The 57,671-nt window shown below is 62.7% G+C and carries 52 protein-coding genes, 4 tRNA genes and 1 riboswitch; of the genes, 18 read left to right on the forward strand and 38 right to left on the reverse strand.

The window, feature by feature from the left end; genetic code table 11:
• Positions 1-339: 339 nt before the first annotated feature.
• The 6 genes from G7020_RS17210 to gltX all read right to left on the reverse strand — a co-directional run bounded on the left by G7020_RS17210 (position 340) and on the right by gltX (position 3,320).
• Complete coding sequence (locus G7020_RS17210) at positions 340-789, reverse strand: acyl-CoA thioesterase (RefSeq protein WP_181086370.1); 450 nt, start codon at positions 787-789, stop codon at positions 340-342.
• A 213-nt stretch (positions 790-1,002) separates the two neighbouring features.
• A tRNA-Glu gene (locus G7020_RS17215) sits at positions 1,003-1,078 on the reverse strand.
• A gap of 43 nt (positions 1,079-1,121) precedes the next feature.
• Positions 1,122-1,197 (reverse strand) — tRNA-Ala (locus G7020_RS17220).
• 48 nt (positions 1,198-1,245) lie between these two features.
• Positions 1,246-1,321: transfer RNA gene (locus G7020_RS17225), tRNA-Glu, on the reverse strand.
• A gap of 57 nt (positions 1,322-1,378) precedes the next feature.
• Positions 1,379-1,454: transfer RNA gene (locus tag G7020_RS17230), tRNA-Ala, on the reverse strand.
• 384 nt (positions 1,455-1,838) lie between these two features.
• A complete protein-coding gene (gene gltX / locus G7020_RS17235) occupies positions 1,839-3,320 on the reverse strand; it encodes a glutamate--tRNA ligase (protein WP_181086371.1) in 1,482 nt (493 codons plus the stop codon).
• Positions 3,321-3,512: 192 nt separating this feature from the next.
• On the opposite strand from gltX, the gene G7020_RS17240 reads away from it, so the two are divergent.
• Positions 3,513-3,929, forward strand: a complete 417-nt coding sequence (locus tag G7020_RS17240) for a hypothetical protein (RefSeq protein ID WP_181086372.1) — start codon at positions 3,513-3,515, stop codon at positions 3,927-3,929.
• A 41-nt stretch (positions 3,930-3,970) separates the two neighbouring features.
• On the opposite strand, the gene pcaD is transcribed toward G7020_RS17240, so the two are convergent.
• From pcaD to G7020_RS17360, 24 genes are all read right to left on the reverse strand, one after another.
• A complete protein-coding gene (pcaD, locus tag G7020_RS17245) occupies positions 3,971-4,759 on the reverse strand; it encodes a 3-oxoadipate enol-lactonase (RefSeq protein WP_181086373.1) in 789 nt (262 codons plus the stop codon).
• A gap of 96 nt (positions 4,760-4,855) precedes the next feature.
• Positions 4,856-6,061, reverse strand: coding sequence for a 3-oxoadipyl-CoA thiolase (gene pcaF / locus G7020_RS17250; RefSeq protein ID WP_181086374.1), 1,206 nt, complete (start codon positions 6,059-6,061; stop codon positions 4,856-4,858).
• Entirely contained in the window at positions 6,058-6,840 is a 783-nt protein-coding gene (locus tag G7020_RS17255; protein WP_181086375.1) for a CoA-transferase, read from the reverse strand. Before G7020_RS17255 ends, pcaF begins: the two co-directional genes overlap by 4 nt.
• The gene (locus tag G7020_RS17260) at positions 6,837-7,694 is read right to left on the reverse strand and encodes a CoA transferase subunit A (protein ID WP_181086376.1); all 858 of its coding nucleotides are present in this window, start codon (positions 7,692-7,694) and stop codon (positions 6,837-6,839) included. The genes G7020_RS17255 and G7020_RS17260 overlap by 4 nt, the downstream gene beginning before the upstream one ends.
• Before the next feature lie 270 nt (positions 7,695-7,964).
• Positions 7,965-8,468, reverse strand: coding sequence for an REP-associated tyrosine transposase (locus tag G7020_RS17265; protein ID WP_181086377.1), 504 nt, complete (start codon positions 8,466-8,468; stop codon positions 7,965-7,967).
• 343 nt (positions 8,469-8,811) lie between these two features.
• Positions 8,812-9,654: an IclR family transcriptional regulator domain-containing protein gene (locus G7020_RS17270; protein WP_181086378.1), complete on the reverse strand. Its 843-nt coding sequence runs from the start codon at positions 9,652-9,654 to the stop codon at positions 8,812-8,814.
• A gap of 173 nt (positions 9,655-9,827) precedes the next feature.
• Positions 9,828-10,712: a methyl-accepting chemotaxis protein gene (locus G7020_RS24255; RefSeq protein ID WP_219852735.1), complete on the reverse strand. Its 885-nt coding sequence runs from the start codon at positions 10,710-10,712 to the stop codon at positions 9,828-9,830.
• Positions 10,713-10,714: 2 nt separating this feature from the next.
• A complete protein-coding gene (locus G7020_RS17280) occupies positions 10,715-11,437 on the reverse strand; it encodes an ABC transporter ATP-binding protein (RefSeq protein WP_181086379.1) in 723 nt (240 codons plus the stop codon).
• Positions 11,437-12,192, reverse strand: a complete 756-nt coding sequence (locus tag G7020_RS17285; protein ID WP_181086380.1) for an ABC transporter ATP-binding protein — start codon at positions 12,190-12,192, stop codon at positions 11,437-11,439. The genes G7020_RS17280 and G7020_RS17285 overlap by 1 nt, the downstream gene beginning before the upstream one ends.
• Positions 12,189-13,223 carry a branched-chain amino acid ABC transporter permease gene (locus G7020_RS17290; protein ID WP_181086381.1) on the reverse strand — a complete coding sequence of 345 codons (1,035 nt, stop codon included), beginning with the start codon at positions 13,221-13,223 and terminating at the stop codon, positions 12,189-12,191. The genes G7020_RS17285 and G7020_RS17290 overlap by 4 nt, the downstream gene beginning before the upstream one ends.
• 25 nt (positions 13,224-13,248) lie before the next feature.
• A complete protein-coding gene (locus G7020_RS17295; RefSeq protein ID WP_181086382.1) occupies positions 13,249-14,109 on the reverse strand; it encodes a branched-chain amino acid ABC transporter permease in 861 nt (286 codons plus the stop codon).
• Between the two features lie 86 nt (positions 14,110-14,195).
• Positions 14,196-15,380, reverse strand: coding sequence for an ABC transporter substrate-binding protein (locus G7020_RS17300; protein ID WP_181086383.1), 1,185 nt, complete (start codon positions 15,378-15,380; stop codon positions 14,196-14,198).
• 212 nt (positions 15,381-15,592) lie between these two features.
• Positions 15,593-16,855 (reverse strand): OprD family porin, encoded by a 1,263-nt coding sequence (locus G7020_RS17305; protein WP_423835665.1) that lies wholly within the window; start codon positions 16,853-16,855, stop codon positions 15,593-15,595.
• A gap of 129 nt (positions 16,856-16,984) precedes the next feature.
• Positions 16,985-18,211: a benzoate/H(+) symporter BenE family transporter gene (locus G7020_RS17310; RefSeq protein ID WP_181086385.1), complete on the reverse strand. Its 1,227-nt coding sequence runs from the start codon at positions 18,209-18,211 to the stop codon at positions 16,985-16,987.
• Positions 18,212-18,401: 190 nt separating this feature from the next.
• Entirely contained in the window at positions 18,402-19,340 is a 939-nt protein-coding gene (gene catA, locus G7020_RS17315) for a catechol 1,2-dioxygenase (RefSeq protein WP_181086386.1), read from the reverse strand.
• Between the two features lie 74 nt (positions 19,341-19,414).
• On the reverse strand, positions 19,415-19,705 hold the full coding sequence (gene catC / locus G7020_RS17320; protein ID WP_181086387.1) for a muconolactone Delta-isomerase: 291 nt from the start codon (positions 19,703-19,705) through the stop codon (positions 19,415-19,417).
• A gap of 15 nt (positions 19,706-19,720) precedes the next feature.
• Positions 19,721-20,842, reverse strand: coding sequence for a muconate cycloisomerase family protein (locus tag G7020_RS17325; RefSeq protein WP_181086388.1), 1,122 nt, complete (start codon positions 20,840-20,842; stop codon positions 19,721-19,723).
• A gap of 28 nt (positions 20,843-20,870) precedes the next feature.
• Positions 20,871-22,211 carry an MFS transporter gene (locus G7020_RS17330; protein WP_181086389.1) on the reverse strand — a complete coding sequence of 447 codons (1,341 nt, stop codon included), beginning with the start codon at positions 22,209-22,211 and terminating at the stop codon, positions 20,871-20,873.
• Positions 22,212-22,296: 85 nt separating this feature from the next.
• The gene (locus G7020_RS17335) at positions 22,297-23,076 is read right to left on the reverse strand and encodes a 1,6-dihydroxycyclohexa-2,4-diene-1-carboxylate dehydrogenase (protein ID WP_181086390.1); all 780 of its coding nucleotides are present in this window, start codon (positions 23,074-23,076) and stop codon (positions 22,297-22,299) included.
• Positions 23,077-23,235: 159 nt separating this feature from the next.
• On the reverse strand, positions 23,236-24,246 hold the full coding sequence (gene benC, locus G7020_RS17340; RefSeq protein WP_181086391.1) for a benzoate 1,2-dioxygenase electron transfer component BenC: 1,011 nt from the start codon (positions 24,244-24,246) through the stop codon (positions 23,236-23,238).
• A 10-nt stretch (positions 24,247-24,256) separates the two neighbouring features.
• Positions 24,257-24,745, reverse strand: a complete 489-nt coding sequence (benB, locus tag G7020_RS17345) for a benzoate 1,2-dioxygenase small subunit (RefSeq protein ID WP_181086392.1) — start codon at positions 24,743-24,745, stop codon at positions 24,257-24,259.
• On the reverse strand, positions 24,746-26,107 hold the full coding sequence (gene benA, locus G7020_RS17350; RefSeq protein ID WP_181086393.1) for a benzoate 1,2-dioxygenase large subunit: 1,362 nt from the start codon (positions 26,105-26,107) through the stop codon (positions 24,746-24,748).
• A 230-nt stretch (positions 26,108-26,337) separates the two neighbouring features.
• The gene (locus tag G7020_RS17355; RefSeq protein ID WP_181086394.1) at positions 26,338-27,291 is read right to left on the reverse strand and encodes an AraC family transcriptional regulator; all 954 of its coding nucleotides are present in this window, start codon (positions 27,289-27,291) and stop codon (positions 26,338-26,340) included.
• Between the two features lie 192 nt (positions 27,292-27,483).
• Complete coding sequence (locus tag G7020_RS17360; RefSeq protein WP_181086395.1) at positions 27,484-28,401, reverse strand: LysR family transcriptional regulator; 918 nt, start codon at positions 28,399-28,401, stop codon at positions 27,484-27,486.
• A 153-nt stretch (positions 28,402-28,554) separates the two neighbouring features.
• Here G7020_RS17360 and G7020_RS17365 point away from each other — a divergent pair, with 153 nt between their 5' ends.
• The 9 genes from G7020_RS17365 (at position 28,555) to G7020_RS17405 (ending at position 38,009) form a co-directional block, all read left to right on the forward strand.
• The gene (locus G7020_RS17365; RefSeq protein WP_181086396.1) at positions 28,555-29,253 is read left to right on the forward strand and encodes a CoA transferase subunit A; all 699 of its coding nucleotides are present in this window, start codon (positions 28,555-28,557) and stop codon (positions 29,251-29,253) included.
• 39 nt (positions 29,254-29,292) lie between these two features.
• Entirely contained in the window at positions 29,293-29,949 is a 657-nt protein-coding gene (locus G7020_RS17370) for a CoA transferase subunit B (RefSeq protein WP_181086397.1), read from the forward strand.
• 34 nt (positions 29,950-29,983) lie between these two features.
• Positions 29,984-31,165, forward strand: coding sequence for an acetyl-CoA C-acetyltransferase (locus G7020_RS17375; RefSeq protein ID WP_181086398.1), 1,182 nt, complete (start codon positions 29,984-29,986; stop codon positions 31,163-31,165).
• 120 nt (positions 31,166-31,285) lie between these two features.
• Positions 31,286-32,626 carry a short-chain fatty acid transporter gene (locus G7020_RS17380; RefSeq protein ID WP_181086399.1) on the forward strand — a complete coding sequence of 447 codons (1,341 nt, stop codon included), beginning with the start codon at positions 31,286-31,288 and terminating at the stop codon, positions 32,624-32,626.
• A 302-nt stretch (positions 32,627-32,928) separates the two neighbouring features.
• A complete protein-coding gene (locus tag G7020_RS17385) occupies positions 32,929-34,467 on the forward strand; it encodes an MBOAT family O-acyltransferase (RefSeq protein ID WP_181086400.1) in 1,539 nt (512 codons plus the stop codon).
• A gap of 21 nt (positions 34,468-34,488) precedes the next feature.
• Entirely contained in the window at positions 34,489-36,408 is a 1,920-nt protein-coding gene (locus G7020_RS17390) for an HAD-IIIC family phosphatase (protein WP_181086401.1), read from the forward strand.
• Positions 36,405-36,653 (forward strand): acyl carrier protein, encoded by a 249-nt coding sequence (locus G7020_RS17395; protein WP_181086402.1) that lies wholly within the window; start codon positions 36,405-36,407, stop codon positions 36,651-36,653. The genes G7020_RS17390 and G7020_RS17395 overlap by 4 nt, the downstream gene beginning before the upstream one ends.
• Positions 36,654-36,656: 3 nt before the next feature.
• Entirely contained in the window at positions 36,657-37,730 is a 1,074-nt protein-coding gene (locus tag G7020_RS17400; protein WP_258189380.1) for a hypothetical protein, read from the forward strand.
• A 63-nt stretch (positions 37,731-37,793) separates the two neighbouring features.
• Positions 37,794-38,009: a hypothetical protein gene (locus G7020_RS17405; protein ID WP_181086403.1), complete on the forward strand. Its 216-nt coding sequence runs from the start codon at positions 37,794-37,796 to the stop codon at positions 38,007-38,009.
• Between the two features lie 24 nt (positions 38,010-38,033).
• Here G7020_RS17405 and G7020_RS17410 read toward each other — a convergent pair whose 3' ends face one another.
• Both G7020_RS17410 and G7020_RS17415 read right to left on the reverse strand, forming a co-directional pair.
• Positions 38,034-39,191, reverse strand: coding sequence for an NAD(P)-dependent oxidoreductase (locus tag G7020_RS17410; protein WP_181086425.1), 1,158 nt, complete (start codon positions 39,189-39,191; stop codon positions 38,034-38,036).
• Positions 39,192-39,300: 109 nt separating this feature from the next.
• Positions 39,301-40,356 (reverse strand): glycosyltransferase family 2 protein, encoded by a 1,056-nt coding sequence (locus G7020_RS17415; RefSeq protein ID WP_181086404.1) that lies wholly within the window; start codon positions 40,354-40,356, stop codon positions 39,301-39,303.
• A 398-nt stretch (positions 40,357-40,754) separates the two neighbouring features.
• On the opposite strand from G7020_RS17415, the gene nirB reads away from it, so the two are divergent.
• The 6 genes from nirB to G7020_RS17445 all read left to right on the forward strand — a co-directional run bounded on the left by nirB (position 40,755) and on the right by G7020_RS17445 (position 47,647).
• Positions 40,755-43,313, forward strand: coding sequence for a nitrite reductase large subunit NirB (gene nirB / locus G7020_RS17420; protein ID WP_181086405.1), 2,559 nt, complete (start codon positions 40,755-40,757; stop codon positions 43,311-43,313).
• Positions 43,313-43,690, forward strand: a complete 378-nt coding sequence (nirD, locus tag G7020_RS17425) for a nitrite reductase small subunit NirD (protein ID WP_181086406.1) — start codon at positions 43,313-43,315, stop codon at positions 43,688-43,690. Before nirB ends, nirD begins: the two co-directional genes overlap by 1 nt.
• Positions 43,691-43,751: 61 nt before the next feature.
• Positions 43,752-44,564, forward strand: a complete 813-nt coding sequence (locus G7020_RS17430) for a formate/nitrite transporter family protein (protein WP_181086426.1) — start codon at positions 43,752-43,754, stop codon at positions 44,562-44,564.
• Positions 44,565-44,585: 21 nt separating this feature from the next.
• Positions 44,586-46,307 carry a bifunctional protein-serine/threonine kinase/phosphatase gene (locus G7020_RS17435; RefSeq protein WP_181086407.1) on the forward strand — a complete coding sequence of 574 codons (1,722 nt, stop codon included), beginning with the start codon at positions 44,586-44,588 and terminating at the stop codon, positions 46,305-46,307.
• A 97-nt stretch (positions 46,308-46,404) separates the two neighbouring features.
• Positions 46,405-46,713 carry a hypothetical protein gene (locus G7020_RS17440; protein WP_181086408.1) on the forward strand — a complete coding sequence of 103 codons (309 nt, stop codon included), beginning with the start codon at positions 46,405-46,407 and terminating at the stop codon, positions 46,711-46,713.
• Between the two features lie 256 nt (positions 46,714-46,969).
• On the forward strand, positions 46,970-47,647 hold the full coding sequence (locus G7020_RS17445; protein WP_181086409.1) for a TIGR04211 family SH3 domain-containing protein: 678 nt from the start codon (positions 46,970-46,972) through the stop codon (positions 47,645-47,647).
• A gap of 10 nt (positions 47,648-47,657) precedes the next feature.
• Here the strand turns inward: G7020_RS17445 and G7020_RS17450 are convergent, their stop codons facing one another.
• From G7020_RS17450 to G7020_RS17465, 4 genes are all read right to left on the reverse strand, one after another.
• Positions 47,658-47,864, reverse strand: a complete 207-nt coding sequence (locus tag G7020_RS17450) for a DUF3079 domain-containing protein (protein ID WP_181086410.1) — start codon at positions 47,862-47,864, stop codon at positions 47,658-47,660.
• Between the two features lie 108 nt (positions 47,865-47,972).
• Positions 47,973-50,336 (reverse strand): DNA polymerase II, encoded by a 2,364-nt coding sequence (locus tag G7020_RS17455; protein ID WP_181086411.1) that lies wholly within the window; start codon positions 50,334-50,336, stop codon positions 47,973-47,975.
• 64 nt (positions 50,337-50,400) lie between these two features.
• On the reverse strand, positions 50,401-51,306 hold the full coding sequence (locus G7020_RS17460) for a chemotaxis protein CheV (RefSeq protein WP_181086412.1): 906 nt from the start codon (positions 51,304-51,306) through the stop codon (positions 50,401-50,403).
• Positions 51,307-51,412: 106 nt separating this feature from the next.
• Positions 51,413-53,527: a NosR/NirI family protein gene (locus G7020_RS17465; protein ID WP_181086413.1), complete on the reverse strand. Its 2,115-nt coding sequence runs from the start codon at positions 53,525-53,527 to the stop codon at positions 51,413-51,415.
• A gap of 153 nt (positions 53,528-53,680) precedes the next feature.
• Here G7020_RS17465 and G7020_RS17470 point away from each other — a divergent pair, with 153 nt between their 5' ends.
• Complete coding sequence (locus G7020_RS17470) at positions 53,681-53,977, forward strand: GNAT family N-acetyltransferase (RefSeq protein ID WP_181086414.1); 297 nt, start codon at positions 53,681-53,683, stop codon at positions 53,975-53,977.
• Between the two features lie 50 nt (positions 53,978-54,027).
• Positions 54,028-54,381, forward strand: coding sequence for a YkgJ family cysteine cluster protein (locus tag G7020_RS17475; RefSeq protein ID WP_181086415.1), 354 nt, complete (start codon positions 54,028-54,030; stop codon positions 54,379-54,381).
• A gap of 78 nt (positions 54,382-54,459) precedes the next feature.
• On the opposite strand, the gene G7020_RS17480 is transcribed toward G7020_RS17475, so the two are convergent.
• Together G7020_RS17480 and G7020_RS17485 are read right to left on the reverse strand one after the other, a co-directional pair.
• Positions 54,460-55,734: a D-amino acid dehydrogenase gene (locus tag G7020_RS17480; protein WP_181086416.1), complete on the reverse strand. Its 1,275-nt coding sequence runs from the start codon at positions 55,732-55,734 to the stop codon at positions 54,460-54,462.
• 154 nt (positions 55,735-55,888) lie between these two features.
• Positions 55,889-55,986: riboswitch (glycine riboswitch) on the reverse strand.
• 120 nt (positions 55,987-56,106) lie between these two features.
• Complete coding sequence (locus G7020_RS17485; RefSeq protein ID WP_181086417.1) at positions 56,107-57,507, reverse strand: DegQ family serine endoprotease; 1,401 nt, start codon at positions 57,505-57,507, stop codon at positions 56,107-56,109.
• Positions 57,508-57,671 lie beyond the last annotated feature (164 nt).

Consider the following 57,671-nt stretch of genomic DNA (forward strand, 5'->3'; position numbering starts at 1 on the left):
AGCTGACATTGCCGCGCTGGCGCGGGAAGCAATGTTCAATGGCGGAGAATTGTTCGGGTGTGATCATCATGCGCGAAGTATCCCGCATTACTCGCCGTCAAGCCAGTAGCGTTAACAGGCCCTAGCCAAAGGCGTAATCCGACGATGTGCGGCAAATCCTCGCGAACGACCTCAACCCCGCACGTCGGGTCGGTAAAGCGTGACCCGACCTACAACAGCGCAGAGCCCGCTTTGGGCTTTTGTAGGTCGGATTAGCCGCAGGCGTAATCCGACGATGTGCGGCAAATCCTCGCGAACGACCTCAACCCCGCATGTCGGGTCGGTAAAGCGTGACCCGACCTACAATTGCAATGGATAAGGCTCGACCAGCGCCCTGCCATAGCCATCGAGAAACTCCGGCGGCATCCGTTTCGGTTTGCCGCTGGTCATTTCTATACAGACGAAGGTGGTCTGAGCGCGCAACAGCGTCACGTTGTCGGCAGGCCTGATCAGCTGGAAGTTACGCTTCATCTTCAGGCGCCGGTCGGATTCGGTAATCCAGGTACCCAGCAGCAAGTGATCGTCCTCATAAGCGGCCGCCAGGTAATCGATTTCGTGTCTCAACACCGCCATCGCACGGTTCAGCCGCTGATAATCCTCCAGGCCAAGCCCCAGGCGCTGCGAATGCTGCCAGGCGCATTGCTCCAACCAGGTCACGTAGACCGCATTATTGGCGTGACCGAGTTCATCGATGTGCTCGGCTTCGACCCTGATGTCGATGATGAAGGCGTCAGGCTGGTCCCAGATCATGCATACCTCTCGTGCTGTGCGCCGTCGAGATCACGGCCAGATGAAACCTATCTTGCATGCCGCACCTGCTGCAGTCATGCATGAGTGATCATTCACCGGACTTTTGTCATCCGCTGCGCCAGAAAGGTTTCTGGCCAGCTTTTGTCGGACACAAAACAAAAAGGGCCATTTCATGAGAAATGACCCTTTAACGCCCAAAACGGGCAATAAAAATGGCGTCCCCTAGGGGACTCGAACCCCTGTTACCGCCGTGAAAGGGCGGTGTCCTAGGCCACTAGACGAAGGGGACGAAACCTTCGATACGGTCCGGCAGATGCCGAAGCGTGTGGAATTGGTGGAGCTAGACGGGATCGAACCGTCGACCTCTTGCATGCCATGCAAGCGCTCTCCCAGCTGAGCTATAGCCCCGGATTTAATGTCTCCCGACTCGCGATACTTGCGCATCGCTGCTGGATATGGCGTCCCCTAGGGGACTCGAACCCCTGTTACCGCCGTGAAAGGGCGGTGTCCTAGGCCACTAGACGAAGGGGACAAAACCTTCTGACGCGACCCGCCGTTCAGCGTGTCGGTGGCAATTCGTTTACGAGATTGGTGGAGCTAGACGGGATCGAACCGTCGACCTCTTGCATGCCATGCAAGCGCTCTCCCAGCTGAGCTATAGCCCCATCTCGTGGACGGGGCGCATATTAGGGGCGCTCCTGCGCACTGTCAACGAAATTTTTACTGGCCAATGAAGAAATTTCGACAGGAGAACAAACACTTACCACCGACAAGCGGCATATCCATAACTGAGTAGGTCGGGTCACCCTTCACCGGCCCGACGATCGGGGCCAAGGCCAGGTTTCGGTTTACCGGATTGCCTCTCGAATGCCCCGGAATCGTCGGATTACGCCTGCGGCTAATTCGACCTACAAAGCGGAATTCCCGTGCCTTGCAGGTCGGGTCACGCTTTATCGACCCGACAACCGAAGCCAAGATCAGATTTCGGTTTACCGAGTTGTGCCTCGAACGCCCCGGAAGCGTCGGATTACGCCTGCGGCTAATTCGACCTACGATATCGCCGCCAGCAGCTTTTCCCACTCCTTCACTTCCTTCTTCGATGCGCCGCCGAGCAGCTCCAGCGCCTGGCGCAGGCGGAACCGCGTGAGGTCCGGTCCGAGGATTTCCATCGCATCGAGCACCGAGACCGAACTGGCCTGGCCGGTGATCGAAGCGAACATCAGCGGCATCACGTCGCGCAGTTTCAGCTCCAGATGCGCAGCCACCGCCTGGATGACATCGGTGATGCGCTCCTTGTCCCACTGGCGCAGCGCTTCGAGCTTCCACAGGGTCAGCTGCAGCACCTGGCGCACCTGGGTGGCGTCGAGCTTCTTGTGCTCGAACAAGGCCGGGTCGAGATTCAGCGCACCGGAGAAGAAGAAACCGGCCAGCGGCGCGATCTGGCTGAAGGTTTCCACCCTGCCCTGCACGTGCGGTGCGATCTTCATCAGGTATTCGGGATTCAGTGCCCACTGCTGGACCTGGCTGGCGAAGGCCTCCACGCTCAGTTCGCGAATCCACTGGCCGTTGAGCCAGGACAGCTTCTCGATATCGAAGATCGGCCCACCCAGCGACACACGATTGATGTCGAAGTGCTCGATCATCTCTGCCAGGGTGAACTTCTCGCGCTCATCGGGCATCGACCAGCCCATGCGGCCCAGATAGTTGAGCATCGCCTCGGGCATGAAGCCCATGCGCTCGTAGAAGGTCACGGAGGTGGGGTTCTTGCGCTTGGACAGCTTGCTCTTGTCCGGATTGCGCAGCAGCGGCATGTAGCACAGCTGCGGCTGTTCCCAGCCGAAGTATTCGTAGAGCTTGATCAGCTTAGGCGCCGACGGTAGCCATTCCTCGCCGCGCAGCACGTGGGTGATGCCCATCAGGTGATCGTCGACCACGTTGGCGAGGAAGTAGGTCGGCAGGCCGTCGGCCTTCATCAGCACCTGCATGTCCATGCGGTCCCAGCCGATCTCGACGGTGCCGCGCAGCATGTCCTGCACCTGGCAGACGCCTTCGCTGGGCACCTTCATGCGGACCACGTGGGATTCGCCACTGGCGATGCGCTGCTGCGCCTCGGCCGGCGCGATGTGCATGCAATGGCCGTCGTAGCGCGGGGTTTCCTTGTTGGCCATCTGCTCGGCGCGCACCTGATCCAGACGCTCGGCGCTGCAGAAGCACGGGAAGGCATGGCCTTTGGCGACCAGTTCGTCCGAATACTTCTTGTAGATCTCGCCGCGCTCGCTCTGCCGGTAAGGACCGTGCGGGCCACCGACGTCGGGACCTTCGTCCCACTCGATGCCCAGCCAGCGCAGTGCGTCGTAGATCTGCTGTTCGGATTCGCGGGTCGAGCGCAGCTGGTCGGTGTCCTCGATGCGCAGGATGAACTGGCCGCCGTGCTGGCGGGCGAAGCAGAGGTTGAACAGCGCGATGTAGGCGGTACCGACATGGGGGTCGCCGGTCGGGGACGGCGCGATACGGGTGCGGACGGTGGTCATGGCGGCTCTCGAAAGCGGAGGGACGAACAGAAGAAACAAAGGCGCGATGTTAGCAGGCGGCAGGCCGCCCGCTCCAGCCGAAGGCGGCGGCATGCATTCCCATGGTTCCGACAGAACGCTCTAAACAAACCCCGCAGCCAACCGATAACCCGGCATCGCCAATCGCCAACACAAGCGCCAGAGAAGCCGACCATGCAACTGATCGACAACAAAGCCTTGATCGACGAAGCCCTCAACCAGTCCGCGACACTCACGGGAGATCGCTTCGATCATCGCTACTGGTTGCGCAGGGTCGGCGACGTGAAGCTGGTGATCATTTCCAAACCGGAAGTGCTGTTCGACCTTTCGATCAAGGTCTTCATACCCCTCGCGCCGGGCCAGGCGGCGTCCGGGAGCTACGACGACGGCTGGTTCAACTGGCACTTTCTCGGCAGCAAAAGCGCGATGGTGACCATCGCCAGGGAAATCATCGCCAGCGCCATGCGCAACCAGAGAACCCGTTCGCCCGTCCTGCAGGCCTGGCTGACGGCGCTGGTTTCCTTCAGGCACAGCGACCAGACCATCGCCGTACTGGAGCCGGAACCACGGCAGGACCTGGCTGGCCGCTGAGCCCGCCCTTGCCGAGCCTGCGCGCTGTCAGCCGCGCGCTATCAGTCACGCAGAAACCCCAGCACGCTCCGGGTGAAAGCCTCGCCCGCCTCGACGTTGGACAGATGCGCCGCCTCGAATTCGACCAGCTCGGCGCCTGCGATATGCGCCTGCATGTAGCGGCCATGGTCGGGGGTGGTCACCGGGTCCTTGCTGCCGCAGACGATCAGCGTCGGCACCTTGATCGCGTCAAGCTGCTCGCGGTAGTCGGCATCGCGCACCGCCGCGCAGTTGGCGGCATAGCCCTCGGGCGAGGTAGCGGCGATCATCTGGGTGATGCGCTGGGTCTGTGCCGGCTGCCGTTCGGCGAACGCCGGGGTGAACCAGCGTGCGCTGGAGGCGTCGCGCATGTCGCGCATGGCCTGCTCGCCACCCTTGAGTACGGTATCGATACGCTCGTTCCAGACCTCGTCGGTGCCGATCTTCGCGCCGGTGTTGCAGATCACCAGCCGCGTCAGGCGCTCGCCGGAATTGATCCCCAGCCACTGGCCGATCAGCCCCCCCATGGACAGGCCGCAGAAGGCGAAACGGTCGATGCCCAGCGTGTCCACCAGGCCCAGCACATCACGGCCCAGCCGCTCGATGCTGTAGGGTCCTGGCGTGACCGACGAGCCGCCATGGCCGCGGGTGTCGTAGCGCAGCACGCGAAAGTGCTCGCTGAAGGCGAGCGCCTGGGCATCCCACATGTTCAGATCGGTGCCCAGCGAGTTGGACAGCACCAGCACCGGCGCATCGACCGGGCCTTCAAGACGGACATTCAATTCGCAATCGTCGAGTTTTACGGTGGTCATGGAAACTCCATCGGAAGCTGGAAAATAAAAAGATGAACTGCGCCCAGCGACGACACGAGGAGTCGATCGCGCAGAACGCAGCTCATCGCAAACCGGTTACACCCTTTCGACCGCCAGCGCCAGCCCCTGTCCCACACCCACGCACATGGTCGCCAGGCCCCGCTTGCCGCCGGTCTTCTCCAACTGGTGAATCGCCGTCAGCACCAGCCGTGCGCCGCTCATGCCCAACGGATGGCCGAGGGCGATGGCACCGCCGTTGGGGTTCACCTTGTCGCTGTCGTCGGCCAGCCCCAGGTCGCGCGTGACGGCCAGCCCTTGGGCGGCGAAGGCCTCGTTGAGTTCGATCACGTCGAAATCATTCACGGCGAGGTTCAGCCGCTCGCACAGCTTGCGCACCGCCGGCACCGGACCATAGCCCATGATGCGCGGCGCGACGCCGGCGCTGGCCATGCCGAGCACCCTGGCGCGCGGCGTGAGGCCATATTTCTGTAGCGCTTCGGCACTGGCGAGGATCATCGCCGCCGCGCCATCGTTGACGCCCGAGGCGTTGCCGGCAGTGACGGTCCTGTCCGGGCCGTTGATGGGCCGGAGTCTGGCCAGCGCTTCGGCGGTGGTATCGGCGCGGGGATGTTCGTCGGCGTCGATTACCGTGTCGCCCTTGCGACCCTTGATCAGCACCGGGACGATTTCCTCGGCGAAGAAACCTGCGGCTTGCGCCTTGGCGGTACGCTGCTGGCTGCGCAGGGCGAAGGCGTCCTGGTCTTCGCGGCTGATATTCCACTGCTCGGCGACGTTGTCGGCGGTCTGCGGCATGGCATCGACGCCATACATTTCCTTCATCCTGGGGTTGATGAAACGCCAGCCAATGGTGGTGTCCTCGATGGTCTGGGTGCGGCCAAAGGCCGTTTCAGCCTTGCCCATCACAAAGGGCGCACGGGACATGGACTCCACACCGCCGGCGATGGCCAGCTCCAGCTCGCCGCAGGCGATGGCGCGAAAGGCGCTGCCCACCGCATCCATGCCCGAGGCGCAGAGGCGGTTGAGGGTCACGCCCGGCACGCTGTCCGGCAGCCCGGCCAGCAGCGCGGCCATGCGCGCGACGTTGCGGTTGTCCTCGCCGGCCTGGTTGGCGCTGCCGAGGAACACCTCGTCGATGGCCGCCGGATCGAGCTGCGGATTGCGCTCCAGCAGCGCCCTGATCGGGATCGCTGCCAGATCGTCGGCGCGCACCGCCGCCAGTCCGCCGCCGAAGCGCCCGATGGGCGTGCGGATGGCGTCGCAGATAAAGACTTCGCGTGTCACTCGTCACCTCCTGTCTGGCCGTGGGCGGCAGCCGTGCGGGCTTCCAGCGCGCGCAGTGCCTCCAGTTCCCCGGCGCGCGGCGCCTCGGTGATGGCCACATCGTCGGCGAAGCGAATCGCCCAGCCGGTGTTCTCCACCACCTGCTCGCGGGTTACGCCAGGATGCAGGGAAGTGACGACGAATTCATTGGTGCCGGCTTCCGGCTCCATGATGCACAGGTCGGTGATGATGGCCACCGGCCCTTCGCCCGGCAGCCCGAGCTGCTGGCGATGCTCGCCGCCTTCGCCGAAGCCCACCGAAGTGATGAACGCCAGCTTGTCGACGAAGGTGCGGTGCGATTGCTTGAGGATGATCAGCACCTGTCTGGCCGAGCCGGCAATTTCCGGCGCCCCGCCCGCTCCTGGCAAGCGGACTTTCGGCTGGCGGTAGTCACCGATAACGGTCGTGTTGATATTGCCGTACTTGTCCACCTGCGCCGCGCCGAGGAAACCCACGTCGATACGCCCGCCCTGCAGCCAGTAGCGGAAGATCTCACCAGTCGGCACCACGCTGTCGGCGGTTTCGGCCAGCTCGCCATCGCCGATGGACAGCGGCAGCACCGAGGGCTTGGCGCCGATGGGGCCGGATTCGTAGATCAGCACCACGTCCGGCGCATGGGTCAGGCGCGCCAGGTTGGCCGCCTTGGACGGCAGGCCGATGCCGACGAAGCAGACGCTGCCATTGCCCAGGCGACGCGAGGCGGCCACCGTCATCATTTCGTTGGTCGAGTAGGTCATCACTGGGCCTCCTGCTGTGCGGCCAGCTTGGCCTGGAATGCACTGAAATCGGCGGTGCCACGGATGAATTCATCGATCCAGGCGGTAAAGGACTCGCGGCTGCGGGCAATCGGGTCCCACGCCTGATAGAAGCGGTTGTCGCGCTCGTAGTAGCCATGCGCGTAGGACGGATGCGCCCCGCCCGGCACCAGGCAGACGGCGGTCAGCGCCCAGCTCGGCAGCACGCAGGCATTCATCGGCGCGCTCAGCTCGTCGACGATTTCCTCGACGGTGACGATGCAGCGTTTGGCCGCCAGCGCGGCTTCCTTCTGCACGCCAAGGATGCCGGCGATCAGCACGTTGCCCTTGCGATCGGCCTTCTGTGCGTGGATCACGGTGACGTCCGGACGCACGCTGGGCACCGCCGCCAGCGTCTCGCCGGTGAAGGGGCAGTCGATGAACTTGATCATCGGGTTGACCTTCGGCAGGTCGGAGCCCAGATAGGCGCGCAGTACCGCGAACGGCAGGCCGGAGGCGCCGGCGACGTAGGCGTTGGCCAGGTCGGCGTGGCTGTGCTCTTCGATTTCCAGCGGCTGCGGCCACTGTTTTTCCACCGCATCGCGCAGGCGGTGCAGCGAGCCGACGCCGGGGTTGCCGCCCCAGGAAAAGATCAGCTTCTTCGCACAACCGGCGCCGATCAGCAGGTCGTAGACCAGGTCGGGGGTCATGCGCACCAGGGTCAGGTCCTGCTTGCCCTGACGGATGATTTCGTGGGCGGCGGCAGTGGGAATCAGATGGGTGAAGCCTTCGAGGGCGACGGTATCGCCATTCCTGACGAAGCGATCGATTGCTTCGCGAAGGGAAAGGATCTCGGCCATGGGGTCATGTCTCGTGTAATGGGCTGAATGCGCCAACGAAGCAGCGCTTGCGACCCACACTAACCACCGTCCCACGACGAGACAATCCGATAATCGATTAACCGTTCGATAATCGAACATAATGATAAATCGATTGATGCCTGCGGATCGTCGGATTACGCCTGCGGCTAATCCGACCTACAAAGCCAAAAGCGGGCTCTGCGCTGGTGTAGGTCGGGTCGCGCTTTATCGACCCGACGGGCGAGGGTCGAGCAGATTCATTGTCAACGTTCATCCAGCCCAGTCCGCCGGGTAAAAACCCTTTGCAACATGCCGCGCAAAGCTTGAATAAGGCCAGTCGGCAGGGTGTGTTACCAGGCCGTGCTTCACGGGGTTGTAATGGAGGTAATCCAGATGGCGCCGCCTGTCTTCCTCGTCGCGCAGGCAGTGCTCCCAATAGCGTTGCTGCCATATCGACCCTTGCCCACATGCGTGACGGGCGAAATCAGGATCGCGCAGCAGGCGCTCGGTATAGCGTCGGGTAAACCGGCTCTTGATCAGCCGCCAGCGTGTCGGATAATCCGCATCGCCCTCGGGCAGGGTCCAGATGCAATGCAGATGGTCAGGAAGAACGACCGCCGCCTCCAGCACGAAAGGCCGTTGGCGCTGCACGACACGGAAAGCCTCCCGCAACAGCTCGACATTCTCCGCGCACGCCAGCAGCAGACGGCGGTTCTGCGTCACCACCGTGAAAAAATATGATGCCCCCGGTGTCCGCATCCTGCGGTATCTCATAAGCACTCCTTGCTCGGTGAGTTTTGCTTTCTGTTGGGTGGGTTGTGGTGGTTCATGCCTCGCAGCGTCGGATTACGCCTTCGGCTAATTCGACCTACGAAGCAGAGCCGTGCAACCCATGTAGGTCGGGTTACGCTCCACCAACCCGACGAGCAAACCATCAAACACCACAGAGGCAAGCGCCGTACCCATTATCGCCCTATGGTTGTCTGTGAATCCGCCCGTCGGATTACGCCTGCGGCTAATTCGACCTACATTTAGCCCATCATCTGTTGCTGCTCAACAGGGTTTAACCGAGTTGTAGGTCGGGTCACGCTTCATCGACCCGACAAGGGAACCAATGTCAATGAAACAGCCGCGTACTCAGCTCCCGGCTCGCTTCCAGCAGCACCGGCAGGAAGCGGGTTTCCAGTTCCTGGCGAGTGATGCGGCTGACGTGGGTGCCGACGTTGAGTGCGGCCAGGACCTGGCCGGCGGAATCTTTCAGGGGCACGGCCAATGAGCGCAGGCCGATCTCCAGTTCCTGATCGACGATCACCCAGCCCTGCTGGCGGATTTCGGCAATCGAGGCGCGGATCGCTTCCGGAGTGTGCAGGGTGCGGCTGGTCTTGATCTGCAGGTTGGCGTGCTCCAGGTAATCGTCCAGCGCCGCATCGTCCAGCGCGGCCAGCAGGATGCGGCCCATGGAGGTGCAGTAGGCCGGCAACCGGCTGCCGACGCTGAGATCGACGGAGATCAGCCGTTGCGGTGTGGCCGAGCGTGCGACATAGAGCACTTCGTCACCTTCCAGGGTAGCCATGGAACAGGCTTCGTTAAGTCGGTTGCTGAGCTGGTCGAGAATCGGCTGCGCGGTCACCGCCAGCGGCGTCGAGGACAGGTAGGCGTGGCCGAGGGTCAGTACCTTGGGCAGCAGCGAATAGGTCCGCCCGTCCGTGGTGGCGTAGCCAAGCTTGATCAGCGTGTACAGGCAGCGCCGCACCGCCGCGCGGGGAATCTCGGTGCGGTGGCTGATCTGGGCAATGGTCAGATGGCGCTTGCGCTCCTGAAAGGCATGAATCACCGCCAGCCCGCGTGCCAGCGAGCTCATGAAATTCGGATCGCCGGTCAGGGCTTCGATACGCTTGGCCGGCGACGCGATGATGACCGGTGCCATCGGCGCGACACCGGGGCGGGTTTCGTCAGTCATGGCGGATCACCTTGTCAGAGAGCGATGCGCGATTATCGATCAATAAACCGATAATCGCAAAATGCCGCCAAGCTACTGATCACCGTGCTCGCCATGTTGTAGGGTCGAATTCATTCGACCAATGCCTGCAAAGGCCGAACAATTTCGGCCCTACGCCTTGCTGCCGTGCTGCGTCAGCGCATCGCCTCCTCCATCCGCTGCGCCAAGGCCTGCTGGCCAGCCAGGCGCTGCACGATGCGCTCGACAATCTCCACCCGAGCCGCCGCACCGGCGCGCATCTCATCCATGGCCTGCAGCGCCAGGGCGGACTTTTCCAGCCCCGTGCGGGTTGAGTCGCCGATCTGTTCCATGCCCGAACGGGCACCCTCCGCCGCTTTTTTCAAGCCTTCGGCGATCTGCCCGATCTGCTCGCTGGAATCGTTGGCACGCCGCGCCAGGTTGCGCACCTCATCGGCGACCACGGCAAAGCCACGACCATGATCGCCCGCCCGCGCGGCCTCTATCGCGGCATTCAGCGCCAGCAGGTTGGTCTGCCGGGCGATGTCCTGAATGCTGCCGACGATGGCGCCGATGCGCTGCGACTGGTTGCCCAGCTCATCGAAGACCTGATCGATGTGGCCCATATACTCGGCCAGCCCGCTGATCGCCTCGACGGAGCCGGCGATGCTGCCCGCGCTGCTTTGCACATGGCCGCCCGCCACTTTGGCCAGATCGGTGGCGTATTGCATGTCGCGCTGGCTGCCTTCGATGTTTTCCAGCAGATCGACCAGCGCCTCACGCAAGGCAGCGCGCAACGGTTCGCTCCGATCGACGACGACCGCCGGCGGCTGCGCAGCGACCGGCAGAGCCGGCAACAGCTCCGGCTCGACCTGCGGCAGCGGCTCCGGCGCGGGCTGTCCGGAGACACGCCGCTCGCGACCATTGGCCAGCAGAGCCATCACGCAGCAGCCCAGCAGCAGTGCCACCAGCCCCAGTTGAAGCGGTTGCGGATTCAGCCAGGCCAGACCGAGGGCCGCCAGCACGCCGCATAGCTGCAAGCCTGTTTTCACGTTGTTCATGGTTACAGGCCGATATGGTTTTGCAGCAGCTGCGGCTGCCCTTTCAGGGCCTCGCTGGTGCCGTCGAACACCACCTGGCCCTTGACCATGATCATGCTGCGATCGGTCAGGTCGAGCAGGACGTTGACGTTCTTGTCCACCACCAGGGTGGCGATGCCGCTGGCCTTGATCAGGCGGATGACGTCCCAGATTTCCTTGCGGATCAGTGGCGCCAGGCCTTCGGTGGCTTCGTCGAGGATCATCAGGTCGGGGTTGGTCATCAACGCCCTGCCGATGGCGACCATCTGCTGCTCGCCGCCGGAGAGGTTGCCGGTCAGGTGCTCGAAGCGCTCGGCCAGGCGCGGAAAGGTCTTCAGCACCCGCTGCAGATCCCACTCCCGGCGCCCGTCAACACCGGCGCGTGCGGCCATGATCAGGCTTTCGCGCACCGTCAGGTTGGGGAACATGCCGCGCCCTTCCGGCACATAGCCGATGCCTTTGCGGATGATCTGGTGGGTACCGGCGCCGCGCTGGCGCTGCCCCTTGACCCGCACTTCGCCAAGGCGCGCCGGTGTCAGCCCCAGCAGCGAGCGGATGGTGGTGGTCTTGCCCATGCCGTTGCGGCCCATCAGCGCCAGGGTTTCGCCGGGGTCGATATGGAAATCGACGCCATGCAGCACGTGGCTGTTGCCGTAGTAGGTATGCAGGCCGCTGGCCTCGATCAGGGGAGTGTTCGCCGTTGCCATCAGAATTGCTCCTCGCCGTCGCCCAGGTAGGCCTGCTGCACCGCAGGGTCGTTGCGCACCTGATCCAGCGGGCCGCTGGCCAGCACCTGGCCGTTGACCATCACCGTCAGGGTCTTGGCGATGCTGAACACCGCGTCCATGTCGTGCTCGACCAGCACCATCGAATAGTCCTGCGAGAGCCTGGCCAGCAGCTCCACCACGCGCCCGGACTCCTCCTTGCCCATACCGGCCATGGGCTCGTCCAGCAGCAGAAATGTGGGATCGGTTGCCAGCACCATGCCGATCTCCAGCTGCCGCTGTTCGCCGTAACTCAGAGAGTCGGCCAGCGTATGCGCGTGGCGGCTGAGGCCACACAGCTCCAGCCCATGCTCGGCACGCTCGCGCACCTGGCGGTAGTGTTCGCTGCGCTTGAAGAAGCGGAACGAGTTCTTCATCCGCGACTGCGCCGCCAGCCAGCAGTTGTCCAGGCAGTTGAAGTTCGGAAAGACGTTGGTGCGCTGGAAGCTGCGCCCGATGCCCAGGTGGGAAATGCGGTTGGGCGCCATCGCGGCGATGTTCGCCCCATGGAACAGCACCTCCCCGCCACAGGGGCGCAACTGGCCGGAGAGCAGGTTGACCATGGTGCTCTTGCCCGCGCCGTTGGGGCCGATGATGGCGTGAATTTCACGCGGCCCCACCGTCAGGCAGACATCGTTGACAGCGGTCAGCCCGCCGAAGGTCTTGGTCAGGCCACGGGTTTCCAGTACGACACTCATTGGCTCACCTCCTGTTTCAGGACAACGGGCAGAGGCTTGTCTTCAGCCGCCGGCGCGGGTTTTTTCTCGAAAATCTTCACCAGCAGACCGGCGATGCCCTTGGGCAGCAACATCACCATGGCGATCACCACCAGGCCCATGGGCAGCTCCCAGTGCGGCGTCAGGCTGGCGAACAGATGGTGCAGGCCCTCGAAGGCGAAAGCGCCGAGGATGGCCCCGAACAGACTGCCCATGCCGCCGAGAATGACCATCACCAGGGCATGGGCCGACATCTGCCAGCTCAGCTGGCTGGGACTGACGAAGCCGTACTGGGTAGCCGCGAGCATGCCGGCATAACCGGCGATGGTGCCGGCGATCACGAATACCGCCAGTTTGTAATAGGTCGGGTTGTAACCCAGCGCCCGTACCCGCTCCTCGTTGGCCTTGATGCCCAGCAGCACCTTGCCGAACGGCGCCCGCAGGAAGGTGCGCAGCAACAGGTAGACCCCCACCATCGAGGCCAGCACCACGTAATACAGAGTGGTGTGGTTTTCCAGATCCAGCAGTTGCAGATCACCGATCATCACGCTGGGCTTCATGGTGAGGAAGGCGCCATCGGAACCGCCGGCGAACGGGGCGTCATGGAACAGATAGAAGAGCATCTGCGAGAAAGCGATGGTGACCATGATGAAGAAGATCCCCGAGGTCCGGATGATCAACAGGCCCATCAGCAACGCCGCCAATGCGCTGATGCCCAGGCACAGCGGCAGCGCGACCCAGATGCTCACCGCCTCGAACTCCGGGGCGAGCAACACCAGGCTGTAGCCGGCGATGCCGAAGAAGGCCGCCTGGGCCAGGCTGACCATGCCGGTAATGCCCACCAGCAGGTCGAGGCTGAGCGCGACGATGGCCAGGATCAGGATGTAGGTGATCTGCTGCATGAGAAACTCCTGCCGCTCGCCGAACAGCGCGCCGCCCGCCAGGGGAAACAGCGCCAGCAGCAACAGCAACGTCAGCAGCAGGTATTGGATGGGTTTGGGGATATGTCTCATAAGTTGGTCTCCTCCGAAGGGCAGATCAGGCAAACAGCCCGCGAGGTTTGAACAGAAGCACCACGGCCATCAGCATGTAGATCGCCATGCCGGCGTACTCGGGCACCAGCACGGCGCCCCAGGTCGCGGTCAGCCCCACCAGTAGCGCACCGAGAAAGGCGCCGCGAATGGAGCCCAGGCCACCGATGACCACCACCACGAAGGCGATGATCAGGATCTGGTTGCCCATGCCTGGATATACCGAGGAAACCGGGGCGGCGATCATCCCGGCAAAGGCCGTCAGCGCCGCGCCGGCGGCGAACACTAGGGTGTAGATCGCTTTGATGTTGATGCCCAGCCCCTGGACCATCTCGCGGTTGCTGGCGCCGCCGCGAATGACGATGCCCAGGCGCGTGCGCTGCAGGATCCAGTACATGCTCAGCGCCACCAGCACGCAGACCGCGGAAATGAACAGCCGGTACACCGGGTATTCGAGGTTTTCCGTGAGCTGGATGGAGCCGGCGAGGATTTCCGGGATGGGCACGCTGTGCACGTCGTTGCCCCAGGCGATGCTGCGCAGCGAGTCAATCACCAGGATCAGGCCGAAGGTCATCAACACCTGATCGAGGTGCTCGCGCTGGTACAGGACGCGCATCAGGCAGCGCTCGATCACCACGCCGAACAGCGCCGCCAGCGGCAACGCCAGCAGGATCGCGAGAAACAGGTTGCCGGTCAGCGAGGTGGCCCAAAACGCCAGGTAGGCACCCACCATGTATAGCGCGCCGTGGGCCAGGTTGATGATGTGCATGATGCCGAAGATCAGCGTCAGGCCGCTGGCAATGAGGAACAGCAGCAGGCCGTATTGCAGGCCGTTCATGGTTTGAATCAGAACAGTGGAGAAATCCATAAGCGCATACCAGCAGAAAGGTCACGGACACTCGGACGACGCGGCCTCCAGGCGGCGACGTCCGAGACAACTAGTCGTAAGCAGGCTTACAACTTGCAGCCCTTGGCCGGGTCCGCCAGCCTCTCGGCAGCGATGCTGACCACCTCGTTGATGCCATCACGCACCTCGCGCAGATAGATGTTCTGCACCGGGTTGTGCGCCTTGGAGAACCCCCACTCGCCACGAGGGCTGTCGATGCGCGTCTGCTCCATGGCGGCTATCCAGGCGTCGCGGTCCTGGGTGTTGCCCTTGACCTTGTCCAGCGACTGCGCCAGCAGCAGGCCGGCGTCATAGCCCTGCACGGCATAGATGTCGGCTTCCTTGCCGAACTTCTGCCGGTACTCGCTGCGAAAGCTCTTGTTCTGCGGCGTGTCGAGACTGTCGGCGTAGTGCAGCGTGGTCAGCACGCCTTCAGCCGCATCGCCCTGGGCGAGCAGCGTGCCTTCGGTGAGAAAGCCCGAGCCGAGCAGCGGAATTCGGCCCTGCAGGCCAGCCGCCGCGTAATCCTTGACGAACTTGGCCGCGCCACCGCCGGCGAAGAAGACGAACACCGCATCGGGTTTCAGCGCGGCGATTTCGGTCAACTGAGACTGGAACTCGACGTCCGGGAAGGCCACGTAGATTTCCTTGCTGACCGTGCCGCCGGCCTTCTCGAAGCCTTCCTTGAAGCCGGCCACCGACTCGACACCGAAGCCGTAGCGCCAGGCCACGGTGACGATGTTCTTGTAGCCGCGATCAGCCGCCACCTGTCCCATCGGGTAGGCGGTCTGCCAGGAGGTGAACGAGGTGCGGAAGATGTTCGGTGCGCACATCGGCCCGGTGGCCGCGTTGAAGCCGGCATTGGTGATGATCAGCGGCACCCCGCTCTGCCGGGCGACCTTGACCGCAGCCATACCGACGCCCGAATGCACCGGGCCGATGACCACGTCCACCTTGGAGCCGGAAATCAGCTTGCGCATGTTCTGCACGGCCTTGCCGGCATCGGCTTCGCTGTCCACCGTAACCACTTCCACAGGCCGCCCGCCGAGGTTGCCGCCCTTCTCTTCGATGGCCAGGTTCATGCCATTGGTGATGGCTTCGCCAAGCGCCGCGTAGGTGCCGGTGTAGGGCAGCAGCATGCCGACCTTGACCGGATCGGCGGCCTGCGCGGCGCTGCTCAGGGTGGCGCCGAGGGCCAGTGCCAGGGCGCCGATGTTCAACGACTGGAAGGCGTTTCTTTTATTCTTCTTCATGTGATTCTCCAAGGCATCAGGACCTTTCGAATGGTTATGTCTCAGTTGCGTGCTGCCAGGCTCACGGTCTGGGCCAGCGCCCCACGGTGGGAGCGGACTTGTCAGCGAGCTTTGCTTTTCTGCTCCGGCGCGGAGTCACCCGCCAAAAGCTCGCGGGCAAGCCCCCTCCTACAAAAGCGAACGCAACCCACCGGCTGCGGGCGCTCGGCCCGTTACAGCAGCTGCCAGGTGTAGTTGAAGATCAGGCGGTTCTCGTCGATGTCGCTGCGGTAGTTGGAACGCGCGACGACGTTGCGTACACGCACGTTGAGGTTCTTCAGCACGCCGCTCTGGAAGGTGTAACCGACGTCCAGATCGCGCTCCCACTCCTTGCCCTCGAAGCCCCTGCCAGTGTCCACGTTGTCGCCGGTGATATAGCGCACGGTGGTCACCAGGCCAGGGATGCCCAGCGCGGTGAAGTCGTAGTCATGGCGAACCTGCCAGGAACGCTCGTCGGCACCGGCGAACTCATAGGTCGGCACTTCGTTGCCCAGCGGCGTGACGTTGTTGAACACGCGCGGGAAGGCGTCATCGCCGAACATGGCCTGATAGCCGAGCATGAAGGTGTGCCCGCCGTATTTGGCCGAGAGCTGCGAGAACGCCGCCTGGTTGTCGATATTGCCGAGCAGCTGGTCGCCATCTTCCTTGGAGTCGTAGAAGCCGATATTGGCGCCCAGCACCCAGTCGCCTACCGGCTCGCTGTGCTTGAGGCTGTAGAAGCGCTGGTTGTAGATATCTTCCAGCTGCGCGTACCAGATGCCGACCGAGGTGCGCTTGTCGTTGAAGGCGTAATCGGCACCGGCGTAGTTGAAACGGTCGGTCGCCGCATCGCCGCCCAGCTGTGGCGTATGGCCGAGCTTGGCGCGCATCTTGCCGTCACCCGCCGCATTCAGCAGGCTGCCAGAGCGGAACTGGCCGCCCTGCAGGGTCAGCCCGTCGATCTCGCGGGAGACGATGCTGGCGCCCTGGTAGGTCGGCGGCAGCAGGCGGATATCGCTGAAGGTAAGTACCGGCAGGTTCGGCGTCTGCTCACCGACCTTCAGTTCAGTCTGCGACAGTCGTACCTTGAGTGCCGCACCGAGACGGCTGTAGTTGTCCACCGCCTTGCCATCGGTATCGGTCGGCAGCAGCCCGGTGTTGACCCGGCCACCACCGCTATCGAGCTTGATGCCCAGCTGGCCGAGCAGGTCGACACCGAAACCGACCGTGCCCTGGGTGTAGCCGGAGTTCACCCTGAGGATGAAGCCCTGCGCCCACTCTTCGGATTTGGACTGCTGGTTGGGGCCGACGATGTCGGAGAAATCCCGACTGAAGTAATAGTTGCGTGCCTGCAGGGTTGCCGTGGTGTCCTCGATAAAACCACCCTCGGCAGCGAAGGCCGACGGCAGCATGAAGGAAGCACCGACAGCCAGGGCCAGCGGGGAGATTTTCAGCATCTTTGTCATGTTTTATCTCGTTGTTGTTTTCGGTTGTTTTCTGGGTGCAGGTCGCCGCTTTCCGGGCACAGCACCGGAAACAGGCGACAGGGTTTGGTTGCTCTTTTTGGGGTGTGGCTGTGCGGGTTTTCAGCGCGCCGGCTGTTCCCTTTCGGTAACGGCTGGCGGGTGGGCCGAAATGCTTGGCCGGGGCTTCTTCAGCCCCAGCAGAAGATGGGCGGCGATACCGAAGATCAGTCCCCAGAACGCGGCGGACAGCCCCAGCAGGGACATCCCCGAGGCGGTGACCAGAAAGGTGATCAGCGCGGCTTCGCGATCCTTCGGTACCGCCATCGCCGAACTCAGTGCGCCGCCAATCGCCGCCAGCAGCGCAAGGCCGGCCAGGGCGGCGATCAGGGCGGCGGGAAAGGCGGTGAAGATCGACACCAGGGTGGCGCCGAAAATACCCAGCAGCAGATAGAACACGCCACCGGAAATACCCGCGACATAGCGCTTGGCGGGGTCTTCGTGGGATTCCCTGCCGGTGCAGATGGCGGCGGTGATGGCCGCCAGGTTCAGCCCGTGGCAGCCGAACGGCGCCAGCAGCAGCGAACCCAGCGCACTGCTGCTGATCAGCGGGCTGGCCGGTGTGTAATAGCCATCGTTGCGCAGCACCACCATGCCCGGCACGAACTGCCCGGTCAGCGACACCATGACCAGCGGCAAGGCAATGCTGAGCATCACCTGCCAGCTGAATTCGGGCGAAATCCAGACCGGTGTGGCCAGCCCTATTACCAGCGCTCCGCCATTCAATTCACCACTGGCGACCGTGATGAGCACGCCCACCACCAGCACGGCGAGCACCGCATAACGCGGCATGGCGCGCTTGAAAATCAGGTAAGTGGCGAACATCGCCAGCACCAGCCAGGGCTGTTCCTTGACCGATACGAACAGGCCGATGCCGAAGGAAAACAGGATGCCGGCCAGCATGGCGGCGGAAATGGCGGCGGGCAGCTTGCTGATGATGCGGTCGAAGGCGCCGGACAGACCGACCACCAGGATGATCGCATTGGCGACCAGATAGGCGCCGATCGCCTCGTTCAGCGTGATGCCGGGCAATAGCGTGACCAGCAGCGCCGAGCCGGGTGCGGACCAGGCGATGACGATGGGTACCCGGTAGCGCAGGCTCAGAAGAATGCCGAGCACGCCGCTGCCGATGGAGATAGTCCAGATCCAGGACGACAGCACATCATGGGGCATGTCGGCTGCCTTGGCCGCCTGGAAAATGATCACCAGAGGCCCGGCGTAGGAAATCACCGTCGCGATAAAACCGGCCACCACAGCGGAGATCGAGCAGTCCTTCAGTAGCGTTTTCATAGTGCCTCGCAAGTCAGGCATGGCTATCCGTGGCAGCGCCCGGATCGCTCTTGTTGTAGAGGTAACGCGGTGAAACGGTGGAACCAGGCGGGTCAACGGTGGATAAAAAGAGCGTTATCCACCCTACGAACCCTGATGCAAACGTAGGGTGGATGGCGCTTTATCATCCACCTTGAGTACCGCGAGAGGCTTAGGCCTCCTGCAGAGCGCGCGGACGCTGACTGCGTTGCTCGGCCTGGGGGGCTGGAGCCTTCTGCAGCTGGAAGTCGAAGTCCACTTCGGCAAAGCGGCCTTCAACACCACGGGCCCGTGCAGCTTCGGCATCTTCATTGAAGCGGATCTCGCCCACCAGGCCATCGCGAGTGGCATAGGCGAAGTCGTCCCACAGGTACTTGTCGCCGGAAAGGTTGATCTGGGTGGTCAGGTGGCGATGACCCGGCGCGGAGATGAAGAAATGGATATGCGCCGGACGCTGGCCATGACGGCCCAGCAGGTCGAGGCATTCCTGGGTCGGGCCTTGCGGATCGCAACCGTAGCCGGACGGCACGATGCTGCGGGCGCGGTAACGACCTTCGGCGTCGGTGATGATGCGCCGGCGCAGGTTGTAGTCCGACTGGCTCTTGTCGAAATAGGAATAGTTGCCCTGGGTGTTGGCATGCCAGAGATCGACGGTGGCGCCAGCAACCGGCTTGCCATCGGCATCGGTGACCTGCCCCTGGAGGAACATCACGGTGGCGACGCCGTCTTCGCTGCCGTCGTCCATGCGCACTTCACCTTCGGCAATCGGCGCGCCGGCGACATACAGCGGGCCTTCGATGGTGCGCGGAGTGCCGCCGGTGAGGCCGGCCTGCTCGTCCTTGGCATCCTGCAGCAGATCGAGGTAGTGCTCCAGCCCCAGGCCGGCGATCAGCAGGCCGGCTTCATTGCGACCGCCCAGGCGGTTGAGGTAGTCCACTGCCTTCCAGAATTCGTCCTGGGTGATTTCCAGGTCTTCGATGATCTTCGCGGTATCGACCAGGATACGGTTGATCACGTTCTTCAGACGGCTGCTGCCTTCGTCGTTGCCGAAGCCGCTGGCTTCCTTGAAGAAGTTCTGCACGTGCTCGGTATGGGAAATTTTAACGGTCATGCTTCAGGCCTCATTTTGTAATTGTGGTGACGCGGTTTATTGGCCGGGCATATCCCGGCTCTGAAAGAAATCGATCAACGATCGTCTTCACGGATCGAGGACGGATGGCGGCACAGCGCATCGACCTCGATCTCCATGTAGGGAAACAGCGGCAGCTGCATCAAGGTGTCGTGCAGTTCCTGCACGCTGGCGACGTCGAATACGCTGTAGTTGGCGTATTGGCCGGCAATGCGCCACAGATGGCGCCACTTGCCTTCGCGCATCAGGCTTTGTGCCAGTTCCTTCTCGTCGGCCTTGAGCCTGGCGGCCTTGGCCGGGTCCATGTCGAGTGGCAGCTTCACGATCATCTTTACGTGGAACAGCATGTTTTCAGCCTCCGGTCATTTACGGCTGAAGAACGCCAGGCGCTCTTCATCGAGGGTCAAGCCGAGGCCCGGCGTGCGCGGCACTTCCAACTGGAAGTCGCGGTAAACCGGCGCCTCGGTGACGATTTCTTCGGTGAGCAGCAGCGGGCCGAACAGCTCGGTGTGCCAGGTCAGTTTGTTCAGGGTGACGAAGGCATGGGCCGAAGCCAGGGTGCCGATGGCGCCTTCGAGCATGGTCCCGCCGTAGAGCGCGATGCCCGCCGCCTCGGCGATCTGCGCGGTGCGCAGCACGGCGCGCGGGCCACCGTTCTTGGCGATCTTCAGGGCGAAGATGCTCGCGGCGCCGTCGGCGGCCAGGCTGAAGGCGTCCTCGACGCTCTCGATGGATTCATCGGCCATGATCGGCGCCAGGCTGCTCTGGTTCAGGCGGATCTGACCACCGCGATTGTTGCGCGAGATGGGTTGCTCGATCAGGTCGATGCCGTTCTCGCCCAGCACCCGACAGCCGCGAATGGCCTGGGATTCGTCCCAGCCCTGGTTGACGTCAACACGCACGCTGGCGCGATCGCCCAGCGCCCGCTTGATGGCCACCACGTGCTTGAGGTCCTGCTCCAGCGGATTGGCGCCGATCTTCAGCTTGAAGATGCGGTGGCGACGGATATCGAGCATCTGTTCGGCTTCGGCGATGTCCCTGGCGGTATCGCCGGAAGCCAGCGTCCAGGCCACTTCCAGGCCGTCGCGCACTCGCCCGCCAAGCAGTTCGCTGACCGGCAGGCCGAGGCGCTTGCCCTGGGCGTCGAGCAGCGCGCTCTCCAGGCCGGACTTGGCGAAGGTGTTGCCCTTGGCGATCCGATCCAGACGCAGCATCGCGGCGTTGATATTGCTCGCCTCCTGACCGACCAGCATCGGCGCCAGATGACTGTCGATATTGCTCTTGATGCTCTCCGGGCTTTCGTTGCCGTAGGACAGCCCGCCGATGGTGGTCGACTCGCCAATGCCTTCGATGCCATCGCTGCAGCGCAGGCGGATGATCACCAGCGTCTGCTGCTGCATGGTGTGCATCGCCAGCTTGTGCGGGCGAATGGTGGGCAGATCGACGATCGACGTCTGAATGCTTTCGATCAGGATTTGGCTCATTGCTAGTCCAACCTCGGTACGTATGAATTCAGGCTTTGGCTGCCATCAGCGGGGCCGGGACGGCGCCTTCACGCCTTTTCGAGACCACGAACAGGGTCATGGCGAGCGCCGCGATGACGCCGGGAATGGCGAAGGCGATGAAGTTCAGTTGCAGGGGCAGGTTGATCCCCAGCAGCGCGCCGCCGAGCAGCGGGCCGACGATGGCGCCGTTGCGGCCAATGCCCGAGGCCCAGCCCAGACCCGTGGAGCGGATCGACAGGCCATAGAACTGCGCGGCGCAGGCGTAGAGCAGAATCTGCGTGCCGATCACGGTGGCGCCGGCGATGGTGATCAGGCTGTAGAGCACCGGCGTCGGCGTCTTGAAGCCCAGCAGGCTGATGGAAACCACGGACACAGCGAAGAACACCACCACGACCTTGGCCAGATTGAAGCGGTCGCCCAGCCAGCCGCCGAGAATCGCCCCGAACATGCCGCCGAAGTTCAGCGCCAGCAGGAAGGACAGGCTCGACCCCAGGCTGTAACCGGCGTTGGCCATCAGCTTCGGCAGCCAGGAGCCCAGCGCGTAGACCATCAGCAGGCAGCAGAAGAAGGCCACCCAGATCGACAGCGTGCCGAGCAGGCGACCACCGCGAAACAGCTCTATCACCGAGGCGCTCTTGCCCTTGGTCTCGGCCAGCTCCAGCACATCGTCAGCGGTGAAGGTCCGCTTCGGCTGGATTTTTTGCAGCAACTCGCGCGCCTCATCCGTGCGCCCCTGGCGCACCAGAAAACCCACCGACTCCGGCAGTTTCCAGAGAATCACCGGCAACAGCAGCAGCGGCACCGCAGCGGCGAAGAACATCGCTTCCCAGCCGAAACGCGGCAGCATGTAGATGCCCAGGCCGGCGGAGAACATGCCGCCCAGCGAGTAGCCGCTGAACATGATGGCGACCAGGGTGCTGCGCAGTTTCTTCGGCGCGTACTCGTTCATCAGCGCCACCACGTTGGGCATCAGCCCACCGCAACCGAGGCCGGCAAGAAAGCGGAAGATGCCGAATTCGGTCGGTGTGCTGGCGAAACCGTTGAGCACCGTGGCGGCGCTGAACAGCACGAAGCAGATGGCGATGCCCTTCTTGCGCCCGATACGGTCGGCCAGGGTGCCGAAGATCAGCGCGCCGAACATCATCCCGAACAGCGCGTAACTGCCCAGCGCACCGGCCTGCAGCGGGGTCAGCCCCCACTCCTGCATGATTACCGGCAATACCACGCCGTAGATGAACAGGTCGTAGCCGTCGAAGATCAGCAGCAGTGCGCACAGGCACATGACCAGCCAGTGGAACTGGTTGAAACGGGCATTATCAATGACGTCGTGAACATCTACTTTACGCATGGCAAAGCTTCCTATTGTTTTTGTTGTGCAACTGCGTTGTGTCATTCGCGGCTGAAGCCGCTCCCACGAAAAGCCGTCCCTACCATCAACCCTGATCACCACCGCCTACCGGCAGGGTTACGCCAGTGATGTAGCTGGCATCGTCGGAAGCCAGAAACAGGATGGCGCCGGCCTGCTCATCGATGGTTCCGTAGCGCTTCATCTGCGTGGAATCGAGGGTCTGATCGACGATCTGCTGATACCAGACCTTCTCCTGCTCGCTCGAATCAAAGCTGTTGCGCGGGATACGTCGTGGCGGCGCCTCGGTGCCGCCCGGTGCGGTGGCATTGACGCGAATGCCGCGCTGGGCGTTCTCGAAGGCGAGGCAGGCGGTCAGCGCATTCACACCGCCCTTGGCCGCGCCGTAAGGCACGCGGTTGAGGCTGCGGGTAGCGATGGACGACACGTTGACGATGGCGCCCGCACCCTGCTCCAGCATGTGCGGCAACGCGGCATGGCAGCACCAGAGCGTGGGGAACAGCGAGCGGCGCACTTCGGCCTCGATCTCGTGTTCCTGGTAATGCTCGAACGGCTTGGCCCAGATGGTCCCGCCGACGTTGTTGACGAGGATGTCGAGACGCCCGAAGCGCTCCTTCGCGGCATCCATGACGCGGTGGCAATCGGCAAACTGCTCAAGATCGGCGGTCAGGGTCAGCACCTCGACACCCTTTGCGCCCAGCTCGTCGGCCAGTTCATGGACTAGCTCGGAGCGGTCCACCAGCAGCAGCCGGCCACCCTCTTCGCCCATGCGTTCGGCCACACGGCGACCGATGCCCTGGGCGGCACCGGTGATAACCGCGACTCTGTTTTCGAAACGCTTGTTCATCTACCTTTCCTCGTGGTCGAAGTGATGCACAACCCCTGTAGGAACGAGAGGGGCGCTCAGCCATTGCTCGCGAAGCTGTTCGGTGCGTTGATCCAGGCGAACCTGCTGGCCTTTTTTCGCGGGCAAGCCCGCTCCTACAAGGTCGTGCCATATCTGGCCTCAGGCGCTGGCGGCGAATTTCTCGTAGTAGAAGTTCGCCGGTTGCAGGCCCTGCTCGCGGATGAACTGGCTGACGGCCTCGACCATCGGCGGCGGACCGCAGAGGTAGATGTCCACTTCGCCGTCATTGAGGTGCTTCGGTTCGATGTGCTGGGTGACGTAGCCCTTGTGCGGCCAGGCGCTGTCGGGGCTGGCCACGCAGGCGCTGTAGGTGAAATTGGGGATGCGCGCGGCGAAGGCTTCGAGCTTGTCCATTTCCACCAGATCGTGATCGAGGGTCACGCCGTAGATCAGATGCAGCGGATGCTCGCTGCCCTGTTCGGCAATCTTCTCCAGCATGGCGGTGAAGGGCGCCAGTCCCGTGCCGCCCGCCAGCAACAGCAGTGGACGCTTGATGTCGCGCAGGTAAAAGCTGCCCAGCGGACCCGCCAGGGTCAGGCTGTCGCCGGCCTTGGCCAGTCCGGTGAGGAAGCTGCTCATCAGCCCACCCGGCACGTTGCGAATCAGGAAGCTGACTTCGCCATCCCTGGGCAGCGAGCTGAAGGAATAGGCGCGGGTCTGGTCACTGCCCGGCACCTTGAGGTTGACGTACTGCCCCGGCAGGAACGCCAGCCGGGTCAGCGCCTCGCCCTTGACCGACAGGGTGATGGTGCTTTCGGAGAGCTGGCGCACATCGCTGATCGCCGCTTCGAAACTGACCTGTTCGGTCTTGCACACGTGCGATGACGCCGGCACACGAACCACGCAGTCGCTCTCGGCGCGCATCTGGCAGGTCAGCACATAACCCTGCTCGACCTCGTCTTCGCTCAGCGCGTCCTCGATGTACTCGTCACCGAGGTCGTAGGTGCCCGCTTCGGCGAAGCACTTGCAGGCGCCGCAGGCGCCATCGCGGCAGTCCAGCGGAATGTTGATGCCTTGGCGATAGGCGGCATCGGCGACGGTTTCGCCGAGATTGGCCTCGATGAAACGGGTAACCCCGTCCTCGAAATTCAATGCGATCTGGTGAGTCATGGCAGGACCTCTACACGTGGTACACGTCGATCAAATGGCGGATGTAGTCGTTCTTCAGCACCACTTTCTTGGCCTTGATCAGCGGGCTTTCGCCACGGGTATCCAGGGTGTAGAAGCTGGTGCCGTAGTAGTGATCGACCGTCTTGTAGCGGAAGCTCATGGTGTGCCAGTTGAAGCGCAGCTTGCAGAAGCCCTCGCCCTGCTCGATCAGCTCCAGGTTGCTGATGTTGTGCGAGGTGCGGGTATCGGGAATGGTCGCGCTGGAACGCTCGGTACGGATGCGGAAGACCCGGTCTTCCAGACCGCCACGGTTGCCGTACCAGATCAGCGAGATTTCCGTCTGCGGGTCTTCGGTGAGCTGGTCGCGGTCATCCCAGGCCGGCATCCAGAAGGTGGCGTCGGGAGCGTACAGTTCCAGCCAGCTGTCCCAGTCCTTGTCGTCGAGGTAGCGGGCTTCGCGGTAGAGGAAGTCACGCGCGGCTTCGTAGGAAATGGTCATTTACGCGCCCTCCACGTGAATCAGCTTGTCCTGTTCTTCCTTGCTGGCCTTGATCATTTCCTGCTGCCAGTAATGGTGCTGCAGCACGAACAGCCCCTCGTCTTCGGTACGCGCACCACTCATCAGCGGGTGCAGGTCGATGCCCCTGGCACTCTCGTCGGCACCCTCTATCCAGTGCTTGGCGCCACGGGACATGTCGTTCCATTCCATTGCCTGGCCGGCGAAGCCCTGCTGGCAGGCGCGGAATTCTTCCAGGTCGTCCGGCGTGGCCATGCCGCTGGCGTTGAAGAAGTCTTCGTACTGGCGGATACGGCGGGCGCGGGCTTCGGCACACTCGCCCTTGGGCGCGATGCAGTAGATGGTGACTTCGGTCTTGTCCACCGAAAGCGGTCGGGCGATGCGCAGCTGCGAGCCGAACTGGTCCATCAGGTACAGGTTCGGGTACAGGCAGAGGTTGCGCGAATGCTCGATCATCCAGTCGGCACGCGCCTGGCCGTACTCGGCGATCAGCTCGTCGCGGCGGGCATAGAGCGGACGGTCTTCGGGGTTGTCCCAGCGCGTCCAGAGCAGCAGATGGCCATTCTCGAAGGAGTAGAAACCACCGCCCTTCTTGCCCCAGCCGCCGGCGCTCATGGCGCGGATATCGTCGCCGGCCTCTTTCAGCTTGCGCTGTTGCTGAGTGGCGGCGTAGTTCCAGTGCACGGCGGTGACGTGGTAGCCGTCGGCGCCGTTCTCGGCCTGCAGCTTCCAGTTGCCTTCATAGACGTAGGTGGAGGAGCCGCGCAGGACTTCGATGCCTTCAGGCGACTGGTCGACCACCATGTCGATGATCTTTCTCGACTCGCCGAGGAATTCTTCCAGCGGGGCGACGTCTTCACGCAGGCTGCCGAACAGGAAACCACGGTAGGACTCGAAGCGGGCGACCTTTTTCAGATCGTGGGAACCGTCACAGTCGAAGCTGTCCGGATAGCCCGCTTCCTTGGGGTCCTTGACCTTGAGCAGCTTGCCCGAGTTGTTGAAGGTCCAGCCATGGAACGGGCAGGTATAGGTAGCCTTGTTGCCGCTCTTGAAGCGACAGAGCGTGGCGCCGCGATGACTGCAGGCATTGATGAAGGCATTCAGTTCGCCTTCCTTGTTGCGTGCAATGAAGATCGGCTGACGACCCATCTGGGTGGTGTAGTAGTCGTTCTTCTCGGGAATCTGGCTCTCGTGGGCGAGATAAATCCAGTTGCCCTCGAAGATGTGCTTCATCTCCAGGTCGAACAACTGAGGATTTGTGAACATTTCACGCTTGCAGCGAAAGATGCCCTTCTCTTTGTTTTCTTCCAGCAGCGAATCAAGGTATTCGATTCCCAGGGACATGGCCGGGGCCTCCATTGTTATTGTTTCTACGTGATGAAGGTTACGGCGCAGCGAATGTCATCAATATCCTTTTTCTGCAGCACCTCTATCCGCTTTCTGCAATGCGACACAAAGTCGCAACACAGACGCAAGCCGGCTGCCCGCGCCTGTTGGCAGGAGCGGGAAGGACAAAGAAGACAGGGAAGAAAAAAGAGCCGCCGACGTTTACCGACAGGCAGCTCGAAGGGGACTCAGTGGTGTCGGCGCAGCGTGTCGGACGGCAGCTCGCCGAAGGTGCTCTTGTAGCTTTCCGAGAACCGGCCCAGGTGCAGGAAACCGTAGTCCATGGCGATTTCGGTGATGTTGCGGACCTTGGCCGAAGGATCGCTCAGGCGACCGTGAATCTGCTCCAGCTTCTTCTGCCGAATGTAGGACTTGGGCGTCGTGCCGACCCTGCGCTCGAACAGCATGTAGAGCGAGCGCGGACTCATGTGCGCCAGCTGGGCCAGTTGCTCGACGGAAATATCCTTTTTCAGGTGCTCATCGATGTAGTCGGCGATGCGCCCGAACGAGGGACAGCTATCACCCAGCGGCTCACGCTGAATATTGCTGGCAAGGGTGCACAGCAGCTTCGAGGCGATGATGCGACCGTATTGCTCCTGCAGTTGTGCAACGCAGTGTTCGGCTTGCGCTTCCTGGCAGATCAGGCCGAGCAGCCCTTCGATGCCTTCGAGCTTGCCGAGATCGTAACGGCTGGTCGTGAAACGAATGCCTTCGCTCGGCGCACGCCACTGGTTGTCGGTGCAGGCCTGTTCGAGAAAGGAAGCCGGCAGTTTGACGATCAGCTTCTCGCAATCGTCGGAATAGGTCAGATCGACCGGATCGTCCGGATTGATCAGCAACAGTTCACCGGGGGTGAAGTAATGCTCCTGGCCGCGCCCGCGCCACAGGCAATGGCCGCGCTGCAGCAACTGCAGGTGGTAGATGGTTTCCAGTGCCGGAGAGGTGACATGCACGCTGCCGCCGTAGCTGATCTGGCACAGGTCCAGCTTGCCGAAACTGCAATGGCTCAGGCTGGCCTGCGGGCTGCCGGCGCGTGGCAGCTGAATGCAGTGCGTGCCGACGTGCTGATTGACGTAGTCCGACACCGCATGGGGATCGGCATGCTCGAAGATCGTATTTCTTGTACCCAGCAGACTGACCATCACAGGCACTCTTATAGTTATAGGTGAAGCCGGGCTCTACAGGCCCTCGTCCATCATCGCTCCAGAACACGCAATGGCTCGTTCCGGTCGCGAAGCAGAATATCGCTGGTTTGAAGCATATGAGATTCGACCAAGGGCCAACAGCCGACCCGCCCGATAATCGCACGCTTTCGGACGACAATGACCATATGGTCATTTTCCCGACACAATCGCCCCGCCCGTATCCGGATAACCTGTCGCCGCACACAATGTATCGGCAATGGCCTGCGCCGCGACCGACAGCTCATGACCGGGTTTGGTGAGGATGCCAACCGGTCGTTCGATCAGCGGCTCCGTCAGCGCGACGCAACAGGCGCCCAGTTCGAGCATCTGTGCCTGGCACAATGCCGGTACTGCGCTGACGCCCAGACCGCTGGCGACCATGCGACCGACGGTTGCCAACTGATGACTTTCAAACTGCACCGGCAACACCCAGCCACGCTGGCGAAGATGATCTTCCAGCATAAAGCGCACGGTTGAGGGTCGTTGCAGGGCGATAAAGGGATAATCGAGCAACTGCCGCCAGGCCAACTCGGCGCAACCGGCCAGCGCCGAATCGGCAGGCACCACGGCCACGAAACGGTCGCTGTACAAAGGCGTGAAATCCAGCGGCATACCGGGCTCCGGCTCGAAGGCGATGCCCAGTTCGACCTGCCGGTCGCGCACCATCTCCATGACCTGTTCGTTGATGACGTCATGCACGGTGACGCTGATCGAGGGGTAGCGCTGGCGAAACGAACGCAGCACCGGCGGCAGCAGATTGCCGGCGAAGGAAGGCATCGAAGCCAGCGCCACCCGCCCCTGACGCAGGGTGAAGCGCTGGCGCAACTCGTCCTCGGCATTATCCCAGTCAGCCAGCAGCCGGCGCGCCAGCGGCAGCAGCACTTCGCCTTCAGGCGTCAGGCTGACGGCCCGCGTGGTGCGGCTGAACAGCCGTCCGCCCAGCCCTTCTTCCAGTGCCTTGATGGTCAGGCTCAGCGCCGACTGCGACAGATGCAGGCGCTCGCACGCTTGAACAAAGCTCAGCGATTGTGCGACGGCAAGGAAGGCGCGCAGCTGCTTGACTGTCATTTGCTTACTCTCGAATACGCAGGCAACACGGTATTTGCCTGAAGACTGTTTCGAATTACCAATCAATAGTACGCAAAAATCAACTTAACAAATGACTCAGTCGGAGAAACACTCGGTCTCGACGAGTCTCCAAAAAACAAGAAGGACTTATTTATGGCTGGTTTCGACAAACGCGTCAGCAGCTATGCCGAGGCGCTGGAAGGATTGCAGGACGGCATGACCGTTCTGGCCGGCGGCTTCGGCCTGTGCGGCATCCCGGAAAACCTGATTGCCGAGATCAAGCGCAAGGGCACGCGCGATCTGACGGTGGTTTCCAACAACTGCGGCGTCGACGGTTTCGGTCTTGGCCTGCTGCTCGAAGACCGGCAGATCCGCAAGATGATCGCTTCCTATGTCGGCGAGAACGCCCTGTTCGAAAGGCAGTTGCTCGATGGCGAGCTGGAAGTCGAACTGACCCCCCAGGGCACCCTGGCCGAGAAGATGCGCGCCGGCGGCGCCGGAATTCCTGCCTTCTACACCGCCACCGGCTATGGCACGCCCGTCGCCGAAGGCAAGGAAGTGCGGGAATTCAACGGTCGTCCACACATTCTCGAACAGGCCATCACCGGTGACTTCGCCATCGTCAAGGCCTGGAAAGCCGACCATTACGGCAACCTGATCTACCGCCACACCGCGCAGAACTTCAATCCGCTGGCCGCAGCAGCCGGGAAGATCACCGTGGTCGAGGTCGAAGAGATCGTCGCGCCCGGCGAAATCGACCCCGCGCAGATCCACACGCCCGGTATCTACGTCGACCGCCTCATCTGCGGCACCTTCGAGAAGCGCATCGAGAAGCGCACCGTGCGCAGCTGAAACCTGTCGCAGTTCTAAAAAAACAAGAGGCTGAAACCCATGGCACTAACCCGCGAACAAATGGCGCAGCGCGTCGCCCGTGAATTGCAGGACGGCTTTTACGTCAACCTCGGCATCGGCATCCCGACGCTGGTGGCCAACTACGTGCCCGACGGCATGGAAGTGATGCTTCAATCGGAGAACGGCCTGCTCGGCATGGGCGTTTTCCCCACCGAGGCAGAGCTCGACGCCGACATGATCAACGCCGGCAAGCAGACCGTCACCGCGCGCATTGGCGCTTCCATTTTCGACTCCGCCGAATCCTTCGCGATGATCCGCGGTGGCCACATCGACCTGACCGTGCTCGGCGCCTTCGAGGTGGATGTGAACGGCAACATCGCCTCATGGATGATCCCCGGCAAGCTGGTCAAGGGCATGGGCGGCGCGATGGACCTGGTGGCCGGCGCGGACAACATCATCGTGCTGATGACCCACGCCTCGAAGGACGGCGAATCCAAACTGCTATCCAAATGCACCCTGCCGCTGACCGGCGCCGGCTGCATCAAGCGTGTGCTGACCGATCTGGCCTATCTGGAAATCGAGGACGGCGCCTTCGTGCTCAAGGAGCGCGCACCAGGGGTGAGCATCGAGGAAATCGTCGCCAAGACCGCCGGAAAACTGGTGGTCCCGGATGACGTACCGGAAATGTCCTTCTAAACCCATTTGATCGGAATTTTCCCGGAGCACAACCATGCAAGACGTCGTTATCGTCGCCGCCACCCGTACTGCCATCGGCGCCTTTCAGGGGGCGCTGGCCAACATTTCCGCACCGGCGTTGGGCGCTGCCGTGATCAGGCGCCTGCTGGAGCAGACCGGCCTGAACCCCGCCGAAGTCGATGAAGTCATTCTCGGCCAGGTACTCACTGCCGGCGCGGGCCAGAACCCGGCACGACAGGCCTCGGTCAAAGCCGGCCTGCCGCATGCAGTGCCCTCCTTCACCCTGAACAAGGTCTGCGGCTCCGGCCTCAAGGCGCTGCACCTGGCGACCCAGGCGATTCGTTGCGGCGATGCCGAGGTAATCATCGCCGGTGGCCAGGAGAACATGAGCCTGGCGCCCTACGTACTGCCCAAAGCCCGCACCGGGTTGCGCATGGGTCATGCCGAACTGGTCGACAGCATGATCAGCGACGGCCTCTGGGATGCCTTCAACGACTTCCACATGGGTATCACCGCCGAGAACCTGGTGGACAAGTACGGCATCAGCCGTGAAGCCCAGGATGCCTTCGCCGCAGCCTCGCAGCAGAAGGCCGTTGCCGCCATCGAGGCCGGTCGCTTCAAGGACGAGATCACTCCCATCGAAATCCCTCAGCGCAAAGGCGAGCCGCTGCGTTTCGACACCGATGAGCAGCCACGTGCCGGCACCACTGCCGAATCGCTGGCCAGGCTCAGGCCTGCCTTCAAGAAGGACGGTTCGGTCACCGCCGGCAACGCCTCTTCGCTCAATGACGGTGCGGCGGCGGTGCTGCTGATGAGCGCGGACAAGGCCAGGGCGCTCGGGCTGCCGGTGCTGGCGCGCATCAAGGCCTACGCCAATGCCGGCGTAGACCCGGCGGTCATGGGCATTGCCCCCGTTTCGGCCACTCGCCGCTGCCTGGACAAAGCCGGTTGGACGCTGGATGAACTGGACCTGATCGAAGCCAACGAAGCCTTCGCCGCCCAGGCGCTGTCGGTCGGCCAGGAGCTGGGCTGGGACGCGGGCAAGGTCAACGTCAACGGCGGCGCCATCGCCCTTGGCCATCCCATCGGTGCCTCCGGCTGCCGGATCCTGGTCAGCCTGCTGCACGAAATGATCCGCCGCGATGCGAAAAAGGGACTCGCGACCCTCTGCATCGGCGGCGGCCAGGGTGTGGCGCTGGCACTGGAACGGAGCTGATTTTCAGCACGCCCCGTCACATTGAGCATCGTGCAAGCAACAACCAAGGGCTCGCTGCGCTGTGTCGTCATGGGCATGGCAGGCGATGCCTGACAAAAAGAATAAAGAAGGATTTCAACGATGATTAACACCATTACCGCCTTGAGCGTAAGGCTCGTCCAGCGTTACCTGCCCTCACCGTTCGTATTTGCGATTCTCCTCAGCCTGTTCGTGCTGGCCGCGAGCATGATGACGACCGGCCAGGGCTTGCCTGCCATGGCCAGGCACTGGGGCACCGGCTTCTGGACGTTGCTGACCTTCGCCATGCAGATGTCACTGATTCTGGTCACCGGCCATGCCCTGGCCAGCGCACCGGCCATCCACCGTCTGCTGGGCGGTCTGGCTCGAATAGCTCGCACGCCAGGTCGCGCCGTGGTCATGGTGACACTGGTCGCGCTGGCTGGCTCCTGGATCAACTGGGGCTTCGGTCTGGTGATCGGTGCCGTATTCGCCCGCGCCCTGGCGCGCGAGGTCAAGGGCGTCGACTACCCCTTGCTGGTGGCGGCGGCCTATTCGGGCTTCCTCATCTGGCATGGCGGCCTGTCCGGTTCGGTCCCGCTGTCGCTGGCCAGCGGCGGCGCCGACCTGGAGCGCATGACCGGCGGGGTCATCACCTCCGCCATTGGCGTCGGCGATACCCTGTTCACGCCCCTCAATCTGACCATCATTGCCCTGCTGGTCATCGGCCTGCCGCTGCTCAACTGGGCCATGCACCCCAAGCAGCCAAAAGTCGCCGACCCGGCCCTGCTGGTCGACCCGGTACACGAACCGCTGCCACACGAAACCATCGCACAGCGCCTGGATGACAGCAAAATACTGAACCTGATCATCGTTGCCCTGGGCGCCGTTTACTTCATCTACTATTTCGCCGAGAACGGTTTTGCGCTGACGCTGAACATCGTCATCGGCCTGTTCCTGTTCATAGGCCTGGCGCTGCATGGTTCCCCGGAGCGCTACATGCGTGCGGTGCAGGACGGCATCGGCGGCATCAGCGGCATCGTCATCCAGTTCCCCTTCTACGCCGGGATCATGGGCATGATGGTCGGCGCCAATGCCGACGGCCTGTCGCTGGGCAAACAGATCACCGACACCTTCATCGCCTGGTCGACGGTCGATACCTTCCCCATGCTGGCCTTCCTCAGTGCCGGCCTGGTCAACGTCTTCGTGCCGTCCGGTGGTGGCCAATGGGCGGTGCAAGGCCCGATCATGCTGCCGGCTGGCGAAGCCCTGGGCGTGGCTCCGGCGGTCACGGCCATGGCGATTGCCTGGGGCGATGCCTGGACCAACATGATCCAGCCGTTCTGGGCGCTGCCGATTCTGGCTATCGTCGGCCTCGGCGCACGCGACATCATGGGTTACTGCCTGTTGATCCTGGTGTACTCGGGCGTGGTCATTTCCGGCTGTTTCTATTTCCTCACCTAAAAACCGACATAAGACATCGCGCTTCGGTTACTGACGAAACCCCGCTCATGCGGGGTTTCTTTTTTCCAGCTATCGCAATTGGTTCCCCGCGCGGACGACGAGCGGCACAAATTTTTCGTTACAGACAGTGTCGCAGTTAACGGACTGGGATCTGATTCCGTAGTAGCGACAAGGAACGAGGCCTGGCTGCAACGCGACATTTCGTTGCGTGCAATGGGAGGGGCGAGCATTCGGCAATGGATGCTCGCAAGCAGCCGCCGTCTCGACAGGGACGGCATTGAAGACTCGCAAAGGAAAGACCGATGCTCTTCAACTCCATGGTGTTCATCGCCGGCTTTCTGCCGGTGGTTCTTCTTGGCTTTATCCTGCTTGCAGGGACTGGCAGGCAACGTTCTGCCGCCATCTGGCTGACGCTGGCGTCGCTGGTGTTCTACGGCTGGTGGAACCCCATCTATGTGCCACTGCTGATCGGCAGCATGGTGACAAACTACCTGATCGGCGGATGCCTGAGGCGCAGGCCATCGCGGACGCTGCTGGTGCTCGGCGTCGGGGCCAACGTGGCGCTGCTCGGCTACTACAAGTACACCGGCTTCCTGTTCGGCACACTCGACGAGGCCTTTGGCCTGGGCTGGTCGGTGGGCGATATCATCCTGCCGCTGGCGATCTCCTTCTTCACCTTCCAGCAGATCGCCTATCTGGTGGACGCCCATGACGGCGAAGTGAGCGAACATGATTTCGTCAATTACTGCCTGTTCATCAGCTTCTTCCCGCAACTGATCGCCGGCCCGATCACCCATCACGGCGAGATGCTCAAACAATTCAAGGACCACAGCACCTTTCGTCCGCGGCTGGACAATATCTCTCTGGGCCTGACGATATTCGTGCTCGGCCTGTTCAAGAAGGTGATCATCGCCGACCCGCTGGGCGCCCAGGCCTCGCCGATCTTCGCGGTCGCTGCCGACGGCAGCGTTCCGGCGCTTTACGACGCCTGGTTCGGCGCGCTCGCCTATACGCTGCAGATCTACTTCGACTTCTCCGGCTACAGCGATATGGCCATAGGCCTGGGGCTGCTGTTCGGGCTGCGTCTGCCGGTGAACTTCAACAGCCCGTTCAAGGCGCACAACCTCATCGATTACTGGTCACGCTGGCACATGACGCTGACGCGCTTTCTCACGGCCTATATCTACAACCCCATCGTCATGCGCATCACCCGTTCACGCATGGCGGCGGGCAAACCACTGCCTCGCCGGGGGAAGATGAGCCTGGGCACCTTAGTCGTCCTGGTAGCCTACCCCACCGTGCTGACCATGTTCATCTCCGGCATCTGGCATGGCGCAGGCTGGCAGTTCGTGGTGTTCGGCCTGCTGCATGGCTTCTACCTGGTGGTCGCCCATGGCTTCCGGGCCTGGAAGGCGCGCCGGGGCCTGCCGCTCGACAGCGACAAGCGCCTGCATCATTGCACCGCCGTGCTGCTGACCTTCCTCTGCGTGGTCGTGGCGATGGTGTTCTTCCGTGCCGAAAGCGTCCCGGCGGCGCTGGCGATGCTGTCAGGCATGCTCGGCCTGAGCGAGCTGAGCACCAAGTTCGACAAGTCGGACTACCTCACCCTGGCACTGCTGCTCGCCTTCGTCTGGCTGATGCCCAACGTGCAGCAATGGATGGCGCGTTTCCGCACCGCCCTGGATGCGCAGCCACGCGAAAGCTGGCTGCTGCGCTGGCTTCCCGTCGCTTCGTGGAGCCCGACACCGGTCATCGGCGTGGCCATCGGCGTACTGGGCTTCTTCGCTCTCGCCGTGGCTTTCTCCGTGGCGCCTACCGAGTTTCTCTACTTCCAGTTCTGACGCAAAAGGAGCGAATGGCTAATGGATCAGCTTCTCTGGCTAGCCGAACATCCAGACCTGAGCGCCGCTATCGGCGAAGCCAAGCGCGAGCCCGACCCGCTCGCACGACTCGCAGCGGCCACACGGCTCGCAGGCTATCGACGGGACTTCACCCTGACCACCCGCCTGGACCGGCTGGCAAGCGAAGGCTTGCAGGCGGTGGCCAACGGCGGAGCATCCGCTTCAGGCTTGCGGCCTCTGCGTATCGCGCTGCTCGCCTCGCATACGGTGGATCACCTGGTGCCGGCGATTCGCGTCGCCGGCTTGCAGCGGCGCTTGGCGCTCTCGGTGCATGTCGCGCCCTATGGCATGTACCGCCAGGCACTGCTGATGGACGACCCGGCGCTGACGAGCTTCGCTCCGCAACTGATCGTCCTGGCGCTGGATGTCCGCGACGCGCCCCTGCAACTGCCGCTGGAGGCCTCGCCGGAGGATGTGGATGCAGCCGTGACCGAGCGTGTCGACGAGCTGCGCCTGCTCTGGCGTCGCGCCCGTGAACGCTTCGCCGCCCAGGTGGTACAGCAAACCCTGGTGCCCGCCGATCCAGCCATCTTCGGCTCGTTCGAGGCACTGGTGCCTGCGGCACCTTATGCAGTGATCGATCGCTTGAATGCAGCCATCCGCAGCGCCGCCCGGGAAGACGGCGTGCTGCTGATGGATCTCGCCTGGGAAGCGGCGCGCGGCAGCTACGGCGACGGCCTGGCCGAACCGCTGCGCTGGCACCAGGCCAAGCAGCTGGTGAGCCCGAACCTGGCGCCCTTGTATGGCGACCAGTTGGCACGCATCGCCGCCGCCAGCGCCGGCCTGTCGCGCAAATGCCTGGTGCTGGATCTGGACAACACGCTGTGGGGCGGGGTGATCGGTGACGATGGCCTCGATGGCATTCACCTGGGCCAGGGCTCGCCCAGCGGCGAAGCCTTCCTTGCCTTCCAGCGCTACGCGGCGCTGCTGGCGCGGCGCGGGATCATCCTCGCGGTGTGCAGCAAGAACGACCTGAGCATCGCTGAGGCGGCGTTCAGCCATCCTGAAATGGCGCTCAAACGCAGCGACATCGCCGCCTTCGTCGCCAACTGGGAAGACAAGGCCGGCAACCTGCGGCGCATCGCCTCGATGCTGGATATCGGCCTGGACAGCCTGGTCTTCGTCGATGACAACCCGGCCGAGCGCGATATTGTGCGGCGCGAGCTACCAGAGGTGGCGGTGCCGGAATTGCCCGAAGACGTAGCCGACTACCCGGCACGTGTCGCCGCAGCCGGCTATTTCGAAGCGGTGTCCTTTACTACGGACGACACCACGCGCGGGCGCAATTATGCGCTGAACGCCGAGCGCAAGGCCGCCATGAGCCAGGCCACCGACATGGAAGGCTACCTGCGCGGGCTGCAGATGGTGCTGCACGCCACGCCCATCGGTGCCGCCGAACTTGTCCGCAGCACCCAGCTGATCAACAAGACCAATCAGTTCAACCTCACCACACGTCGCTACAGCGAGGCGGAGGTCGAACGCATCGCCGGCGACCCGCGCTCGGTCGCATTGGCGATCCGCATGACCGACAAGTTCGGCGACAACGGTCTGATCAGCGTGGTGCTGGCCCGACCGGACGCGACCGTCGCCGACGACGAGCTGCTGATCGACAGCTGGCTGATGAGCTGTCGCGTGCTGGGCCGGCAGGTCGAAGAAGCCGTCCTCGACGTGCTCGCCAAGGCGGCCAGCACTGCGGGCTACGGTGCATTGATCGGCGAATACCGGCCCACCGAACGCAACGCCATGGTCGCCGAACACTATCCACGGCTGGGCTTCGTCCAGCATCCGGCGCCCGTCGAGGCCGTCAGCGAAGCGACCTTCTGGCGCTACGCCCTCGGTTCCAACCGCTCCCCCCGCCACTTCATCGAGGTAAAGGCATGACCGAAGCAGACGTAATCGAGGCACTCACCCCGGTCTTTCACGACGTGTTCGACGACGACAGCATCGTGCTGACCCCGGAAATGACCGCCAATGACATCGAGGGCTGGGACAGCCAGACCCACGTGATGCTCACGGTCGCCGCCGAACAGCGCTTCGGCATCAAGTTCCGCACCGCGGAGCTGGAATCGCTGCGCAACGTCGGTCACTTCGCCCAGGTCATCAGCGCCAGACTCGCAGGAAGGTAGACCATGCCCTACACCGCCGAAGCATCCGGGTCCGGCAACACCGGCGAGCAAGCGGCAGCCAGCGCACCGGACCGGGTCCGCACGCGCTATCTGCTGTCCGTGGTTGCCGGTCTGCTCAGCGCACTGGGGCTGTTCTGCCTGACGCTGTTCGGCCTGGAGCGAACCGGCAACCTGCCGCCACCGGCGTTCTCCAACAATCTCTGTGTCGACGAGAAACTCAACTTCCTGCGAGGCAACCCGATTGACTCGCCCAATCTTCTGGTCATCGGCTCATCGGTGGCCTGGCGGCATGTGGATGGCAACGCCCTGGTCCAGGCCATGCCCCGCCTGCGGCCCATGAACGGCGCTTTCTGCGGGCTGTTCGCCAATCAGTCGACCTATGTTGGCCACTGGCTGCTCGACCGCGAGCCGAGCATTCGCAGCGTCGTGATGATCGCCAATCCACAGGATTTCGCCGGCTGCTGGAAGGCTCCGACAGCGGTATTCAACCGCGAGCATGTCAGCCCTTATGTGTACGAGGGCGCATCGCACTGGGGCTACTACATGCGCTATTTCGCACCCGCCTCCCTCGCCCGCAACGCCCTGACCGTAAAGGCGCAGCGCGCCGGTCAGATCGAATGGGACCCGCTGGTGTTCAATCGCTTCGGCGACGGCCCGTTGCGGACCGACAACACCCGCCACCTGATGTATGGCCGCCCGGATGCGCTGGACCGCAACTGCTTCGATGCGCTGCTGGAAATGAGCGCACGACTGCAACACGAAGGCCGCACGCTGATGGTCGTTTCCACCCCGCTGCACCCTGAGTGGAAAGAAAAGTACGACCCGGACGGCGCCTTCCTTGCCGATTTCGACAGGCGTATCGCCGGTGCCCTGGCCACGACTGGCGGCACCTACTGGAACGCCGACAAGGACTGGAACACGCCGGAGAATGCCTTCGTCGATGCGGTACATCTACGCTGGTCAGCCGCACAGGAATTCACCAAGGCACTGGCCGAACAGTTGCGTAAAAGCGCGCCCGGTCCGACTGCTGCAGCCCTGCACAGATCCTCCGCTGAACGGCGATTGCCGGCGCTTTGACGCCGTGCTATCTAAGTGACTGTATTCCGTCATATCTCGCAACAGTTCCAGGGAAGAAATCAAATGGACACTACAAAGACTGCAGTTACTGGGGCCGAGCGATGGGGAGTCGTCTACCCATACGGCAGCGTACTGGCGATATTCGAAAACGAGCAGGAGGCCTTGTCCGAAGCGAACTGCTTCGGCGGCGCAGTGGTTCGGATAGTGCAGGATGTCTGGAATGCGGTGAGTGCCGGCAGCGAAACAGGCGCCAGCACGCAAGAGCTGGCGACCTCTTGATTCCGTAGATGCTCAGGCAGGCACTTACAGTGTCGCCCTGGCATAGTTGTTGACTGCGAGAGCATCTGCCCTGCCCGCTTCCTGACGCTGCTGGAGAATGATATCCAGCACGCGGCTCGGCTGAAGCTCGATGTCATCGAAGGTGATCATCTGGCCAGGTTCGAGCGCACGCTTGAGCACGGTATTGCGCAACAGGCCGATAGGCACGTGCTCAGGTTCGTCAGCGAGGCGTATCGCTTCGCCGCGCACATCGAAACCACCAATACCGCGCATGATGATCTCGCCGGGCTTCATCTCGTGCTTGGCCATGGCCGCGACACCCAGCGTCGGTTTCGTCGAGTTGTTCAGCAACACCCCACCACCGGCCAGCACCCTGCGTACCGTCTTGCCGACCTCCAGGGAACAGAGATGGAAGGGCCGCGACAGCACGTAGTACGGGCCGGGACCCAACTTGAAATACTCGATGGCCGGAGCCTGGGCTTCATCGTGACGACAGACCAGAAAGACACCTCCCGCCGGATAACCGCTGGGTATGACGTAATCCACGATCGGCTGACCGAGATTTTCCGCGATCAACCCAAGCACACTGGCGCTGCGGTTGAGGTCGGTCGAGGCCAGGCCCTCCAGCCCGGGCCGGGAAATGCTCGCGCCAAAGCCGTTGCCCACCACCACCTGCTCGATCTGCACCTTGGTGCCATCGGTGAACGAGGTGGTCTGATCGATACTGATCCCCTGCCGCTTCGACCAGTAGGCCATGTCTTCCCGGCTGGGGTTGTGGTTGAGAAAGCCCTTCATGTTGCCGTACACGAGCGGTTTGAAGCCCATCTGCACGGCATCTTCGTGCAGAGCGGCAAGCGAGCCTGGCTGATCGCCCTCCGCTTCGGTGAGCAGCCCCTTGCCTGCCAGCCAGGAACCCGTGGTGACCTGCAACTCAGCGTTCACGGTGACAACCGGCAAGCCGGCTTCGAAAGCGCGTTCGATGACCTGCGTACCGAAAAACACATCACCGGAACACTCGACGATAAGATCAGAGTGCTCGACAAGGTCATCAATGGAGTTGGTCAGCGCCTCCCTGAGCGGAAAATCATCAATCGCATCGATGCCCCGGCGCGTGAGGACACGGGTTATCCGCAGATCTGGATAGTGCTGCATGATCAGGCGAACGAAGCAACGCGAAATCATGCCTGTGCCGGAAACTCCTACTCTTTTCAGGGTTGTGGTCATCTTGAAAGTCCTTTTTTGTCGACCCTAGGTCGGACCGTCACAATTTGAAAAAGTTTGCGTAAAGCCATCAATCCGTACAGGTGTCCGTGAGCCCTGCAACCGTTCTCGCCGAGCAACAAAGTCGAAGATCATCCTGCACCGCCAACGTCTCTTCTCGCCCGCCGCCCGCCTGTCCCAGACACCACTGGCGCACGGTTACGCCGAGCGCCTCGACAGGTGCATCGGCCGCTTCCACCACAGGCGAGAAATTGAACGCTTCCAGCAGACCGGCCAGCACCATTCGTGCCTTGATGAACTGGCCATGCCGAAGCAGACGGGCCACCAGGCCCAGGCGCGAAACAGCCAGCACCGGCACGCGGCGCCAACGATGGTAGCGGCGGGCAATGAACAGCTCGTTGCGGATGAAGTGCCGGTGCAGCGCAATCCGCTGCGGGTCGGTTTCGCGGCGGATATCGATCGAGCCGCTGACCCGCCGCAGGTGCAGCACCCTGCTCGCGGCCACCAGATAGCCAGGCGTCTGCTGGCTGATGCGCAGGGTGAACTCGGTATCGTCGCCCCACATGAACATCGGCGCGAGCGGCAGGCCGTAGCGTTGCAGTGACAGGCGGGGCACCAGGATCGAGACGAAGGTCGCCGGACGCACCGGAACCACGCCGAACCGCAGCAGGGCCGGCCAGTTTTCATAATCGATGGCGTTGCTGCGCGCATCGACATTTGGCACGTTGGTCAGCAACCCGTCCTCGGTATAGGCAGTGGAAAGCAGGAAGGAATGGGGCTGAGCCTGGGCATCAAGTGTTTCGGCGGCTTCGACAAGCCGCTGCAGGGCGTCCGGTTCGGGTATGACATCATCGTCCATCATCCAGACGAAATCGGCGCCCAGCTGGTAGGCAATGCGGAACCCGGCGCTGAAACCACCCGATGCGCCGGTGTTGTGCGACAACTCGTAGACCCTGAGCGTGGGTAGCTGAAGTTGCAGAAGCATCTCCAGCGTCCCGTCACCGCTGGCATTGTCAACCACGATGATGCCGTCACAGGGGCGGCTCTGGGCATTGATGCTCTCCAGACAGCGTTTGAGCAAATCCTTGCGTTTGTACGACAGTACGACTGCGTATATCTGTTCCATGGCTCGCTCTCTGACCGAGATGACAGGTGGCTGTTGGCATAGCGCTCTGCTCCGACCAGGAAAGCGGAACAGGGTTCAAGCAGCAGAAGACAAATCCTGAAACATTTCACCTTTTCGCCCTGAAAAGGGTCCGACGGTTGCTAATCGCACCCATTTGGCACGGCGATCAGCCAGGCCAAACGCTGCTGCCTTATCGCCCCGCTCACGCCCCCAAGGCCCGCCACATCTGGCCTGAAGCAAGGCTGCCGGCAGCTTTCGCGGCCCTGGCATACAAGATGCCTCTCAGTCACAACGCCTGCCGAGCGATCCGGCAGCACTGCCCGGACTGCCAGCAGCATTCATCAAGGCGTCACCTCGCGCTGACGGCGTCCGGAACGGCTTCGACTGAGGAACACGTCATGCATGCAAGCGTTCTCCCGCTCAAGAGCGAAACACTGGTCATCGTCGGCAACGGCATGGTTGGCCATCACTGCGTTGAACAGCTGATCGCACGCGATGCGCTGGAGCGCTACCAGATTCATGTGTTCGGCGAAGAGCATCAGCGCGCTTACGACCGGGTGCACCTTTCCGAGTACTTCGGCGGGCGCGATGCCGATGCCCTGGCGCTGTGCGATGCGGGCTGGTACGCCGACCACGGCGTGCAGCTGCACCTGGGCGTGCAGGTACTGGAAATTGACCGCGCCCGGCAGGAGATCCTCACGACGCAGGGTCGCCAGCCTTACGACCGGCTGATCCTGGCGACCGGTTCCTATCCCTTCGTGCCACCGATTGCCGGTGCGGAGGGCAATGCGCAACTGCTCTACCGCACGCTGGATGATCTGGACCAGATCCGCGTGGCAGCGGTCGGTGCCCGGCGCGGCGTGGTGATCGGCGGTGGGCTGCTTGGCCTGGAAGCCGCCAATGCGCTGAAATCCCTGGGTCTGGAAGCCCATGTGGTGGAGTTCGCATCACGCCTGATGCCGGTGCAGCTCGACGCCGAAGGTGGCGAGGCGCTCAAGGCGCGGATCGAGGCCCTGGGCGTCGGCGTACATCTGTCGCGGGCCACCCAGGCCATCGTTCCCGGCACGGAGTACGCCTGGCGCCTGAACTTCGACGATGGCGAGTTCCTGGAAACCGATCTGGTGGTGTTTTCCGCCGGCATCCGCCCGCAGGATGCGCTTGGCCGGCAAGCGGCGCTCGCACTCGGGCCACGCGGCGGCATCGCCATCGACAACGCCTGTCGCAGCAGCGATCCGGCGATCTTCGCCATCGGTGAATGTGCCGCCTGGAACGGCAGCGTGTTCGGCCTGGTGGCGCCGGGTTACGGCATGGCACGCACCGTGGCCGCGCAGTTGGCAGGCGAGCCTCATGAGGCCTTCACCGGCGCCGACATGTCCACCAAGCTCAAACTGCTCGGAGTCGACGTCGGCTCTATCGGCGACGCCCACGGCGCCACGCCGGGTTCGAGAAGCTATCGGTTCATCGACGAAGCGAACGCCAGCTACCGGCGCCTGGTGGTCTCACCGGATGGCAAGCACGTCATCGGCGCGGTGCTGGTGGGCGACAACAGTTATTACAACACCCTGCTGCAATACGCGCAGAACGGCATCAGGCTGCCGGACGAGCCGTCCAGCCTGATCCTGCCGCAATCGGGCGGCGCGCCAACCCTGGGCGCCGGTGCGTTGCCGGACAGCGCGACCATCTGCTCCTGCCACAACGTCAGCAAGGGCGCGGTGTGCTGCCAGGTCGAGGCCGGCGTCAGCGATCTCGGCGAGCTGAAGGCCATCACCAAGGCCGGCACCGGTTGCGGTGGTTGCAGCGCGCTACTCAAGCAGGTCTTCGAGCACGAACTGGCCGCACGCGGCGTCGAGGTGGACAAGAGCCTGTGCGAGCACTTCGCCCATACCCGCCAGGCGCTGTTCGACATCGTCCGCGTCGAGGGCATCCGCGATTTCACAACGCTGCTGGCACGCCATGGACGTGGTGCCATCGGCTGCGATATCTGCAAGCCGGCGGTGGGCTCGATCCTGGCGTCCTGCTGGAACCAGCCGATCACCGATCCGCAACTGGTCGCGCTGCAGGACACCAACGACACCTTCATGGCCAACATGCAGAAAAACGGCACCTACTCGGTGGTGCCGCGCATCGCCGGCGGCGAGATCACCCCGGACAGGCTGATCGCGCTGGGCGCGGTGGCGAAGAAATACGACCTCTACACCAAGATCACCGGCGGCCAGCGCATCGACCTGTTCGGCGCCCAGTTGCATGAGCTGCCGGATATCTGGAGCGAGCTGATCGAGGCCGGCTTCGAGACCGGCCATGCCTACGGCAAGTCCCTGCGCACGGTGAAATCCTGCGTGGGCAGTACCTGGTGCCGCTACGGCGTGCAGGACAGCGTCGCCATGGCGCTGCGCCTGGAGGATCGCTACAAGGGCCTGCGCGCGCCGCACAAGATCAAGTTCGGCGTCTCCGGCTGCACCCGCGAATGCGCCGAAGCGCAGAGCAAGGACATCGGCGTGATCGCCACCGAGAACGGCTGGAACCTCTATGTGGCCGGTAACGGCGGCATGCGCCCGCGTCACGCCGAACTGTTCGCCACCGACCTCGATGACGAAGCCCTGGTGCGCACCATCGACCGTTTCCTGATGTTCTACATCCGCACCGCCGACAAGCTGCAGCGCACCTCGGTCTGGCGCGAGTCGCTCGAAGGCGGCCTGGACTATCTCAAGGCGGTGATCCTCGATGACAGCCTGAATCTCGCCGCCGAACTCGAAGCGCAGATGCAGCACGTCGTCGACCGCTACGAATGCGAGTGGGCCAACGCCCTCAAGGACCCGGAGAAGCTCAAGCGCTTCCGCACCTTCGTCAACGACCGGCGCGGCGACCCCGATATCCACTTCGTCAAGGAGCGCGGCCAGCGTCGCCCGGCCCGCGCCAGCGAACTTCACCTGATTCCCGTCACCGAGGAGATGCTCTGATGAGCCCGTCCAATGCCCTGCGCCTGTCATCCGTCGAACCCGCCCACTGGCGTGCACTGTGCAGCCGTCGCGATCTGGTCGCCCATTCCGGCGTGGTCGCCTGGCTGGATGGCCGGCAGGTCGCACTGATCCACCTGCCTGACGGCGAAGCCGGCGAGCAGGTGTTCGCCGTCGAGAACCGCGATCCCAGATCCGGCGCCAACGTCATCGGGCGCGGCATCGTCGGCCAGCTCAAGGGCGACCTGGTGATCGCCTCGCCACTGTACAAGCAGCACTTTCGCCTCGCCGACGGGCGCTGCCTGGAACATCCCGAACAGCACCTGCGGGTCTGGCCGGCGCGCCTGAATGGCGATGCGGTGGAAATCGCCACCGCCTGAGCTGAACGGCACGCCGCTGCCCGAACCCTACGCCCTGCCTGACCTTACAGAGAACCAGACCATGTCCTATATCATTCCTGCGGAATTCGTCACCAAGATGGTGGATGCTGGCGAGTCGAAGATATTCATGTCCACGAGAGACACGCTGATTCGTGCGTTCATGGCCGGTGCGATCCTCGCCCTGGCCGCCGTTTTCGCTGTAACCGTTTCAGTACAGACCGGCTCGCCACTGGTAGGCGCCATGCTCTTTCCGGTGGGCTTCATCATGCTGTACCTGATGGGCTTCGATCTGCTCACCGGAGTGTTCGTGCTGACACCGCTGGCGCTGCTGGACAGGCGACCTGGTGTGACCGTGAACGGCGTGCTGCGCAACTGGGGGCTGGTATTTCTCGGCAACTTCGCCGGCGCGCTGACGGTGGCGTTCATGATGGCCTTCGTCTTCACCACGGGCTTCATGAGCGAGCCTGGCGCGGTTGGCGAGAAGATTTCCACCATCGGTGAGGCCCGCACCCTGGGTTATGCGGAGTACGGCGCCGCCGGCTGGGCGACTATCTTCCTGCGCGGTGTGCTGTGCAACTGGATGGTGTCGATGGGTGTGGTCGGCGCAATGATCTCCACCACCGTGGGCGGCAAGGCCATCGCCATGTGGATGCCGATCATGCTGTTCTTCTATATGGGCTTCGAGCATTCGGTGGTGAACATGTTCCTGTTCCCCTCGGCGATGATCATGGGCGGTGATTTCTCGGTCATGGATTACATGATCTGGAACGAAATCCCCACCGCGCTGGGCAATCTCGTTGGCGGCCTGGCCTTCACCGGCCTGACGCTCTACACCACTCACATCAGGACCGCGCCAAAACGGGCGTTTCACTGAGCCGATGACGCTGGCCCACTGATGAGTGACCAACTGAAGATTTCGCTGGGCCAGCACACCGACAAGGGGCGCAAGCAAAGCAATCAGGATTTCCACGGCGCCTGCATACCCAGTGAACCGCAGCTGAGCAGCAAGGGCATCGTCATCGCCGTGGCCGACGGAATCAGCAGCAGTACCGTCAGCCATATCGCCAGCGAAGCGGCGGTGACCGGCTTTCTTGCCGACTATTACTGCACTGCCGATGCCTGGTCGGTGAAGACTTCGGCACAGCGCGTGCTGATGGCAACCAACTCCTGGCTACACGCCCAGAGCCAGCAAAGCCTGTACCGCTACGACAGGGATCGGGGCTACGTCTGCACCTTCAGCGCCCTGGTGATCAAATCGACCACCGCACACCTCTTCCACGCCGGTGACTCACGCATCTATCGCATCCAGGGCAAAGCGCTGGAGCAGTTGACCAACGACCACCGGATGTGGCTTTGCGAAGGCCAGAGCTACCTGAGCCGCGCGCTCGGCATCCATGACCAGCTGGAAATCGATTATCGCGCCGAACAGCTGGCCATCGGCGATATCTTTCTCCTGGCCACCGATGGCGTCTACGAACACGTCAGCCCAGGCCTCATGATCGATACCATCGAGCGGCATCCGACAGACCTGGATGCCGCCGCCAGAGCAATCGTCGACGAGGCCATCCAGCGTGGCAGCACGGACAATCTCACCGTGCAGATCGTGCGGCTCGACGGACTGCCGACACAGGCGCCCGAGGAACTCTACCGGCAGTTCACCGAACTACCCTTCCCACCCATGCTGGAAACACGGGCACGGTTCGACGGCTACCGTATCGTTCGGGAGCTGCACGCCAGCAGCCGGAGCCATGTCTACCTGGCGACTGACGATAGCGACAACGAAAGGGTGATCATCAAAACACCCTCCATCGAGCTGCAGCACAACGCAGCCTATCTGGAGCGATTTCTCACCGAAGAGTGGATTGCCCGCCGAATCGACAACCCCCATGTGGTCAAGCCCTGCCCGCAAACACGCTCGCGCAACTTTCTCTACACCGTCAGCGAATTCATCGAAGGCCGGACACTGAGGCAGTGGATGATCGACAACCCCCGCCCCGACCTGGAGACGGTGCGCGGCATCGTCGAGCAGATCGCCAGTGGTCTGCGTGCCTTCCACCGGCTGGAAATGCTGCATCAGGACCTGCGCCCCGACAACATCATGATCAACGCCGCGGGCATGGTGAAAATCATCGATTTCGGCTCGGCACGAGTGGCCGGGCTGATGGAGGTCGCCTCGCCCATCGAGCGCAGCGACTTGCTCGGCACTGCTCAGTACACCGCGCCGGAATACTTTCTCGGCGAAGCCGGCACACCCCGCTCGGACCTGTTTTCCCTGGCCGTCATCACCTACCAGATGCTCACCGGCAAGCTACCCTACGGCACGCAGGTGGTGCGCTGCCGTACCCGCGCGGCGCAGAACAAGCTCCACTATCAGCCGATCCGTAACCATGACAGCGAAATACCGGCCTGGATCGACGACGTGCTGCGCAAGGCCCTGCACCCTGCCCCTTACAAACGCTACGAAGAGCTGTCCGAATTCGTCTTCGAGCTGCGCCAGCCGAACCAGGCCTTTCTCAACAGGGCCAGACCACCTCTGATGGAACGCAATCCGGTGCTGTTCTGGCAAGGCCTGTCGCTGGCGCTGGCTGCGGCACTGGTCGTACTACTGGTGCGTTGAGGCAACAGGCGGGCCCGCCGTTGATCCACATCACAGTGCTGTGCCCGTTTGCCAGTGGTCGTATGGATGAGCCTCATGACCCATCGGAACCTGCGCCATGCACCTGATCCAGCTATTGCTCCCGCTTTACGACAATGACGGAAAAGCCCTGCCCAAGCCACTGTTTGCCGAGGTCCGTGACGAACTGATGCAGCAGTTCGGCGGCCTGACCGCCCATACCCGCGCGCCAGTCAATGGGTTGTGGTGTGAAGAAGACAGCCATGCCGTGCGTGACGAGCTGATCATTTACGAAGTAATGGCGTCCGAACTCCACCGCGCCTGGTGGACGAACTACCGCGCCTCGCTGGAAACCCGCTTCCGCCAGGAGCAGGTGCTGATCCGGGCACATGCGGTCGAGCTGCTGTAGCCAGATGACAGGCTGTATCGCGTCGGCACTGATCTGAATGATGAAGATTTAATGAACCCCGGGAGCCTCCCGCTGTCAGTCCTGTCTGCAGCATTACAGGGTCGCAGGCCCAACCCTGGGAGAAAACATCCTCCTGCCGGTATATCTGCCCCTTCGCTTATCGCGACACGCTGCAAAGGAACTCGCCGGCTCCGGGTCCGCTTTCGCGCAGGTCCGCTCACTGAAGCCTTCATCTTTTTTCAACGCGAAGACCGTCATGCCTTTATCTCGTCATCTGCCTGCACTTATTTCCCGTTTTTCCAGGCCGGCCCCTTGCTGCAGCGCCTTTCGCGCCGCTGTACTGGGTACGCTGCTGGCCATCACCGTACCGGCCCAAGCTCAGCAGGCGAGCAGTGAACGCTGGGTCAGCGACAGCCTGAACACCTATGTACGCAGCGGTCCGACCGACGGTTATCGTATCGTTGGCACCCTCAGTTCCGGACAGAAGGTCGAGCTGCTCCAGACCAGCGGCGACTACAGCCAGGTACGCGGCGAAAACGGCGACCGCGTCTGGATTCGCAGCAGCGATCTGCAAGACGTTCCTGGCCAGGCAGAGCGCCTGCCGCAACTTGAGCAGCAGGTTGCCGAACTCAGTGAAGAGCTGCGCACCATCAATGACAGTTGGCAGGCCCGCGTACAGGGCATGCAGGAAACCCTCGACTCACGCAAGGCACTGATCGACGAGCTGGAGGCGCGCCGTACAGCGCTCGACGAAGCGCTCACCGCCACCCAGTCAGAACTGCGCGACGCCCAGGCGCGGCTGGGTGACGAGAACAACCAGGTACTGATGCGCTACATGGTCTACGGTGGCAGCATCGCCGGTGCCGGCCTGCTGGTCGGACTGATCCTCCCGGCGCTGACCCGTGGCCGCAAGCGCAACAGCGGCTGGGTCTGAGGCTGAGGATTCAGGCGAGTTTTCTCTCGGGATTGTCACTGGCGATCAGATCGCCCCAGTCGCCGTGCAGATACCAGTCCTCACCGATCATCTCCGACGGGTGCTGGGTACGGTCGGCGCCGTTGCCGCAGGCCAGCGAATCCGCCGGGCAATAGCGGTCGCAGCCCCAGCAGATGCGCTCGGGATGCGGGGGATTCAGGGGAAACTTCTTGGCCATGCCGACCTCGGCCTGTAGCAGATGGACGACGTCAGGTTACCCAGCGACCCCAGGGTTGAACTTGATCATGCTCAAGAAACGGCGCACCCGGCGTCCGGGCCTCAATCTTCAGAACAGACCGAGCTGATCATCGATCAGCGCTGAAAAGCTGTCGTTCACGAACGGCAGGATGGCATCGGCGATTGGCTGCAGCTGGCGCGTCACGTAGTGGTCGTAGTCGATGGCCGCACGCCGCACCTCCAGCGGTTCCGGCCCGGCCAGGGTCATCAGGTAGCTGATCCAGCCGCCGCTCTGGTATTGCCGTGGCCGGCCCTGCCGCTGATTGTAGTCGTCGGCGATGCGCGCGGCGCGTACATGGGGCGGCACGTTGCGCTGATAGTCGTCCAGCCGGCGCCGTAACCGCTTGCGAAACACCAGCAGCTCGTCCCGCTCGCCAGCCAGGGTGCTGCGCACGTAGTCGCGAACATAGTCCTGATAGGGCTCGCGCTTGAAAATGCGCCGGTACAGCTCCTGCTGGAACTGCTGGGCCAACGGCGACCAGTCGGAGCGCACGGTTTCCAGCCCCTTGAAGACCAGGCCCTCGCTGCCATCGGCGTGAGTGACCAGTCCGGCATAGCGTTTCTTGCTGCCCTCCTCCGCGCCGCGAATGGTGGGCATCAGAAAGCGCTTGAAGTGGGTTTCGAACTGGATTTCCAGCGCGCTGCTCAGACCAAACTCGCGCTGCAGGTGTTCATGCCACCACTGGTTGATATGGCGCACCAGCACCTGGCCGATCTGCGCGGCATCCTCGTCGCCGTGCGCGCGCTTGAGCCAGACGAAGGTGGAATCGGTATCGCCGTAGATCACGCGGTAGCCCTGGGCCTCGATCAGCTCGCGCGTCCTGCGCATGATCTCGTGCCCGCGCAGGGTAATGGAGGACGCCAGGCGCGGGTCGAAGAAACGACAGCCGCTGGAACCGAGCACGCCGTAGAAGGCATTCATGATGATCTTCAGGGCCTGCGAAAGCGGCATGTTGCCCTCGCGCTTGGCCGCCTCGCGGCCCTGCCAGACACGCTCGACGATGGCCGGCAGGCAATGCCGCGTTCTGCAGAAGCGCGCCCCGAGAAAACCTGCCACCGAGTCGCTGTCCGCTGGCTGGCGCATGCCCTCGACGAGGCCCACCGGGTCGATGAGAAAGGTGCGGATGATCGATGGGTAGAGGCTCTTGTAATCCAGCACCAGCACCGATTCGTAAAGGCCGGGGCGGGAATCCATCACGAAACCACCGGGGCTGGCCTGTGGTGGCCGCTCGCCCAGGTTCGGCGCGACGAAGCCCTTGCGGTGCATCAGCGGAATGTAGAGATGCTCGAACGCGGCCACCGAACCGCCGCTGCGATCAGCCGGCAAGCCGGTGACGGTGGCGCGCTCCAGCAGGAAGGTCAGCAATTCGGTTCTGGCGAAGATGCGCGTGACCAGCTCGCAGTCCTTGAGGTTGTAGCGCGCCAGTGCCGGCTTGTCCTCGGCGAACATGCGGTTGATCTCGTCCATCCGCTGATAGGGCGTATCGATGGCCTTGCCTTCGCCAAGCAGGGTCTGGGCGACGTTCTCCAGGCTGTACGAAGGAAAACTCCAGGTCGCCGAACGCAGCGCCTCGATGCCGTCGATGATCAGCCGTCCTGCCGCCGCGGCGAAAAAGTGGTTGCGCCGGCTGCCGTGCTCGCGCCAGCCCATCTCCTCGCCAGCGCGCCCGAGACGCAGCGACACCTGATGACGCTGCGCCTGCTCGCGCAACACGCGCAGATCGAACTGCACCAGATTCCAGCCGATGATCGCATCGGGATCATGCCGCGCCAGCCAGTCGTTCAGCCGCTCGATCAGCTGCCTGCGGCTGTCGCAATACTCAAGCTGGAAATCCACCGCGCTGGCCTCGCCATTGGCCGGGCCGAGCATATACACCTGACGCTGCCCGCAGCCCTCCAGGGCAATGGAATACAGCTCGCCCGTGGCCGTGGTTTCGATGTCCAGGGAAACCAGTTGCAACCGCGGGCGGTACTGCGGCGCGGGCCGGATCTGCGCATCGACCAGCACGCCCTCGGCATCCGGCGTGCCGCTGAAGCTGACCGGCGCGGTGATGAAACGCTCCATCAGATAGCGTTCCGGCGGACGGATATCGGCCTCGTAGACATCCAGTCCGGCCTGTCGCAGGCGCTTGTCGAGGTTCATCAGTTGCCGCTGCTGCTTGCAGTACAGACCAACCACCGGGCGCTGATGGAAGTCGCTCAGATCGAGCGGGCGCAGCTCGACGTCACGTTCGCCCTTGAGCAGCAACCGCGCCTGTTCGCACTGTTCGGCGGGAATGAAGGCAACCGAAGGCTGACAGGGCACGCGAATCCGCCGCGGCCCGGCATCGGTCGCCAACCAGAACTCCACTTCGGTGCCTGCAGCCGTGTCGCGCCAATGCCGGGTCAGGACGAAACCCTGCTGTAGATCCACCGCTGCCCACCTCAATGTTGCTCGAAGCGACCTATTCTACGCGGCATTGCATGAAGGCATCCGCTCAGGCCGACGCATCCTCACCCAGATGGATCACCCGCGCCGCACGCAACATGCATTTGGTGATTTCCGGCGGCGAGAATTTGGTGAGAATGGCGTTAGCCCCGGCAGCCTTGGCCTTGTCGGCGCTGATGGTGCTGTCCAGCGAGGTGTGCAGCAGCACATAGAGGTCGGCATAGTCCCGGTGGCTGCGCAGCGCCTGGGTAAAGGAATAGCCGTCCATTTCAGGCATTTCGATATCCGAGACCACCACATTGATCGCTTCGGCGGTGCCTTTCAGGCGGTCAAGCGTCGCAAAGCCTTCACGGGCGCTACGCACCGCGTGGCAGGTGATGCCCATCTTGCCGAGCGCCGCCAGCGACATGTGCAGGGCCACCTGGCTGTCATCGACGATCAGCGCCCGGGTTTCTCCGAGCAGCTGCGCATCCTGGTCATCGAGCTGGGACATATCGGCTTCGATCGGAGCCGGCACGATATTCAGAATCACCTTTTCCACGTCGAGAATCTGCACCAGTTGACCGTCGATTTCCGCCGCGCCGGTAATAAAGGAATTGGCACGTGTCCCGTAAGGCGGCGGCAGAATCTTCGATGAGGGAATATGCACGATCCTGACCACCGACTGCACGTGCAGCCCCTGCTTGAAGCGGCTGATTTCGGTAACGATCAGGCAACCACCCTGGGCATCCTGCAGGGGCGGCATGCCGATGGCCAGACTCAGGTCGATGACCGATAGCGGCTGGCCTCGCAGCGTGGCGACGCCGCGCACATGCGGGTGCGATTCGGGAAGGCGGATCAGCGAGGGGGTCGGAATGATCTCGCTGACCTTCAACAGATTGATCGCCATCTGTTTGCCGCTGCGCAGCGTGAACAGCAGAAGCGACAGAGAGCCGGTGGCCGATAAAGTATCCATGCATGGTCCTGTGGAGAAAGCCGGTTCGTCACCGGGATTCATTTCGATACAGGACACTATCGACCGGCCTGGCGGAATCTTCAGTCCGGCGGCGCGACTTTTCCCTTCATGAGGCGGGCACCGAAGCATCGGTAGCGATCAGGTCGACCTGCTTGCCGGCTTTCTGCATTTTCTTGCGCGCGCTGATGCTGGCCACGCATTGATCCTCGTTGTTGAGGATGACGATGCATTCCAGACACTGGATGCACTCATCGTAGTCGATGCGACCATCGCGCCGGATGGCGCCGATCTCGCAGTGATTCCGGCAATGCTGGCAGGGCTGACCGCAGGCATCGATGCGCCTGAGCCAGGAGAACAGCCGGAATCTGCCCAGTACCGCCAGCCCGGCTCCGAGCGGGCAGACGTAGCGGCAATAGAACTTGTGCACGAACAGCCCAAGCCCGAGCAGGATCAGCGCATAGAGCACGAACGGCCAGGAGCGCACGAAGAACAGCGTGATGCTGGTCTTGAACGGCTCCACCTCCGCCAGCCGCTCGGCCAGGGTCAGCGAATAGAAGGCCGCAGGCACCAGGCCGATGAGTATCAGGTACTTGAGCCACTGCAGACGCAGATGGAGGGGCTCGGAAATCTTCCACTGGCGAATGCGCAGCCGCTTGGCCACCCAGCCGAGCATTTCCTGCAGCGCACCAAAGGGGCACAACCAGCCACAGAATACGCCACGCCCCCAGATGAACAGCGTGACGAAGGTGAAGCTCCAGAGGATGAAGATCACCGGATCCATCAGGAACACGCGGATATCGAAGTCCTTTGCGAGTGCCAGCAAGAGGGTGAAGATATTCACCACCGACAGCTGGCCCTGCGCATACAGGCCGATGAATACCAGGGTAAACAGCAGGAAGCCCGCGCGGAACAGATGGAAGCCCCGACTCTGCTGGCTGATGCGATGCTGCCAGATGAACACCCCGCTCAGCACCATCAGCGACAGCCCCAGCAGGCCGACCTGCCACCAGCGCTCCTGCCACATACGCAACCAGATCGGTACGGGCCTGGCCTCGGCCTTGGCTTCCTGGATATCGAACAGCTGCGCATCGAGCTGGAAATCACGGGTGAAATCGACCTTGGTTTCCACCAGATGATTACGCCGCAACTGCGCGATCAGACGCAAGCCGGACGCCTGCGCCGGGTTGAATGCCGCGTGCGACTTGATGCGGAAGATATGTGCCTCGCCATCGCTGATGGGCGAGTCGAGCACATCCAGTACCGCGCCGTTATTGAAGTTCATGTCGTGCAGTTCGATGGCATGCTCGTTCTGCATCAGCACGATGCGACTGGGCGCCGTGGCCGGCACGAAGTCGTCCGGGACGTGGGGGTACATGCCCGAAGACATCACCAGCAAGGCCTGCTCGCCCGGCTTCAGTTCCTCGTTGAGCCGTGCAAAACCCGCCTCACCGAGCAGGTTGCGACCGATGAGGGGCGCATTCAGGTAGGCGAAATGCAGATCGGCGAAGGCTGGCTGGTCCAGGTCCAGTTCCGGATAGCCATCGAGCTCATGTCCAAGGCTTTTTTCCACCTCTTCACGGGTCAGGGTCCAGTGTTGAACGAGGCCGCGTTCAAGCAACTGATTCCAGTCGAGCGGCTCGTAAAGATCCATCTTCGGCGTTGCCAAGGGACTGCTGGCAAAGCCGTCCAGCAGCTTGCGCGCAACCGTAAGGGCCGACAGCAGAACCGTCTCGTTGAGAATGACCACCGAGACCGTAGCCTTGCTGACATTATCGATTCGCGTGACCGAGTCACCTTCGCTGGCACCCTGCCGACCGCCGACGATAATCGGCTTGCCAATGGGCTTGAGACGGTACTGATCGACGAAATCGTACAGCGACTGCTCGCCCAGCCCATGCAGGAACACCGGTTCGTGGTGCTCCAATACCTTCACCCCTGCCAGCACACCCTGGGGGTTCATGCCGATCAGCAAGCGTATCGGCTTGCCGGAAAAACCCTGCAGATTCGAGTAGTCACTGGATTCGAAGGCATAGCCGATCAACTCGTCGAGCTGGTAGACACTGTAGACCGGCGGCTCTTCCTGCTTCGGCTCGATGCGCGTGGCCTTGGGGAACAGCTGCATGATCCAGGCGTCCATTTCCTGGGCGTAGCCTGACGGGCTGGCGAGGATCAGCAGCATCAGCAGCGCACGGGCATACGACGAAAAGCGGCAGCCGGTCATGGGGGCCTCGAACCTTATTATTGTGCTCTCATGCTAGCGAGCACCCGCACCGGCACCATGCGACTTGCCGGTCGATCAGGCAGTACTTCAGTGCCGGACAGGGTCTATCCGAAAGGCAACCGCACGGGCAAACAGGCAGGAGGAAAGTCCCCCATGAGCCATCAAGACGCACAGGTTCGGCACGATGAAAGTCGGCAGCGCTATGTCCTGGAAATAAACGGTCAGCCTCTGGGCTTTGCCCAGTATCAGGAAGAAGGCGACCGCCAGGTTTTCACCCACACCGAAATCGACGACAGCCTCGCCGGCCAGGGCATGGGCAGCATGCTGGCGCGCGCAGCGCTGGACGATGCCCGCCGGCGCGGCAAACGCATCGTGCCGGTCTGTGCGTTCATCGCCGCCTATGTGAACAAGCACCCGGACTGGAGCGACGTCCTAGACCAGCCCGCCTGAAGCCGCGAAGGGCTAACATGGTGGCCGCGAAACCTGGAACAGGACACGTAATGGACCGCACCAACCGCAAGATCGATCAGCTGCGACGGCAGATTCCCGGCTTCGCCTGCGTGCCGGGCTGTCATGATTGCTGCGGGCCGGTCACGGCCTCATCCGAAGAAATGGCGCGGCTGCCGCATAAAAGCGACGCCGAACACGAGGCCGCGCTGGAGCACTGGAACTGCGTGCACCTCGGCCCGCAGGGCTGCGAAGCCTACGACGAGCGACCGCTCATCTGCCGCCTGTTCGGCACCACCGCCAGCCTGCCCTGCCCACACGGGCGCGGCCCGGCAACGGCCACCACGCCCCTGGTGGAAAAACAGGTGCATCAACTTATCGCCAGCACTCGCCAGGTACTGGTCTGACGCCGCTCACGAACAAAGGCCCATAAACCACGAAACCCCGTTGACTAGGCGGGGTTTCGCTCAGGCTGACAGCGCCGGTCAGGCAGCAGTTGACTGCCGGGCTGCAGCGATGGGTACAACGACAGGCTCAGGCAAACCCAGGGACTGCCCCACCACATCGCCAATCATGTCCGCCGTGATGGCGCTCAGGGTCCAGCCGAGATGGCCGTGGCCAGTGTTGTAGAACACGCAAGGCGAGTTGCCGCGCCCGACCTTGGGCATCATGTTCGGCATCATCGGGCGCAACCCGGCCCATGGCACGACGCTCCGGGTGCTGACGCCGGGGAAGCACTCATTCACCCATTCCACCAACGGGCGAATGCGATCGGCGCGAATGTCGTGGTTGTAGCCATTGAACTCGGCAGTCCCGGCTACGCGCAGGCGATGATCGCCAAGGCGGCTGGTCACCAGCTTGGTTTCGTCATCCAGCAGGCTCACCGTCGGCGCAGCGGCACGACTGGCTTCATCGTTGAGATTGACCGTGATCGAATAGCCCTTGACCGGGTAGATATTCACCCGGTCGCCCAGTTGCGCGGCAAGCGCCCGGCTGGCGGTACCGGCGCAGACGACCATGCCATCGAAATGCAGGGTTTCTTCACCGCCCGCCGTGCCAAGGGTGACGCTGGCCTGCTTGCCATCGGTGCCCACGCGCTTTACGTCCTGGCCATAGCGGCAATCGACGCCAAGGCGGATCGCCGCCGCTGCCAGGCCGTTGGTGAACAGGTGAATATCGCCAGTGGAATCGCACTCGGTGTAATAGCCGCCGTAATACTGCCCGGCCAGAGTCGGCTCGATGGCACGCATCTCGTCCGGCGTTACGCTGCGCCGCGGCAAGCCGCCGGCGGCCAACAGTCTGGAAACTTCGCCGGCATGCTCGAAGCCGGCACGATCCCGGTAGATATGCAGGATACCGGCCTTCTTCAGGTCGAAATCGATGCCCTCTTCCTCGGCCCAGGCAAACAGATGCTCACGCGCGGCGATGGCCAGACGCGCGGTTTCGGTGGTGTTATTGCGGTATTGAGAGATGGAGCCGATGAACTCGGCGAACCAGGAAAGCTTGTGCCAGCTGGGTTTGGGATTGACCAGCAGTGGCGCATCGCTCTTGAGCATCCACTTCATGCCCTTGACGATGGTCGACCAGTGGTTCCAGACCTCGGCGTTCGACGCGGAAAGCTGCCCGCCGTTGGCGAAGGAGGTTTCCATCGCGGCATAACGGTGCTTTTCGAACAGGGTGACATTGAAGCCGCGCTTGGCCAGTGCGTAGGCCGTGGTGATACCGGTGATACCACCACCAATGACAGCGATTGTTTTCATTGTGTCGCTCCAGAACGTCATAGGGATTGGAGCCCGTCCGCGATATGCGGATCAGGCGCCCCCTCTGTCCTGGACCTGAGAGTTTTCACGAGCGAACTCGCTTGCTCCTTCGGTGCGCCCGGCTGACGATTGCCCGGCGGCTCTTCAGAGTTCAACAGCGGTATCGGTCCTTTTGCCTGAGAGTTTCCGGGGCGGTTGCTCCTTCGGCGCTGTCAACGGCCATGCCGAAACAGTCTCTCCCGATACCACTTGCATCAGTTCCTGCGGTTCTACAGCAGGCCCGCGGCAAAAGATAGTCCAGAAAGGATCGATCCGACAGCCGTACTTCGACTATCGGATCAATTTCCCGCATCACCACTGAAGAACCGGAGCCTACCTCGGCAGCCGGAAGGTGATGAAACTGGCTCTTCCCTGGCGCAGCACCCGCATCGACACCGAGCGATTGTGTGGCAGCTTTTCGACGATCTGACCGAACGTCTTCACCGAGTCGATGGCCTGGTTGTTCAGATGGGTGATCACATCGCCCGGACGCAGGCCGATCATCGCCGCCGGGCCGTTGCCCACTTCGCTGATCACCACGCCACCTTCCAGATCCAGTGCCCGCTTCTGCTCAGCATTCAGCGCACTAACCGTCACGCCCAGGCGGTTGTCGCTGAGTTTGCCCGAACCACTGGCCGCAGCGAGAGTTTGCCCCTCATCCGGCAGCGCGCCGATCTTCAGCTTGAGAGTCTTGCGGCTGCCGTTGCGGAGCACTTCGAATCTGACCGTGGTATCCGGCTTCAGCGCGCCGACCTGATGCGGCAGATCACCGGAGCGGTCGATAGGCTTGCCGTTGATGCTCAGGATCACATCACCCACCCGCAGCCCGCCTCTGGCAGCCGGCCCGCCATCCATCACCTGCGCCACCAGGGCACCGGCGGGACGCTCCAGACCGAAAGATTCGGCCAGATCCTTGTTCACGTCCTGGATAACCACGCCGAGCCAGCCACGGCTGACCTTGCCGTCTTCACGCAGCTGATTGGCGACATCCATCGCGACATCAATGGGGATCGCGAACGAAAGCCCCATAAAGCCACCGGAACGGGTGAAAATCTGTGAATTGATGCCCACCACCTCGCCGGCCAGATTGAACAGCGGACCACCGGAGTTGCCCGGATTGATCGCCACGTCCGTCTGGATAAAAGGCACATAGTTCTCGTTGGGCAGGCTGCGGCCAATGGCGCTGACCACACCGGCGGTCACCGTATGATCGAAGCCGAACGGCGAGCCGATGGCGACCACCCACTCCCCCGCCTTCAGCTTCTCGGAATTGCCCAGCTTCACCGTGGGCAGGTTGGCACCTTCGATCTTCAGCACCGCCACATCACTGCGCGGGTCGGCCCCCACCAGCTTGGCCTGCAGCTCACTGCGGTCCGGCAGGCGCACGATAATTTCATCGGCATCGGCCACCACATGGTTGTTGGTCAGGATGTAGCCGTCATCGGAAATGATGAAACCGGAACCCAGCGACTGCCCTTCGCGGCGGCGATCCGGCTGCTGCGGCATCCGCCGCTCGAAGAATTCACGGAACATCGGCGGTATGCCCTCAAGATCGGGCATTTGCGCCGAGGCACCGCGTACCGGCTGGTTCTGCCGGGTACTGATGTTCACTACAGCCGGCGAGGCATCCTCCACCAGCGGCGTGAAGTCAGGCAATGCGGCCTGGGCAGCGAGCACCTGTCCAAGCAGGGCGACACCCGCCACAACGGCCAGGAAATGACTGCGAAGAAACATGATCGATTATCTCCCGACGTCAATATTGATTGCGATCTGCCACGAACAGACCTGACGGACAAGCAAAAAACACAATGGCCTGCTCGGGATGCTCAGCACATGCCAACCACCCCGATGAAGCACCTCGGGACGAATTTACGCCAACCACGGTCAGCTTCGTGTGA

It is taken from the genome of Stutzerimonas stutzeri (assembly GCF_013522825.1).
Classification (GTDB): domain Bacteria; phylum Pseudomonadota; class Gammaproteobacteria; order Pseudomonadales; family Pseudomonadaceae; genus Stutzerimonas; species Stutzerimonas stutzeri_AK.

Coding starts and splice junctions, on each gene's coding strand:
- G7020_RS17210 (WP_181086370.1), bottom strand. CDS start 789: ATGATCTGGGACCAGCCTGACGCCTTCATCATCGACATCAGGGTCGAA.
- gltX (WP_181086371.1), bottom strand. CDS start 3,320: ATGACCACCGTCCGCACCCGTATCGCGCCGTCCCCGACCGGCGACCCC.
- G7020_RS17240 (WP_181086372.1), top strand. CDS start 3,513: ATGCAACTGATCGACAACAAAGCCTTGATCGACGAAGCCCTCAACCAG.
- pcaD (WP_181086373.1), bottom strand. CDS start 4,759: ATGACCACCGTAAAACTCGACGATTGCGAATTGAATGTCCGTCTTGAA.
- G7020_RS17260 (WP_181086376.1), bottom strand. CDS start 7,694: ATGGCCGAGATCCTTTCCCTTCGCGAAGCAATCGATCGCTTCGTCAGG.
- G7020_RS17265 (WP_181086377.1), bottom strand. CDS start 8,468: ATGAGATACCGCAGGATGCGGACACCGGGGGCATCATATTTTTTCACG.
- G7020_RS17270 (WP_181086378.1), bottom strand. CDS start 9,654: ATGACTGACGAAACCCGCCCCGGTGTCGCGCCGATGGCACCGGTCATC.
- G7020_RS24255 (WP_219852735.1), bottom strand. CDS start 10,712: ATGAACAACGTGAAAACAGGCTTGCAGCTATGCGGCGTGCTGGCGGCC.
- G7020_RS17280 (WP_181086379.1), bottom strand. CDS start 11,437: ATGGCAACGGCGAACACTCCCCTGATCGAGGCCAGCGGCCTGCATACC.
- G7020_RS17285 (WP_181086380.1), bottom strand. CDS start 12,192: ATGAGTGTCGTACTGGAAACCCGTGGCCTGACCAAGACCTTCGGCGGG.
- G7020_RS17290 (WP_181086381.1), bottom strand. CDS start 13,223: ATGAGACATATCCCCAAACCCATCCAATACCTGCTGCTGACGTTGCTG.
- G7020_RS17295 (WP_181086382.1), bottom strand. CDS start 14,109: ATGGATTTCTCCACTGTTCTGATTCAAACCATGAACGGCCTGCAATAC.
- G7020_RS17300 (WP_181086383.1), bottom strand. CDS start 15,380: ATGAAGAAGAATAAAAGAAACGCCTTCCAGTCGTTGAACATCGGCGCC.
- G7020_RS17305 (WP_423835665.1), bottom strand. CDS start 16,855: ATGCTGAAAATCTCCCCGCTGGCCCTGGCTGTCGGTGCTTCCTTCATG.
- G7020_RS17310 (WP_181086385.1), bottom strand. CDS start 18,211: ATGAAAACGCTACTGAAGGACTGCTCGATCTCCGCTGTGGTGGCCGGT.
- catA (WP_181086386.1), bottom strand. CDS start 19,340: ATGACCGTTAAAATTTCCCATACCGAGCACGTGCAGAACTTCTTCAAG.
- catC (WP_181086387.1), bottom strand. CDS start 19,705: ATGCTGTTCCACGTAAAGATGATCGTGAAGCTGCCACTCGACATGGAC.
- G7020_RS17325 (WP_181086388.1), bottom strand. CDS start 20,842: ATGAGCCAAATCCTGATCGAAAGCATTCAGACGTCGATCGTCGATCTG.
- G7020_RS17330 (WP_181086389.1), bottom strand. CDS start 22,211: ATGCGTAAAGTAGATGTTCACGACGTCATTGATAATGCCCGTTTCAAC.
- G7020_RS17335 (WP_181086390.1), bottom strand. CDS start 23,076: ATGAACAAGCGTTTCGAAAACAGAGTCGCGGTTATCACCGGTGCCGCC.
- benC (WP_181086391.1), bottom strand. CDS start 24,246: ATGACTCACCAGATCGCATTGAATTTCGAGGACGGGGTTACCCGTTTC.
- benB (WP_181086392.1), bottom strand. CDS start 24,745: ATGACCATTTCCTACGAAGCCGCGCGTGACTTCCTCTACCGCGAAGCC.
- benA (WP_181086393.1), bottom strand. CDS start 26,107: ATGTCCCTGGGAATCGAATACCTTGATTCGCTGCTGGAAGAAAACAAA.
- G7020_RS17355 (WP_181086394.1), bottom strand. CDS start 27,291: ATGGTCAGTCTGCTGGGTACAAGAAATACGATCTTCGAGCATGCCGAT.
- G7020_RS17360 (WP_181086395.1), bottom strand. CDS start 28,401: ATGACAGTCAAGCAGCTGCGCGCCTTCCTTGCCGTCGCACAATCGCTG.
- G7020_RS17365 (WP_181086396.1), top strand. CDS start 28,555: ATGGCTGGTTTCGACAAACGCGTCAGCAGCTATGCCGAGGCGCTGGAA.
- G7020_RS17370 (WP_181086397.1), top strand. CDS start 29,293: ATGGCACTAACCCGCGAACAAATGGCGCAGCGCGTCGCCCGTGAATTG.
- G7020_RS17375 (WP_181086398.1), top strand. CDS start 29,984: ATGCAAGACGTCGTTATCGTCGCCGCCACCCGTACTGCCATCGGCGCC.
- G7020_RS17380 (WP_181086399.1), top strand. CDS start 31,286: ATGATTAACACCATTACCGCCTTGAGCGTAAGGCTCGTCCAGCGTTAC.
- G7020_RS17385 (WP_181086400.1), top strand. CDS start 32,929: ATGCTCTTCAACTCCATGGTGTTCATCGCCGGCTTTCTGCCGGTGGTT.
- G7020_RS17390 (WP_181086401.1), top strand. CDS start 34,489: ATGGATCAGCTTCTCTGGCTAGCCGAACATCCAGACCTGAGCGCCGCT.
- G7020_RS17395 (WP_181086402.1), top strand. CDS start 36,405: ATGACCGAAGCAGACGTAATCGAGGCACTCACCCCGGTCTTTCACGAC.
- G7020_RS17400 (WP_258189380.1), top strand. CDS start 36,657: ATGCCCTACACCGCCGAAGCATCCGGGTCCGGCAACACCGGCGAGCAA.
- G7020_RS17405 (WP_181086403.1), top strand. CDS start 37,794: ATGGACACTACAAAGACTGCAGTTACTGGGGCCGAGCGATGGGGAGTC.
- G7020_RS17410 (WP_181086425.1), bottom strand. CDS start 39,191: ATGATTTCGCGTTGCTTCGTTCGCCTGATCATGCAGCACTATCCAGAT.
- G7020_RS17415 (WP_181086404.1), bottom strand. CDS start 40,356: ATGGAACAGATATACGCAGTCGTACTGTCGTACAAACGCAAGGATTTG.
- nirB (WP_181086405.1), top strand. CDS start 40,755: ATGCATGCAAGCGTTCTCCCGCTCAAGAGCGAAACACTGGTCATCGTC.
- nirD (WP_181086406.1), top strand. CDS start 43,313: ATGAGCCCGTCCAATGCCCTGCGCCTGTCATCCGTCGAACCCGCCCAC.
- G7020_RS17430 (WP_181086426.1), top strand. CDS start 43,752: ATGTCCTATATCATTCCTGCGGAATTCGTCACCAAGATGGTGGATGCT.
- G7020_RS17435 (WP_181086407.1), top strand. CDS start 44,586: ATGAGTGACCAACTGAAGATTTCGCTGGGCCAGCACACCGACAAGGGG.
- G7020_RS17440 (WP_181086408.1), top strand. CDS start 46,405: ATGCACCTGATCCAGCTATTGCTCCCGCTTTACGACAATGACGGAAAA.
- G7020_RS17445 (WP_181086409.1), top strand. CDS start 46,970: ATGCCTTTATCTCGTCATCTGCCTGCACTTATTTCCCGTTTTTCCAGG.
- G7020_RS17450 (WP_181086410.1), bottom strand. CDS start 47,864: ATGGCCAAGAAGTTTCCCCTGAATCCCCCGCATCCCGAGCGCATCTGC.
- G7020_RS17460 (WP_181086412.1), bottom strand. CDS start 51,306: ATGGATACTTTATCGGCCACCGGCTCTCTGTCGCTTCTGCTGTTCACG.
- G7020_RS17465 (WP_181086413.1), bottom strand. CDS start 53,527: ATGACCGGCTGCCGCTTTTCGTCGTATGCCCGTGCGCTGCTGATGCTG.
- G7020_RS17470 (WP_181086414.1), top strand. CDS start 53,681: ATGAGCCATCAAGACGCACAGGTTCGGCACGATGAAAGTCGGCAGCGC.
- G7020_RS17475 (WP_181086415.1), top strand. CDS start 54,028: ATGGACCGCACCAACCGCAAGATCGATCAGCTGCGACGGCAGATTCCC.
- G7020_RS17480 (WP_181086416.1), bottom strand. CDS start 55,734: ATGAAAACAATCGCTGTCATTGGTGGTGGTATCACCGGTATCACCACG.
- G7020_RS17485 (WP_181086417.1), bottom strand. CDS start 57,507: ATGTTTCTTCGCAGTCATTTCCTGGCCGTTGTGGCGGGTGTCGCCCTG.